The organism is Mesorhizobium sp. M0317, assembly GCF_040321555.1.
Taxonomy (GTDB): Bacteria; Pseudomonadota; Alphaproteobacteria; order Rhizobiales; family Rhizobiaceae; genus Mesorhizobium.
The window spans coordinates 1-53,701 of record NZ_JAMYRV010000049.1 but is presented as its reverse complement, the minus strand read 5'-3'; the positions used below and the strand labels follow the sequence as shown (position 1 = coordinate 53,701).

At 61.4% G+C, this 53,701-nt stretch carries 41 protein-coding genes and 1 tRNA gene; 12 read left to right on the top strand and 30 right to left on the bottom strand.

Annotation, left to right across the window (positions count from 1 at the left end; genetic code table 11):
- Nucleotides 1-123 precede the first annotated feature (123 nt).
- Both NKI88_RS26725 and NKI88_RS26720 read right to left on the bottom strand, forming a co-directional pair.
- A complete protein-coding gene (locus NKI88_RS26725) occupies nt 124-2,361 on the bottom strand; it encodes a mannose-1-phosphate guanylyltransferase/mannose-6-phosphate isomerase (protein WP_352658385.1) in 2,238 nt (745 codons plus the stop codon).
- 11 nt (nt 2,362-2,372) lie between these two features.
- Nucleotides 2,373-3,893 (bottom strand): phosphomannomutase/phosphoglucomutase, encoded by a 1,521-nt coding sequence (locus tag NKI88_RS26720; RefSeq protein ID WP_352658383.1) that lies wholly within the window; start codon nt 3,891-3,893, stop codon nt 2,373-2,375.
- Between the two features lie 200 nt (nt 3,894-4,093).
- Here NKI88_RS26720 and NKI88_RS26715 point away from each other — a divergent pair.
- Nucleotides 4,094-4,170: transfer RNA gene (locus NKI88_RS26715), tRNA-Pro, on the top strand.
- A gap of 170 nt (nt 4,171-4,340) precedes the next feature.
- A complete protein-coding gene (locus NKI88_RS26710; RefSeq protein ID WP_352658381.1) occupies nt 4,341-4,685 on the top strand; it encodes a hypothetical protein in 345 nt (114 codons plus the stop codon).
- Nucleotides 4,686-4,726: 41 nt separating this feature from the next.
- On the opposite strand, the gene NKI88_RS26705 is transcribed toward NKI88_RS26710, so the two are convergent.
- From NKI88_RS26705 to NKI88_RS26640, 14 genes are all read right to left on the bottom strand, one after another.
- Complete coding sequence (locus NKI88_RS26705; RefSeq protein WP_023702233.1) at nt 4,727-6,346, bottom strand: ABC transporter ATP-binding protein; 1,620 nt, start codon at nt 6,344-6,346, stop codon at nt 4,727-4,729.
- 47 nt (nt 6,347-6,393) lie between these two features.
- Nucleotides 6,394-7,521, bottom strand: coding sequence for an ABC transporter permease (locus NKI88_RS26700; protein WP_023670736.1), 1,128 nt, complete (start codon nt 7,519-7,521; stop codon nt 6,394-6,396).
- A 9-nt stretch (nt 7,522-7,530) separates the two neighbouring features.
- Nucleotides 7,531-8,454: an ABC transporter permease subunit gene (locus NKI88_RS26695; protein ID WP_023684574.1), complete on the bottom strand. Its 924-nt coding sequence runs from the start codon at nt 8,452-8,454 to the stop codon at nt 7,531-7,533.
- A gap of 174 nt (nt 8,455-8,628) precedes the next feature.
- Nucleotides 8,629-10,221, bottom strand: a complete 1,593-nt coding sequence (locus NKI88_RS26690; protein ID WP_352658379.1) for a peptide ABC transporter substrate-binding protein — start codon at nt 10,219-10,221, stop codon at nt 8,629-8,631.
- Between the two features lie 449 nt (nt 10,222-10,670).
- Complete coding sequence (gene bglA / locus NKI88_RS26685; protein ID WP_352658377.1) at nt 10,671-12,320, bottom strand: beta-galactosidase BglA; 1,650 nt, start codon at nt 12,318-12,320, stop codon at nt 10,671-10,673.
- Complete coding sequence (gene glgX, locus NKI88_RS26680; RefSeq protein WP_352658375.1) at nt 12,320-14,320, bottom strand: glycogen debranching protein GlgX; 2,001 nt, start codon at nt 14,318-14,320, stop codon at nt 12,320-12,322. Before glgX ends, bglA begins: the two co-directional genes overlap by 1 nt.
- Nucleotides 14,321-14,477: 157 nt before the next feature.
- Nucleotides 14,478-16,106, bottom strand: a complete 1,629-nt coding sequence (locus tag NKI88_RS26675; RefSeq protein WP_352658373.1) for an alpha-D-glucose phosphate-specific phosphoglucomutase — start codon at nt 16,104-16,106, stop codon at nt 14,478-14,480.
- A 3-nt stretch (nt 16,107-16,109) separates the two neighbouring features.
- A complete protein-coding gene (gene glgA, locus NKI88_RS26670; protein WP_352658371.1) occupies nt 16,110-17,555 on the bottom strand; it encodes a glycogen synthase GlgA in 1,446 nt (481 codons plus the stop codon).
- Nucleotides 17,556-17,574: 19 nt separating this feature from the next.
- Complete coding sequence (gene glgC / locus NKI88_RS26665) at nt 17,575-18,840, bottom strand: glucose-1-phosphate adenylyltransferase (RefSeq protein WP_023715696.1); 1,266 nt, start codon at nt 18,838-18,840, stop codon at nt 17,575-17,577.
- Nucleotides 18,841-18,923: 83 nt separating this feature from the next.
- Nucleotides 18,924-21,137 carry a 1,4-alpha-glucan branching protein GlgB gene (gene glgB, locus NKI88_RS26660; protein WP_352658369.1) on the bottom strand — a complete coding sequence of 738 codons (2,214 nt, stop codon included), beginning with the start codon at nt 21,135-21,137 and terminating at the stop codon, nt 18,924-18,926.
- Between the two features lie 71 nt (nt 21,138-21,208).
- A complete protein-coding gene (locus tag NKI88_RS26655) occupies nt 21,209-23,671 on the bottom strand; it encodes a glycogen/starch/alpha-glucan phosphorylase (protein ID WP_023743703.1) in 2,463 nt (820 codons plus the stop codon).
- A 140-nt stretch (nt 23,672-23,811) separates the two neighbouring features.
- On the bottom strand, nt 23,812-24,594 hold the full coding sequence (locus NKI88_RS26650) for an ATP-binding cassette domain-containing protein (RefSeq protein WP_023670726.1): 783 nt from the start codon (nt 24,592-24,594) through the stop codon (nt 23,812-23,814).
- Nucleotides 24,591-25,652, bottom strand: coding sequence for an ABC transporter permease (locus tag NKI88_RS26645; protein ID WP_023670725.1), 1,062 nt, complete (start codon nt 25,650-25,652; stop codon nt 24,591-24,593). Before NKI88_RS26645 ends, NKI88_RS26650 begins: the two co-directional genes overlap by 4 nt.
- A gap of 150 nt (nt 25,653-25,802) precedes the next feature.
- On the bottom strand, nt 25,803-26,780 hold the full coding sequence (locus NKI88_RS26640) for a sugar ABC transporter substrate-binding protein (protein WP_081725578.1): 978 nt from the start codon (nt 26,778-26,780) through the stop codon (nt 25,803-25,805).
- Between the two features lie 264 nt (nt 26,781-27,044).
- Between NKI88_RS26640 and NKI88_RS26635 the strand changes: the two genes are divergently transcribed.
- The 4 genes from NKI88_RS26635 to NKI88_RS26620 all read left to right on the top strand — a co-directional run bounded on the left by NKI88_RS26635 (nt 27,045) and on the right by NKI88_RS26620 (nt 31,079).
- Nucleotides 27,045-28,271, top strand: a complete 1,227-nt coding sequence (locus NKI88_RS26635) for an ROK family transcriptional regulator (RefSeq protein ID WP_023725236.1) — start codon at nt 27,045-27,047, stop codon at nt 28,269-28,271.
- Nucleotides 28,272-28,718, top strand: a complete 447-nt coding sequence (locus tag NKI88_RS26630) for an RbsD/FucU family protein (protein WP_023684581.1) — start codon at nt 28,272-28,274, stop codon at nt 28,716-28,718. It begins immediately after the preceding gene.
- Nucleotides 28,715-29,638 (top strand): carbohydrate kinase family protein, encoded by a 924-nt coding sequence (locus tag NKI88_RS26625; RefSeq protein WP_023684582.1) that lies wholly within the window; start codon nt 28,715-28,717, stop codon nt 29,636-29,638. Before NKI88_RS26630 ends, NKI88_RS26625 begins: the two co-directional genes overlap by 4 nt.
- Before the next feature lie 298 nt (nt 29,639-29,936).
- The gene (locus NKI88_RS26620) at nt 29,937-31,079 is read left to right on the top strand and encodes a DegT/DnrJ/EryC1/StrS family aminotransferase (RefSeq protein WP_352658367.1); all 1,143 of its coding nucleotides are present in this window, start codon (nt 29,937-29,939) and stop codon (nt 31,077-31,079) included.
- Between the two features lies 1 nt (nt 31,080).
- On the opposite strand, the gene cysQ is transcribed toward NKI88_RS26620, so the two are convergent.
- Genes cysQ through cysD form a run of 3 tightly spaced genes read right to left on the bottom strand, consistent with a single transcriptional unit; the run spans nt 31,081 to nt 34,725 of the window.
- Nucleotides 31,081-31,869, bottom strand: a complete 789-nt coding sequence (gene cysQ / locus NKI88_RS26615; protein WP_031196090.1) for a 3'(2'),5'-bisphosphate nucleotidase CysQ — start codon at nt 31,867-31,869, stop codon at nt 31,081-31,083.
- A gap of 10 nt (nt 31,870-31,879) precedes the next feature.
- Nucleotides 31,880-33,817, bottom strand: a complete 1,938-nt coding sequence (cysN, locus tag NKI88_RS26610) for a sulfate adenylyltransferase subunit CysN (protein WP_023684584.1) — start codon at nt 33,815-33,817, stop codon at nt 31,880-31,882.
- Nucleotides 33,818-33,819: 2 nt separating this feature from the next.
- The gene (gene cysD, locus NKI88_RS26605) at nt 33,820-34,725 is read right to left on the bottom strand and encodes a sulfate adenylyltransferase subunit CysD (RefSeq protein ID WP_023670717.1); all 906 of its coding nucleotides are present in this window, start codon (nt 34,723-34,725) and stop codon (nt 33,820-33,822) included.
- A gap of 414 nt (nt 34,726-35,139) precedes the next feature.
- On the opposite strand from cysD, the gene NKI88_RS26600 reads away from it, so the two are divergent.
- The gene (locus NKI88_RS26600) at nt 35,140-36,432 is read left to right on the top strand and encodes an O-antigen ligase family protein (protein WP_031202480.1); all 1,293 of its coding nucleotides are present in this window, start codon (nt 35,140-35,142) and stop codon (nt 36,430-36,432) included.
- Nucleotides 36,429-37,364, top strand: coding sequence for an NAD-dependent epimerase/dehydratase family protein (locus tag NKI88_RS26595; RefSeq protein WP_023670715.1), 936 nt, complete (start codon nt 36,429-36,431; stop codon nt 37,362-37,364). Before NKI88_RS26600 ends, NKI88_RS26595 begins: the two co-directional genes overlap by 4 nt.
- Here the strand turns inward: NKI88_RS26595 and NKI88_RS26590 are convergent.
- The 3 genes from NKI88_RS26590 to NKI88_RS26580 form a co-directional block, all read right to left on the bottom strand.
- Nucleotides 37,352-37,891, bottom strand: coding sequence for a sugar transferase (locus NKI88_RS26590; RefSeq protein ID WP_023684586.1), 540 nt, complete (start codon nt 37,889-37,891; stop codon nt 37,352-37,354). The genes NKI88_RS26595 and NKI88_RS26590 overlap by 13 nt on opposite strands.
- Nucleotides 37,892-37,908: 17 nt before the next feature.
- Nucleotides 37,909-38,841 (bottom strand): glycosyltransferase family 2 protein, encoded by a 933-nt coding sequence (locus NKI88_RS26585; RefSeq protein ID WP_023732070.1) that lies wholly within the window; start codon nt 38,839-38,841, stop codon nt 37,909-37,911.
- Nucleotides 38,842-38,979: 138 nt separating this feature from the next.
- Nucleotides 38,980-40,968, bottom strand: coding sequence for an SDR family NAD(P)-dependent oxidoreductase (locus NKI88_RS26580; RefSeq protein WP_352658363.1), 1,989 nt, complete (start codon nt 40,966-40,968; stop codon nt 38,980-38,982).
- 391 nt (nt 40,969-41,359) lie between these two features.
- Between NKI88_RS26580 and NKI88_RS26575 the strand changes: the two genes are divergently transcribed.
- The 4 genes from NKI88_RS26575 to NKI88_RS26560 all read left to right on the top strand — a co-directional run bounded on the left by NKI88_RS26575 (nt 41,360) and on the right by NKI88_RS26560 (nt 45,136).
- Complete coding sequence (locus NKI88_RS26575; RefSeq protein WP_023743697.1) at nt 41,360-42,151, top strand: ABC transporter permease; 792 nt, start codon at nt 41,360-41,362, stop codon at nt 42,149-42,151.
- Between the two features lie 9 nt (nt 42,152-42,160).
- On the top strand, nt 42,161-42,907 hold the full coding sequence (locus NKI88_RS26570) for an ABC transporter ATP-binding protein (protein ID WP_352658361.1): 747 nt from the start codon (nt 42,161-42,163) through the stop codon (nt 42,905-42,907).
- An 86-nt stretch (nt 42,908-42,993) separates the two neighbouring features.
- Nucleotides 42,994-43,920 (top strand): NAD-dependent epimerase/dehydratase family protein, encoded by a 927-nt coding sequence (locus tag NKI88_RS26565; protein WP_023743695.1) that lies wholly within the window; start codon nt 42,994-42,996, stop codon nt 43,918-43,920.
- 100 nt (nt 43,921-44,020) lie between these two features.
- Nucleotides 44,021-45,136 (top strand): methyltransferase domain-containing protein, encoded by a 1,116-nt coding sequence (locus tag NKI88_RS26560; RefSeq protein ID WP_352658359.1) that lies wholly within the window; start codon nt 44,021-44,023, stop codon nt 45,134-45,136.
- A 70-nt stretch (nt 45,137-45,206) separates the two neighbouring features.
- On the opposite strand, the gene NKI88_RS26555 is transcribed toward NKI88_RS26560, so the two are convergent.
- From NKI88_RS26555 to rfbA, 8 genes are all read right to left on the bottom strand, one after another.
- Nucleotides 45,207-46,178 carry a sulfotransferase family protein gene (locus NKI88_RS26555; protein WP_352658357.1) on the bottom strand — a complete coding sequence of 324 codons (972 nt, stop codon included), beginning with the start codon at nt 46,176-46,178 and terminating at the stop codon, nt 45,207-45,209.
- A 168-nt stretch (nt 46,179-46,346) separates the two neighbouring features.
- Nucleotides 46,347-47,513 carry a glycosyltransferase family 4 protein gene (locus tag NKI88_RS26550; RefSeq protein WP_352658355.1) on the bottom strand — a complete coding sequence of 389 codons (1,167 nt, stop codon included), beginning with the start codon at nt 47,511-47,513 and terminating at the stop codon, nt 46,347-46,349.
- Nucleotides 47,514-47,623: 110 nt separating this feature from the next.
- On the bottom strand, nt 47,624-48,631 hold the full coding sequence (locus NKI88_RS26545) for a glycosyltransferase family 2 protein (RefSeq protein WP_352658353.1): 1,008 nt from the start codon (nt 48,629-48,631) through the stop codon (nt 47,624-47,626).
- A gap of 4 nt (nt 48,632-48,635) precedes the next feature.
- Nucleotides 48,636-49,901, bottom strand: a complete 1,266-nt coding sequence (locus NKI88_RS26540) for a class I SAM-dependent methyltransferase (protein ID WP_352658351.1) — start codon at nt 49,899-49,901, stop codon at nt 48,636-48,638.
- Entirely contained in the window at nt 49,898-50,806 is a 909-nt protein-coding gene (rfbD, locus tag NKI88_RS26535; RefSeq protein WP_023743690.1) for a dTDP-4-dehydrorhamnose reductase, read from the bottom strand. The genes NKI88_RS26540 and rfbD overlap by 4 nt, the downstream gene beginning before the upstream one ends.
- Entirely contained in the window at nt 50,803-51,897 is a 1,095-nt protein-coding gene (gene rfbB / locus NKI88_RS26530; RefSeq protein WP_352658349.1) for a dTDP-glucose 4,6-dehydratase, read from the bottom strand. Before rfbB ends, rfbD begins: the two co-directional genes overlap by 4 nt.
- Nucleotides 51,898-51,922: 25 nt before the next feature.
- On the bottom strand, nt 51,923-52,477 hold the full coding sequence (rfbC, locus tag NKI88_RS26525) for a dTDP-4-dehydrorhamnose 3,5-epimerase (RefSeq protein WP_352658347.1): 555 nt from the start codon (nt 52,475-52,477) through the stop codon (nt 51,923-51,925).
- Between the two features lies 1 nt (nt 52,478).
- Nucleotides 52,479-53,360, bottom strand: coding sequence for a glucose-1-phosphate thymidylyltransferase RfbA (rfbA, locus tag NKI88_RS26520; RefSeq protein ID WP_023732078.1), 882 nt, complete (start codon nt 53,358-53,360; stop codon nt 52,479-52,481).
- Nucleotides 53,361-53,701 lie beyond the last annotated feature (341 nt).

Genomic DNA, 53,701 nt, shown 5'->3' with positions numbered 1-53,701 from the left:
CTCCCCTACATAGTTTAATTCTCTCTCGGGTTGTTAGCGCCCCGTATTTGAGGGTGGCCCCCAGCACCCCCCTTTGGCCCGGCCGGGTAGGGGGGGGGGCCTCGCACCGGCCTCTCAACAACCTCACCCCTTCTGCGCTGTCCCATCAAGATACTGCGTCAGCGCGCAGACCAGATGATAGAAGATGCTGGCCGGCACGTCCGATGCCAAGGAGCGGCCGCGTTCGTCGATGCGGTCGATCCACAGGCCGAGCGGCGCCGGGTCGATGTGCCAGCGGAATAGCCGGCCGACGCGCGCCTCGATTTCGGGCTTGAGGTCGGGACCACCCGAGCCATCCAGCGCAATCGCCGCCTTGATCGCTTCGGCCTGTGGCCAGCTCCGCGACACAAGGTCGAGCGGCAGGCCCTGTCTGGAGACCGCGCCGTAGGCAAGGCCGGTGGCGCGGTTGAGGCCGTTGGCGATGGCCGAGGCGTAGAGCTTGCGGGCAAAATTGCTCAACTCGCCCTGGCCGCTGCGGGCGACGAAATCGGTGAGCAGCGAGGCCCATTCGAAATGATGGCCGGGCTCGGTCCATGTGCCCTTCTCGCCGGCGGCCGGCTTCCACCCGGCGTCGAAATATTCGCCCAGCGTCCAGCTCTCGGCATCGAAGAAATGACTGCGAAAAAGGTCGATGATGCGCGCGGCGCGGCGCAGATAGGTGCGGTCGCCGGTCGCCTTATACCAGGCGAGGAAGGCCTCGAGCAGATGCATATGCGGGTTGGAGCGCCGCTCGCCCTCGCCATCGGATGTCTCGAGAAAGCCGGTCATGCGGCTGTCCTCGAGATGCGCGTCGAGGAACACGAAGGTCTCCTGGCCCAGCCGCAGCGCATCCGGATCGCCGCACATATGCGCATGCGCCAGCGCCAGCAGCACGCAGGAATGGTCGTAGGCATCCTCGGTTGGGTCGGCGACGGAGCCGTCGACATTGAGCGTGCGCACCCAGCCGCCCCGGTCCGTGCGGCCCTTGCCGGCCATGAAGGCGATGCCATGGGAGATCAGGCGATCGGCTGGACCGTCCCAGCCGCGGGCCTTGGCAACGGCGAAGGCGTAGACTTGCCTCGCCGTCGTGCGCATGCGCTTGGGCTTCAACAGCGCCTCGCCGTCGAAGCCGAGCGCCTCGTGGAAACCGCCATGACGCTCATCGACGCCTGAAGTCGACCACAGCGGCAAGGTCTCCTCGAACAGCCAGTGATGCACGCGCCGACGCCAGGCGCCGCTCTCGATGACGCGGTCGTGTGCCGGCGTGAACCTGGTTTCCAGCCGGCCCGACTTTTCCAGCTGCTCGACGATTTTCTTGACGTGCTGGCTGTGGCTGACCGGGGCGACGAAGGTGGCGTCCGCCGTCGAGACGATGGCGACATCCTTCATACCGATTGCCGACAAAAGCCGGCCGTCGCTTCTGATGTAGGAGTTCTCGCAATCGATGGCGACGACATCGCCGACGACGACATTGCCATTGGCATCAGCAGGGCCGACATCGAGCAGCGACTGCCAGGAGCCGAGGTCGTTCCAGCGGAAGCCGGCCGGCACCATGGCGATGTCCTTGGCCCGTTCCATGATCGCGTAGTCGATCGAGTTCGAAGGGATGGCGGCGTAGAGGTCGAGCGGCATATAGAGGCCGGACAGATCCGAAGTCGCTGCCTTGTAGGCCGCTTCGGTGGCCTGCCAGATGTCGGGCTGGAAGCCCGCAAATGCGTCGCGCATGGCGCCGGCGCGAAACAGGAAAATGCCGGTGTTCCAGTAGAAGGTGCCCGCACTGAGATAGCTCTGCGCAGTAGCGAGGTCGGGCTTTTCGACGAAGCGCGACACGTCGAAGACGCCGCCGCTTTCGGCTGCGACTTCGATATACCCATAGCCGGTCTCGGGCTGCGTCGGCTTGATGCCGAACACCACCAGACGGCCGGAAAGGGCTGCCTGGCTGCCAGCCTCGACGCTCTGCCAGAACTGCCTGGGGGTGGCGATTTCGTGGTCGGACGGAACCACCAGAACCAGGCTGTCGCCGAACTCCGACAATGTGCGCAACGCGGCCAGCGCCACGGCGGCAGCCGTGTTGCGCCCGGTCGGCTCGAACAGCGGGCCACCGCCGGCGAGGTCGAGGCCGGCAAGGTCGGCATGCACGCGCTCGGCATGGCGCTCGGCGGCGATCAGGAAGATCGGCGTTTCGCCCTCCGGCCGCGCCGTCAGCCGGCGTAGTGTCTTGGCCAGCATCGAGCCGTCGCCGGAAAGATCGTGGAACTGTTTCGGGTTGTCCTCGCGCGACAGCGGCCACAGCCGCGAACCGACACCGCCGCTCATGACAAAACTGACGATGCGCTCGGTCATGAAAGGTCCAATCAGAACGTCTGGTTGTAAGCGCCGACTTCGGGGCTGCGGCGCAGCACGGCGTCGACCGCCTCGAACATCTGCCGGCGGCGGTCGGAAGATACCGGGCTTTCGACAACCACGACAAGCTCCGGCTTGTTCGACGACGCCCGTACCAGGCCCCAGGTGCCATCTTCGGCCACGATGCGCACGCCGTTGACGGTGATCAGCTCGGCGATCTTCTGGCCGGCAAAAGCCTTGCCGGCGCGCTGCATCGCCTGGAAGTCCGCCACCACCCGATCGACCACGCCGTATTTCACGTCATCGGCGCAATGCGGCGACATGGTCGGCGTGCCGAAGGTCAGCGGCAGCGCGCGATAGAGATCGGCCATCGAACTTGTGGGGTTGCGGTCGAGCATCTCACAAATGGCGGTCGCGGTGATGAGACCGTCATCATAGCCGCGGCCGATCGGCGGATTGAAGAAGAAATGGCCCGACTTCTCGAAGCCGGCGACGGCGCCAAGCTCGGCGACGCGGCGCTTGATGTAGGAATGGCCGGTCTTCCAGTAATCCGTGACCGCGCCATTGGCGCGCAGGACGCTGTCGGTGTGGAACAGGCCGGTCGACTTGACGTCGACGACGAAAGTCGAGCTGGAATGCTGGCTGGAGATGTCCCGCGCGAGCATGACGCCGACCTTGTCGGCGAAGATCTCGTTGCCCTCATTGTCGACCACGCCGCAACGGTCGCCGTCGCCGTCGAAGCCCAGCCCGACATCGGCGCCGGTCTCCAGCACCTTGTCGCGGATGGCGTGCAGCATCCGCATGTCTTCGGGGTTGGGGTTATAGCGCGGAAAAGTGTGGTCGAGTTCGACATCGAGCGGGATGACCTCGCAGCCGATGCGCTCCAGCGCCTGCGGCGCAAAGGCGCCGGCGGTGCCGTTGCCGCAAGCCGCCACAACCCTGACCTTGCGCGCGATGCGCTTGTCCTGGGTCAGGTCGTCGAGATAGGTCTCGCGAAAACCGGAGACGAAATCGTAGCAGCCGCCGCCGGCGAGATCGAAGTCGCTCGACAGCACGATCTGTTTCAGTGCGCTCATCTCCTCTGGTCCGAAGGTCAGCGGCCTCGCCGCACCCATCTTGACTCCGGTCCAGCCATTCTCGTTGTGCGATGCGGTGACCATGGCGACGGAAGGCGCGTCGAGCGCGAACTGGGCGAAATAGGCCATGGGCGACAGCGCCAGGCCAATGTCTTTCACCTTTGCGCCCGCAGCCATCAGGCCGGAAACCAGCGCCAGCTTGATGGCAAGCGAATAGGAACGGAAATCATGCCCGGTGACGATGTCGGGACCCGCGCCAAGACGGCGGATCAAAGTGCCCAGGCCCATGCCCAACGCTTGGACGCCGATCAGGTTCAGGTCCGGCGGTTGGCTGGAGCCGGCATGGCCAAACCACCAGCGCGCGTCGTATTCGCGAAAGCCGGACGCCTTGATCAGCGCTTCGGTTTCGAATTCGAAGCTGTTGGGCCGGGCGTCGCCTACGATTTTCAGGGGCAAGGCAGCAAAGCTCCAGATGGCGAAAACACGATCTATCGAGGCTGCGACTTAGCACACAAGGCTTTAAGCCGGGTTTATCCCGGGAGGGAAAGCCAAGCTTTGCGGCAATGCCCAACGAAAGCCAACGAAATGCGACAGAAGCGCTGCCATTGCCGCTTGCAGGAACGGTATGTGGCAGCTATAAGCCCGCGGTCTGGTCACGGAGTGTAGCGCAGCCTGGTAGCGCACCTCGTTCGGGACGAGGGGGTCGCAGGTTCAAATCCTGCCACTCCGACCAGAAAAAACAGACACTTAGGTGTTTGTTTCTCCCGACCCACTAGATAGCTTGGTGCAAACCGGCCGCGTCGGCGTTCCCTGTCAGCATGATGTTTTGACGCGACAACCATCCGCGCTACCTCGATAATAGGAATGCCACCGAGACAGCGGCCGGAACGAGGTTTGCGGAAGATGAATTTATTGATTTCAAGTGCAGGCCGGCTGTCAGCGCTGCTTGCCCTGTCGCTGGCGGCAGGCTGCTCATCGCTGGGCGGCGCTGTGAACCCGGCAAAATACGACAGCATGACATGCGCCGAGATCAACAACGCGGTAGGCGATACCGCGCGCGACATCTCGCAAACCGCCATCACCCGCGGCAAGGTCGCCAACACCAGCGTTCCCAACTGGCTGCTCGGCGGCACGCGCGTGAAGAGCGCAGTGGCCAACCGTGAGACGGCCAGAATCGAAAAACTGAAGCAGCGGCAAGAGGCCATTGTCGCGACAAGAGCCAACAGATGCCCCAGGTCAGCGGGCTAAGCGAACTGGCCCTACCCTGACTATCGGCTTAACGTCACGCCTTAAGCACTCAGCCTGAAGCGCGTGACATCGATCGCCGCAGCCATCAGTGTCTGCGTGTAGGCCGCCTGCGGGTTGCTGAAGATCTCTTCCGTCGGGCCTTCCTCGACGATCTTGCCCTGCCTCATGACGATGATGTAGTCGGCCATGGCGCGCACCACGGAGAGATCGTGGCTGATGAAGAGGTAGGACAGTTCGTGGTCGGCCTGCAGCTTGCGCAGCAATTCGACGATCTGCTTCTGCACCGAGCGGTCGAGCGCCGAAGTCGGCTCGTCCAGCACCACCAGTTTGGGCTTCAGGATCACGGCACGCGCGATGGCGATGCGCTGGCGCTGGCCGCCGGAGAATTCGTGCGGGTAGCGGTTGCGTGCGTTGGGGTCGAGGCCGACCTCGAGCAAGGCCTCGACGGCGCGCTGATCGCGTTGCTTGCCTGACAGGTTCGGCTCATGCACCAGAAGCCCTTCGGTGATGATCTGGCCGACGGTCATGCGCGGCGACAGCGAGCCGAACGGATCCTGGAAGACGAGTTGCATCTCACGTCGCAGCGGCCGCATCGCCTGGCGGTCGGCGGTGGAGATGTCGCGGTCGCCGAAGCGGATGACACCGTCGCTGGGCAACAGGCGCAGAAGTGCGCGGCCGAGCGTCGATTTTCCCGAACCGGACTCGCCGACGATACCGATGGTCTGGTTGCGCTTCAGCCGGATCGAAATGTGATCGACGGCGCGTAGCAGCAGCGGTTCGCCGGCAAGGAAGCCGCCGCCGATCTTGAAGGTCACTTCGACATTGCGGCCCTCCAGCAGCACAGGAGCGCTGGGCGGCGGCGCCGCCTTGGTGCCGGTCGGTTCGGCGGCCAGCAGCATTTTGGTATAGGCATGCTGCGGGTTGGCGAAAAGTGCTTCCGCCTCGCCTTCCTCGACCACCTCGCCATAGCGCATGACATAGACGCGGTCGGCAAAGCGCCGGACGATGCCGAGATCGTGGGTGATAAAGACGATGGCCATGCCGAGCTTGCGCTGCAGTTCGGCGAGCAGCACCAGGATCTGCGCCTGGATGGTGACGTCGAGCGCCGTCGTCGGCTCGTCGGCGATCAGGATGTCGGGGTCGTTGGCGAGCGCCATGGCAATCATGACGCGCTGGCGCTGGCCGCCCGACATTTCGTGCGGATAGGATTTCATCCGCCGCTCGGGATCGGGAATATGCACAAGCCGCAGCAGCTTGAGCGCCTCGTTCCGTGCCTCGGCTGCGTTCAGCCCGCGGTGCTTGCGGATTGGTTCGATCAGCTGGTTGCCGATCGAATAGAGCGGATCGAGCGAGGTCATCGGCTCCTGGAAGATCATGCTGATCTTGGCGCCGCGCACCTTGTTGAGGTCGGGCTTGCTCATGGTCAAAAGGTTGCGCCCGCGATAATCGACGTGCCCCGTCGCCTCGCCGTTGGACGCCAGCAGGCTCATCGCCGCCATCATCGTCTGGCTCTTGCCGGAGCCGGATTCGCCGACCACGGCAACGGTTTCACCTGCCTTGACGTGGATGTTGATGCCCTTGACCGCTTCGACCGCGCCGTCGAGCGTGCGGAAGCGGACGCGAAGGTCTTTGACGCTGAGGATCGTTTCGGGCGTTTCCATCGCAACGGTCCCCATCTTATCGGTCCCCATCTTTATCGGTCCCATCTTCATCGGTCTCTCGGATCGAGCGCGTCGCGCAGGCCGTCGCCGACGAAGTTCAGTGCAAACAGCGTCGACACGAGGAAGAAGGCGGGGAACAAAAGCAGCCAGTTGGCGGTGCCGATGTTCTTGGCGCCGACCGAGATGAGCACGCCCCAGCTGGTCATCGGTTCCTGCACGCCAAGGCCAAGGAAAGACAGGAAGCTTTCCAGGATGATGACCTGCGGCACCAGCAGCGTCATGTAGATCACCACTGGTCCGAGCAGATTGGGGATGACATGGCGCAGCAGGATGCCGCGCTGGCCGACGCCCATGGCTTCGGCCGCCTGGACATACTCCTGCCGCCGGATCGACAGCGCCTGGCCGCGCACGATGCGCGCCATGTCGAGCCACAGCACCGCTCCCACCGCCAGGAACATCAGCACGAAGTTGCGGCCGAAGAACACCACCAGCATGATGACAAAGAAAATGAAGGGCAAAGAATAGAGCACGTCGACGATGCGCATCATCACCTCGTCGATCTTGCCGCCGGAAAAGCCTGCCGCCGCCCCATAGAGGACGCCGATGACCACCGCGACAATGCCGGCAAGCAGGCCGATGGCCAGCGAGATGCGCCCTGCCATCAGCGTTCGCGAGAGAAGATCGCGACCGGTGTTGTCGGTGCCGAACAGGAAGTACTGCTGTTTGACCGACGCAGTCATAGTCAATTCGAGCCCGTCGGCCGATTTGCTCTCTATCTTGGTATCGTCGAAGGCATCGGAGCGGTCGAGATAGCGGATGTTGCGGTCGTCGATCGGTTTGGTCGAGGTGACGGTGACGGTGACGCGACTGCCGTCCAGTTTCCACTCCTTGATGTCGACGCGCATGCGCTTGATGGCATCCTTGAGCGCCGTCTCGATCATGTCGGGCTTCGGATAGGCTGAAAAGCTTGGCGGCGTGCGCACATAGTCGGCATAGATGGTGGTGTACTGATGCGGCACGAACCAGGGGCCGAAGATGCTGATGACGCCAATGAAGGCCAGGTAATAGAGGCTGAACATGGCGGCGCGGTTGGCTTTGAGGCGCGCCCATGCGTCGCCCCAGAGCGAGCGGCCGACGACGGCCGGCGGAGCGGCGGCGGCTGTGATGTCAGTCATAGCGCACCCTCAGTCATAGCGTACCCTCGGGTCGACGACCGCGTACATGACGTCGACGATCAGGTTGAAGACGATGGTGAAGAGCGCGATCACCACCACGGTCCCCATCACCAGCGTGTAGTCGCGGTTGAGCGCGGCATCGACGAAATAGCGGCCGACGCCGGGAATGGAGAAGATGGTCTCGACGATGACCGAACCGGTGAGCAGCGCCGCGGCTGCCGGGCCGGTGAAGGAAACGATCGGCAGGATGGCGCCGCGCAGCGCGTGCTTGACCACCACCGACCAGTCGGAGAGGCCGAGCGCACGCGCCGTTCGGATATGATGCGAACGCAAGCTCTCGATCATCGACCCGCGCATCAGGCGGGCAACGATGGCGATCTGCGGCAAGGCCAGCGTCAGCACCGGGCCGATCTTGTTGATCAATGCGCCATCACCCCAGCCACCGATCGGCAACAGCTTCCAGGTCAATCCGAACACCAGCTGAATGACAGGAGCGATGACGAAGGTGGGGATAGTGCTGCCGGCGGTCGCCAGCGCAATCACCGTATAGTCGCCAAGCTTGTTCTGGTTGAGCGCGGCGATGGTGCCGAGTACGGAACCAAGCAGCAGCGCCAGGATCAGCGCGGAGGTGCCGAGCTGGACCGATATCGGCAGCCCCTTGGCAAACAGTTCGGTGACGGTGAAGTCAGGCAAATTGTAGCTCGGCCCGAAATTGCCGCGCAAGAGATTGCCGAGATAGTGGGCATATTGCAGCCAGAGCGGATCGTCGAGGCCGAACTGTGCTTCCAGATTGGCCCTGATCTCGGGACTGAGGCCCCGCTCCTGATTGAAAGGGCCGCCCGGTGCGACGCGTATCAGGAAGAACGCCATGGTCACGATGACGAACAGCGTCGGAATGGCGGTCAGAAGCCGCCGTAAGATATATCGCAGCATTGGCGCCCCGCTTCGGCCAGAGCGACATACGTCCATGCGGACGCATTGCCACGCTCCGGCGCCAAATCTTCGCACCGGGCTTGCCGAAAATCGACCACGACTTTCGGACCGGTGCGATGACCGACCAGTCCGCCGCGCCCGGAGGTGACGCGGCGGTCCAGGCAAGGATGATTATCAGTCCTTGGAGACGAAGCGGGACGGATGGATGTCCATCACATTGTCATCGAAGCCATGCAGCTTCGAGGAAACGATATCGTGGAAGCTGTAGTAGAGAAGCGGAATGTTGCCAACGTCATCGACAAGGATGCGCTCGGCCTCGGTGAGGTCCTTCATGCGCTCTTCCGGCTTGCCGCCGGCAGCCGCGGCCTTGTCCATGGCCGCCTCATATGCCGGGCTGACGTAGCTCGAATAGTTGTTGCCGCTGGCCTTGCGGGTGATGCCGAGGAAGGTCTCGGGATCCTTGTAGTCGGCGATCCAGGCGGCACGCGCCACGTCGTAGTTGCCCTTCTGCTCGAGGAAGGAATAGTGGGTCTTGGTATCGGTGTTGAGCAGCGTGATCTCGACGCCAAGCGGCTTCAACTGTTCCTGGATGGCAACCGCGGTGTTCTTGTGGTTTTCCGAGGTGTTGTAGCGGATCTCCATCTTCAGCGGATGCTCGGGCGTATAGCCGAGTTTCTCGAGGATTTTCTTGGCGGCGTCCTCGCGGTCGATCTGCGGCATGTCGGCGTATTTGGCCATTGCCGGCGTGTAGCCGGCGATGCCCGGAGGCACCATCGAATAGCCAGGCAGCATGGAATTCTGCCAGACCTTTTCGGCCAGGAAGTCGCGGTCGATCGCCATCGAGATGGCGTTGCGCAGCTCGACATTGTCCCACGGTGCCTTGTCGGTCTTGATCGCGTAATAGTAGGTGCCGAGATACGGTCCGACGCGGACCTGATCGCCGAACTTGGTCTTGAGGTCAGCGAGCTGTTCGGTCGGCAGGTCGCCGTAGCTGTCGAGTTCGCCTGCCTCGAAGCGCTTCATCGCCGAAGAGCGGTCTTCGGTCGGGATGTAGTTGACGACGTCCATCTTGACGGTCGCGGCATCCCAGAATTTCGGATTCTTGACCAGCTTCATGTGGTCGTTGGGAATCCACTCGGCCAATGTATAGGCGCCGTTCGAAACGAGATTGCCCGCCTTGATCCAGTCGGCGCCGAGCTTGTCGATCGAGGCCTTGTTGACCGGGTAGGTAGCCTGGTGGGTCAGCATCTCCAGGAAGTATGGCGTCGGCGCCTTCAGCGTCACTTCCAGGGTGTTGGCGTCGATCGCCTTGACGCCCATGTCCTCGGGCTTGCCTTTCTTGGTGTTGACTTCCTCGGCGTTCTTCACGGGATAGAGCATGGAAGCGTATTCGGCGGCGGTCGCCGGATCCTCCAGCCTACGGAAGGAATAGACGAAGTCGTCCGCCGTCACCGGGCTGCCATCCGACCACAAGCCGTCCTTGCGCAGCTTGAAGGTGTAGACGGTGCCGTCATCAGATACCGTCCAGCTTTCGGCGGCGCCCGGGATGAGGTTCGTCTTCTGATCGTGCATGACCAGTCCCTGGAACAGGTCGCGTATGATATCGGCTTCGTAGACGGTCGAGGTCTTGTGCGGATCGACCGTCTCCGCTTCGGCGGCGCTGCCTCTGTTATAGACGGTCTCGGCAAGGGCCGGCGTCAGGAACGTGCCTGCGGCAAAGGTCATGGTTGCGGCGACAAGCGTCGCCTTCAGCAAATTTTTCAGCATGAAGTCTCTCCCTGTGGCGCTGCCCATCGGCTGCGCCTTACGAGTGTTGACGCCCCAGAACCGATTTCTGGCCCCTTCGAGCGCGCTGCCGGTTCCCGTTCCGGCAGCTGGTGGCAGGAGACTAGACAGACGGAAATATTATTTCAACCGAGTCTTGCTTGACGCTAAGTGAGCATCCTCACCCTAAACCAGCCATAGCTAATCTATATTATAAGATCCAATTGGGTGCAGCTTGTGGTTGTCCTGTAATTTTGGGTTTTGCCCTCAGCAGTTGTCATTAGCGCAACCATCTGGAAACATTCCAGGAATGCAGTTCGTGGCCAAGCTCAACGAAAGTACCTAAGAAGCCCGAAAATGGAAAACGTGGCGCCGGTGACGTTGCGCGGATCACTCGGCACGGTTGCATGCGGACACGATCTTTTTTGAAGCCGGACGGCGTCCCTGAAAGATCAGCCTACCTTGCCGACAAACCAGCCCAGGGCCGGCAGCAACAGCCCCTCCTCCTGCAGGACGGCACCGCCACCCAGAGCGATCGCCTCGACAAGCTGGAGATCCGGCGGCAGCCGCCAGTCGGCCGGCTTGTCGGCGAAATTGAAGACGCAGAGCAATATCTCGTCCTCGCCCTGCCGGATGAAGGCAAGGACATCGCCGTCGGTATCGAGAAAGCGGATCGGGCCCTTGACCAGCGCCAGATGCGCCTTGCGCAAGGCGAGCATCGTCCGGTAGCCGGCGAGCACGGACTTGTCGTCGGCGTTCTGGATATCGACCGCCCGAGCGCGGTGGCTTTCCGGCACCGGCAGCCAGGGTTTTCCCGAGGAAAAACCGGCATTGTCGGCGCCCGCTTCCCAGACCATCGGTGTGCGGCAGCCGTCCCTGCCCTTTACCCCCGGCCAGAAACGGATGCCGACGGGATCGCGCAGATCCTCGAAGGTCAGTTCCGCCTCCTCCAGCCCAAGCTCTTCGCCTTGGTAGAGACAGATCGAGCCCCGCAGGCAGGAGAGCAAAGCGATAGCGAATGTCGCCACCGCATCTGGATCGCCGCCCGGCCGCGTCCAGCGGCTGACATGGCGCACGACATCGTGGTTGGAGAACGCCCAGCAGACCCAGCCGTCGGCGACAGCTGCCTCGAAGGCCTCGACGCAGCCGCGCACATGGGCGGCTGAGAATTGCTGACCGAGCAGGTCGAAGGTGTAGCACATGTTGAGCTTGTCGCCGCCGGATGTGTAGGCGGCCAGCGTCTGCAGCGAACGGTCTTCGTCGCCGACCTCGCCGACACTGGCGCGGCCGTCATATTCGTCGAGTAAAGCGCGGAAGCGCCTGAGGAAACCGAGGTTTTCCGGTTGCGTCTTGTCGAACAGATGCTCCTGGAAGAGATAGGTGTTGGTTTCGCCATTGGTGCCGGCGACGCTCGACGCCAGCGGCGGATTGCTGCGCAGCCAGCGGTCGTGGACATAGTAGTTGACCGTATCCAGGCGGAAGCCGTCGACGCCGCGCTCGAGCCAGAACCGCACCGTCTGCAACAACGCGTCTTGAACCTCAGGATTGTGGAAGTTGAGGTCCGGCTGCGAGGCGAGGAAATTGTGCATGTAGTATTGCCGGCGGGTCGCGTCCCACTCCCAGGCCGGGCCGCCGAAGACCGACAGCCAGTTGTTGGGCGCGTTGCCGTCCGGCCTGGTGTCGGCCCAGACATACCAGTCAGCCTTGGGATTATCCTTGCTGGCACGGCTCTCTACAAACCATTCGTGCTTGTCGGAGGAGTGCGACAACACCTGATCGATGATCACCTTCAGGCCGAGCCTGTGCGCCTCGGCAACCAGCGCGTCAAAGTCGTCGAGCGTGCCGAACATCGGATCGACCGCCTGATAGTCGGAGACGTCGTAGCCCATATCGGCCATTGGCGATTTGAAGAAGGGCGACAGCCAGACGGCGTCGACGCCGAGCGAGGCGACGTGCGCCAGCCGTGAGGTGATGCCTGAGAGGTCGCCGCTGCCGTCGCCGGTGGTGTCCTGGAAGGAGCGAGGATAGATCTGGTAGATGACGCAGCCGCGCCACCAGTCGGCGCTCTGTTCGGGTCCCGGCTGGGCATTGTCGTCGGCCATCACGGACCCTTCCTGGCGCGGGCCTTTGCGGTCCGGCGCTCGATCATGAAACTGACACTGCGGCCGGGCAGCGGCCACGCGAGGTCGACCGCTTGCGCTTCAACAGCCGGCTGCCATTCAAAGCCTTGCCGCGCGGGCAGCGTGAAGACGCATTGGCGGCGATCGCCATTGACGATCACAGCCAGGCGGCCTTCCCCGCCATCGCCGAGCAGCATGACGAGGCGATGGCGCGAGCCATCGTTCCAGTCGGCTTCGCCGAGCGGCGCGCCGGTCTCGGTCAGCCACGCGACGTCGGGCACATCAGAACCGTCCGGCGGCTCTCCGGTCAGGAAGCGCGTATCGGAAAGCGCCGGCACCGCGCCGCGCAGAGCTGCGAGCGCCGACACATGGGCTTCCAGCCCGACGTCGCGCCCGGCCCAGTCGAGCCAGGTGATGGCGTTGTCCTGCGCATAGGCGTTGTTGTTGCCCCCTTGCGTGCGGCCGAATTCATCGCCCGCCGTCAGCATGATGGTGCCGCGCGAGGCAAACAGAGTGGCGAGCAGCGCGAAGCGATCATGGGAACGGGCCTCGGCAATCGCCTTGTCCGAGGTTTCGCCCTCGACGCCGTTGTTCCAGGACAGGTTCTCATTGTGGCCGTCGCGGTTCTTCTCGCCATTGGCCTGGTTGTGCTTGGCTTCATAGGCGACGATATCGGCCAGCGTCATGCCATCGTGTGCGGCGATGAAGTTGACCGTGCGGCTGGCGGATTGGCCCTCCCTGCCGAACACATCGGAGGAGCCGGCGAGCCTTGTCGCCAGCGCACCGACCGCGCCGGCATCGCCGCGCCAGAAGCGCCTGACGTCGTCGCGGTAGCGGTCGTTCCATTCGAGGTAAGGCGGCCGGAAATTGCCGAGCTGATAGCCATTCGGGCCGATGTCCCACGGCTCGGCGATCAGCACCCTATCGGCAAGCAGAGGATCGCCAGCGATGGTCTCGAGCAACGGGGCCGCCGGATCGAATACGCCAGCGACGCGGCCGAGGACCGGCGTCAGGTCGAAGCGGCAACCGTCGACGCCGGCATGGCGGACGAAATGGCGTAGCGTGTCGAGTACCATGTCGCGAACGACCGGATGATCGCAGGCAATGGTATTGCCGGTGCCGGTATCGTTGGCCAACCTGCCGTCCGGCTCGCTGCGGTAGTAGGCTTGATTGTCGAGGCCGCGCAGCGACAGCGTCGGCCCGAGCCGGTCACTTTCGCCGGTATGATTGAAGACGAGATCGAGGATGGTGCCAATGCCAACCCTGCGCAGCACCCCCACAGTATCGCGCAACTCGGCGAGGCCGCCGGGCGCCAGGCGCGGGTCGAGCGCCATGAAGGTGACTGGGTTGTAGCCCCAGGCATTGCTGAGGCCCAGCGGCGGCAAATGGCGCTCATCGATCCATGCCGTCACGGGCATTAGCTCAACGGCGGAGACGCCGATCTTTCTGAGGTGTTCGAGGATGGCCGGATGCGCAAGTGCCGCAATGGTGCCGCGCTGCGCTTGGGGCACGTCCGGATGCAGTCTGGTGAAGGAACGGACATTGAGTTCGTAGATCAGACCGCCCGGCTGGAACAAAGGCGCCTTGGCCGGCAGCGGCTTCGGCAGCGCGCGGGCGACGGTCTTCGGCATCAGCGGCGCGGTATCGGTGCCTTCGTTGCGCCGGACGGCAAGCCGCCAATGATGCTGGTAGGGCCGGTCTATCTCGACGGCGTAGGGATCGGTGAGCAGCTTGTCGGGATCGAACCACAGCCCGCGCTCCGGCGCATATTCGCCGTCGGCGCGAAAGCCGTAGCGCGTACCCGCGGCAAGGCCGGCGACGAACAGCGCATGGACGCTCTCGCCTTCCGGCTGAAGTTCGAGCCGGTCGATTTCACGGGCGCCGGTGTCGTCGAAGATCGACACCCACAGGCGCCGCGCGGATGACGACCAGGCGGCGAAGCGGATGCCTTCGGGAGTGACCGTTGCGCCGAGCTGGGTCATCGGCGCATCCTCCACCCTCCCCCTTGTGGGGAGGGTCGCGAACGAAGTGAGCGGGGTGGGGGTCGGCGCGGGGAAAGCGCTTTACGAGCACCCCCAACCCGATCCGCTGCGCGGATCGACCCTCCCCACAAGGGCGAGGGTAAAGACGTCACCACCCTCAAGTAATCACGCTCGGCTTGTTGCGCCCGGTGTGGCTCTTGATCCCGGCGATATCATCGGCAGCCGCGATCAGGTCGGCGAGCGCATCTTGCGTGTCGAGATCATGCCGCGCTCTGTCCGGCTCGTAGCGCTCGATGTAGACGCGCAGCGTAGCACCCGACGTGCCGGTGCCGGACAAACGAAACACGACACGCGAGCCGCCTTCGAACAGGATGCGGATGCCCTGGTTCTTGCTCACCGAACCGTCGACCGGATCGTGATAGGCGAAGTCGTCGGCATTGGCGATCTTCAGGCCGCGCACGCTGGTGCCGGGCAGCGAGGTCAGCTTGGCGCGCAACTCGTCGACCAGGGCGTTGGCGCGCTCGGTTTCGACCTCCTCATAGTCATGACGTGAATAGTAATTGCGGCCGTAGGTCGCCCAATGTTCGGTAACGACGTCCTTGCAGCTTTCGCCGCGCACGGCCAGGATGTTCAGCCACAACAGCACCGCCCACAGCCCGTCCTTTTCACGGACATGGTTCGAGCCGGTGCCGGCGCTTTCCTCGCCGCAGATCGTTGCCATGCCGGCATCGAGCAGATTGCCGAAGAACTTCCAACCGGTCGGCGTTTCGTAGATGCCGATGCCGAGCTTTTCGGCGACGCGGTCTGCCGCGCCGCTGGTCGGCATCGAGCGGGCGATGCCTTTGAGGCCGTCCTTGTAGCCCGGCGCCAACTGCGCATTGGCGGCAAGCATGGCCACCGAATCCGACGGGGTGACGAAAATGCCCTTGCCGATGATCAAGTTGCGGTCGCCGTCGCCGTCGGAAGCGGCGCCGAAATCGGGCGCATCCGGTCCCATCATCTCGTCATAGAGATGCTTGGCGTGGACCAGGTTCGGATCCGGGTGATGACCGCCGAAATCGGGCAGCGGCTTGTAGTTGCGGCAGGTGCCATTCTCCGCGCCAAGCCTGCGCTCGAGGATTTCCTTGGCATACGGGCCGGTGACCGCATGCATGGCGTCGAAGCGCATGCGGAAGCCGTATTTGAAATTGGCGCGGATGGCGTCGAAGTCGAAAAGGCTTTCCATCAGCTCGGCGTAATCGGAGACCGGATCGATCACCTCTACCGCCATGCCGCCGGCGGTCACCGTGCCGATCTTGTCGATGTCGATCTGGTCGATGTCGGCCGTCCGAAAGCTCGAAATCGTCTTGGTCTTTTCGAAGATCGCGTCGGTCAGCTTTTCCGGCGCCGGGCCCCCATTGCCGGCATTGTACTTGATGCCGAAATCCTCGTGCGGGCCGCCCGGATTGTGACTGGCCGACAGGATGATGCCGCCGAAGGTCTTGTATTTGCGGATGACATGCGACGCCGCCGGCGTCGACAATATGCCGCCCTGCCCGACCATCACCTTGCCGAAGCCGTTGGCCGCCGCCATGGCGATGGCCTTCTTGATGACCTCGCGGTTGTAGAAGCGGCCGTCGCCGCCGATCACCAGCGTCTTGCCCTCAAAGCCCTCCAGCGCGTCGAAGATCGACTGGATGAAGTTCTCGGCATAGTGCTCCTGCTGAAAGACAGGCACCTTCTTGCGCAGTCCGGACGTGCCGGGTTTCTGGTCGAGATAGGGTTTGGTGGCGACGGTCCGGATCATGCTTCAGGCAACCCTTTTCGAAAGCAGCAGGCGGTAGAGTTCAACGTATTTGTCGGCGCTCTTGTCCCAGGAGACATCGGCCTTCATGCCCTGGCGCTGGATCTGTTCCCAGACGGCCGGGCTCGAACGCGCATCGACCAGCCGGCGGATGGCGTGCAGCATGGCGCCGCCACTATTGGGCGCGAACTGGAAGCCGGTGGCGACACCGGCCGAGATCGCTGCTTCATTGGCGTCGATGATGGTGTCGGCAAGGCCGCCGGTGCGGGCGACGACCGGCACGCAGCCATAGCGTAGGCCGTAAAGCTGGGTCAGCCCGCAAGGCTCGAAGCGCGACGGGATGACGATGGCGTCGCAGCCGCCCTGCATGGTGTGGGAAAGCCCCTCGTCATAGCCGACGACGACGCCGACACGGCCGCGATGGCGGGCGGTGGCAGCCAGCAGCGCGCCTTCCAGGCCGGCGTCGCCTGAGCCGAGGATCGCCAGCCGCGCGCCGGTGGCGACGACGCCGTCGACCACAGCCGCCAGTATGTCCATGCCCTTCTGCCAGGTCAGCCGGCTGACGACGCAGACGATCGGACTGTCGTCGCGCTCGAGGCTGAAGCGGTCCTCGACAACCGCCCGGTTGGGAAGCCGAGCCTTGAGCGTCGCGGCGGAGTAGGCCGACACCAGATGCTTGTCGGTCTCCGGGTTCCAGATGTCGGTGTCGATGCCGTTGACGATGCCGTAGAGGTCGGAAGAGCGCATGTTGATCAGGCCGTCGAGGCCCATGCCGAATTCCGGCGAGCGGATTTCCTGGGCATAGGTGGGGCTCACTGTGGTGATCGCCCAGGCCGCCTGCAGGCCGGCCTTGAGGAAGCCGACGCCGCCATAGTATTCGACGCCGTCGAGCGCCATCGCCGCGGCCGGCAAGCCGAGCTCGCCAAAAATGCCGGCGCCGAACTGACCCTGGAAGGCAAGGTTGTGAACCGTGATCAGCGACGGCACGCCGACCGCCTTGCCGTAGCGCATATAGGCCAGCGTCATCGCCGACTGCCAGTCATGGGCGTGGACGAGATCCGGCTGGTAGCCGGAAATGGCGCCGCCGGCGATATCGCCACCGACCTGGCTCAGCGCGGCAAAACGCCGCCAATTGTCGGGCCAATCGGCGCCGGCCGCATTGCCGTAAGGGCCGCCGGGACGGTCGTAGAGATGCGGCGCGTCGAGCACGAACAGGTCAAGCCCGGCGATCTTGACGGCATGGACCGAAGCCTTGCCGCCCTGCAGCAGCGGGTATTGGTAGACAGCCTTCTTTTTCTTGAAGGCGTCCATCACCTGGGGAAAGCCGGGGATGAGCGTGCGCATGGTCACGCCCTTGGCGGCCAGCGCGATCGGCAATGCGCCGGTCACGTCGGCAAGTCCGCCGGTCTTGATCAGCGGGAATATCTCGGGCGTGACCGACAGAACCTGCATGCGTTTATGGTACCCCGTCTTACAGCTTCAGCTTGTCGATCATGTCCTGCGTGACCAGGCAGATGCCCTTTTCCGAAACCCGGAAACGCTTGGCGTCGAGAACAGGGTCTTCGCCAACCACCAGCCCTTCCGGTATCCTTACACCGTGGTCGATGACGACGCGCTTCAACTTTGCGTTCCGGCCGACATGAACGTCGGGCAGCATGACGACCTCTTCCAGCGTCGAATAGGAGTTGATGCGCGCGCCGGTGAAGATCAGGCTGCGCTTCAGCGAAGCACCCGAGACGATGCAATCGCCTGAGACCAGCGAGGAGACGGCCGAACCACGCCGGCCATCCTCGTCATGCACGAACTTTGCCGGCGGCTTCAATTCGGCATAGGTCCAGATCGGCCAGTCACGGTCGTAGAGGTCGAGTTCGGGGGTAATATCGGTCAGGTCGATATTGGCTTCCCAGTAGGCGTCGACCGTGCCGACATCGCGCCAATAGGCCTCGTTCTCGGCCGTCGAGCGCACGCAGGATTTGGCGAAGCGATGCGCGATCGCCTTACCATGCTGGACGATGTAGGGGATGATGTCCTTGCCAAAGTCGCGGCTGGAGCCTGGCTCGGCCGCATCGCGGCGCAGCTGTTCCATCAGGAACTTGGTCTTGAAGACATAGATGCCCATCGAGGCCAGCGCGAATTCCGGCTTGTCGGGAATGCCGGGCGGGTCGGCGGGCTTTTCGACGAAGGCGATGATGTTGTCCTTGCCGTCGACATGCATGACACCGAAGCCGGTCGCTTCCAAGCGCGGCACTTCAAGGCAACCGACAGTGACATCGGCATTGGCATCGACGTGCTGGCGCAGCATCAGCTCGTAGTCCATCTTGTAGATGTGGTCGCCGGCGAGGATGACCATGTATTCGGGGCCATAGGCCTCGATGATGTCGATGTTCTGGTAGACGGCGTCGGCCGTGCCTTCATACCACTGGGTTTCCGAGACACGCTGCGAGGCCGGCAGGATGTCGAAGCTTTCGTTTCGCTCCGGGCGCAGGAAGTTCCAGCCGCGCTGCAGGTGGCGGATCAGCGAATGCGCCTTGTACTGGGTGGCGACACCGAGGCGACGAATGCCGGAATTCAGCGCATTGGACAGCGCGAAATCGATGATGCGCGTCTTGCCGCCGAAATAGACGGCCGGCTTGGCCCTGCGGTCGGTCAATTCCTTGAGCCGGCTGCCGCGGCCGCCGGCCAGCACATAGGCCATGGCATCGCGCGCCAGCGGCTGGGTTCTCTTCAAGTCTGCCATTTTTACCCTCCCAAATTACCAGTCTGGAGCATCGCCCGGTCCGCAACGAGTCGACGGACCTAATCCGAAACGAGTTGACGGACCTAGTCCGCAACGAGTTCAAGCATGATCGTCGACAGTGGCGGCAAAAGCATCGTTGCCGAAATGCCTCCTCCTTCCGCCCTGGCTTCGACCACACCGCCATTGCCCTTGCCCGAACCACCATAGTCCGAAGCGTCGGTGTTGATGATTTCGCGCCATTTGCCGACCTTGGGCAATGGCACGCGATAATTGTCGCGCGGCACCGGTGTGAAGTTGGAAATGACGGCGATCGGGTTGCCGCCGGGCGCGCTGCGCAGCCAGGCGAAGACCGAGTTTTCCTTGTCGTCGACGATCAGCCAGGAAAAGCCGTCCGGTTCGCAGTCGCGCGCATGCAGCGCCGGGCGCGAGCGGTAGAGATAGTTGAGGTCGCGCACCGTCTGCCAGACGCCGCGATGCGGGTGGAAGTCGAGCAGGTTCCAGTCGAGCGCGCGCGCCTCGCTCCACTCGCGGCGCTGGGCGAATTCCTGGCCCATGAACAACAGCTTCTTGCCGGGATAGCCCCACATGAAGGCATAGAAGGCGCGCAAAGTCGCGAACTTCTGCCAGTCGTCGCCGGCCATCTTGCCGAGCAGCGTGCCCTTGCCGTGCACGACCTCGTCATGGGACAGCGGCAGCACGAAATTCTCGGAAAAGGCGTAGGTCAGGCCGAAGGTCAGGTCGTTGTGGTGATGTTTGCGGAAGATCGGCTCCTTGGCGAAATACTCCAGCGTGTCGTGCATAAAGCCCATGTTCCATTTGAAGCCGAAGCCCAGCCCGCCTTCATGCACCGGCGCCGAGACCTTCGGCCATGAGGTCGATTCCTCGGCGATGGTCATCACGCCGGGATGGTGGCCGTAGACCTCCTTGTTCATCTTCTGCAGGAAGGACACCGCTTCGAGGTTTTCGCGGCCGCCCTTCTCGTTGGGGATCCATTCGCCGGCCTTGCGCGAATAATCGAGGTAGAGCATCGAGGCCACCGCATCGACGCGCAAACCGTCGACATGGTATTTCTCGGCCCAGAACAGCGCGTTGTTGACGAGGAACGACACCACCTCGCGGCGGCCGAAATTATAGATCGCGGTGTTCCAGTCGGGATGAAAACCCTTGCGCGGATCGGCATGCTCGTAAAGCGCTGTGCCGTCGAAATTGGCCAGGCCATGCGCATCGACTGGGAAATGCGCCGGCACCCAGTCAAGGATGACGCCGACGCCGGCGCGGTGCGCACCATCGACGAAACGGGCGAAGCCGTCGGGGTCGCCGAAGCGCGCCGAGGGGGCATAAAGTCCGGTTGTCTGATAACCCCATGACGGGTCATAGGGATGTTCGGAGATCGGCAGGAACTCGATGTGGGTGAAGCCGGTCTCGACAGCATAGGGGATGAGCTGGTTGGCGAGTTCGTCCCATGACAGGAAGCTGCCATCATCGTGCTGCTGCCACGAACCGGCATGGACCTCGTAGATCGATATGGCTTCGCGCCGGGGATCGGCCTTGCGCCAGTAAGCGCGATGCGCCTCGTCGCCCCATTCATGCGCCGGCGGCACCGCCGTCACCGATGCCGTGGCCGGGCGCAGTTCGGATTTGAAGGCGAACGGATCAGCCTTGAGCGGCAGGCGCACGCCGTCGGGGGCAATGATCTCGTATTTATAGGGGTGGCCGGCGCCGATATCGGGAATGAACAGCTCCCAGATGCCGGTGTCGCGGCGGTCGCGCATCGTGTGCCGGCGGCCGTCCCATTCGTTGAAGTCGCCGACCACCGAGACACGCCGCGCATTGGGCGCCCAGACGGCGAAGTGTACGCCGGAGGCGCCCTCGTGATCGATGAGATGAGCGCCGAGCTTGTCGAACAGCCTGAGATGCGACCCTTGGGCGATGTAATAATCATCCATCGGGCCGAGTACCGGGCCGAAGGAATAGGGATCGCTCAGCCACCAGTCGCCGCCGGCATTCTTGGCGTGATAGCGCAGCGGCTGACGTTTCTTGATCGACAGTCTGCCTTCGAAGAAGCCGGCGTCGTCGCGCCGCGTGAGTTCGCCGGCCGTCTTGCCGGTCAGCGTATAGGCGGTGACGAACTCGGCATTGGGGACGAAGCAGCGGGCAACCAGGCCCTTGTCGGCTTCATGCACACCCAGCACCGCGAAGGGATCACCATGCGTGCCTGCAACAATTGCGGCGACATCGCCGGCTGACGCCAGCCCGTCCGACCCGCTCGTCGTCGCGGTCGCGCGCGGTTTCTTCATCAGGCGGTGTCCCTCCCTGGGAACCAGTTCTTGTGCACAAGACCCGTTGATCGTGGCCTCATGCAATCATATCAGGCGGGCACGTTCCAGATTTCTTTCGCATATTGGCGGATCGTGCGATCGGAAGAGAACCAGCCGACGCGGGCAACGTTGCGGATAGCGCGCGCGTACCAATCGGGGCTGTTGCGCCAGACGGCGTCGACATCGCGCTGGGCGGCGGCATAGGCGTCGAAATCCGCCGCCACCATGAACCAGTCGCTGTTGTAGAGACCGTCGACCAGCTCGCGGTAGCGATCCGGCTGGTCGGGCGAGAACACGCCCGACGATACTGCGGCAACAGCCTGCGCCAATTCAGGGGAGCCCTCGATCACGGCGCGCGGGTTGTAGCCATTGCTGCGCCGCTCGGCGACTTCCGCCGTGCTCAGGCCGAAGATGAAGATGTTGTCGTCGCCGACGCATTCCTTGATCTCGACATTGGCGCCGTCGAGCGTGCCGATGGTCAAGGCGCCGTTCAGCGCGAACTTCATGTTGCCGGTGCCCGACGCCTCCATGCCGGCAGTCGAAATCTGCTCGGACAGGTCGGCGGCCGGCATCATCACCTCGGCCAGGCTGACATTGTAGTTCGGCACGAACACCACTTTCAGCAGACCGCGCACCGACGGGTCGCTGTTGATGACCTTGGCGACGTCGTTGGCCAGTTTGATGATCAGCTTGGCATTGTGGTAGCTGGGCGCCGCTTTGCCACCAAAGAATTTCACACGTGGCATCCAGTCCTGCTCGGGATGCGAGCGGATCTGATCGTAGAGCGCGATCGCTTCCAGGATGTTGAGCAGCTGGCGCTTGTATTCGTGGATGCGCTTGACCTGGATGTCGAACAGCGCCGACGGGTCGAGCTTGATGCCGAGCCGGTCGGCGACCAGATTGGCGAGCTTGACCTTGTTGGAGCGCTTGACGGCGGCGAACTTGTCGCGGAAGGCGGCGTCACCGGCAAAGGCTTCGAGCCCCTTGATGGCGTCGATGTCGTCGAGGAAACGGTCCCCGATCGCCGCGCGGGTGAGCGCGGTGAGGCCTGGATTGCACTGGATCAGCCAGCGGCGTGGGGTGATGCCGTTGGTCTTGTTGTTGATGCGCTCGGGATAGAGCTTGTGGAGATCGGCAAACACCGTCTCCTTCATCAGTTCGGTGTGCAACGCCGACACGCCATTGATCGAGTGCGAGCCGACAAAGGCCAGGTTACCCATGCGCACGCGGCGGTCGCCATTTTCCTGGATCAGCGAGATGCGGCTGATCTGCTCATTGGAAAACTGGTTGGTGGCGCGGGCCTCAAGCAAAACCTGCGCATTGATGGCGTAGACGATCTGCATGTGGCGCGGCAAAAGCCGCTCGAACAGCGGCACCGGCCAGCTTTCCAGCGCCTCTGGCAGCAGCGTGTGGTTGGTGTAGCCGAAGGTGCGCTTGGTAATATCCCAGGCCTGGTCGAAATCCATGCCATGGACGTCCATCAGCAGGCGCATCAGCTCCGGCACGGCGATCGCCGGATGGGTGTCATTGAGATGGATCGCCGCCTTGTCGGGCAGCGAGGCGAGATCGCCATACTGGCTGAGATGGCGCTGGACGATGTCCTGCAGCGACGCGGTGGAGAAGAAATATTCCTGCCGCAGCCGCAGTTCCTGGCCGGCCTTGTGGGAATCGGCGGGGTAAAGCACGCGCGACAAGGCATCGGCCTTGTTGCTTTCGGCCAGCGCGCCGATGTGGTCGCCGGCGTTGAACTTGTCGAGCAGGATCGGATCGACCGGCATGCCGGACCAAAGCCGCAGCGTGTTGACGCGGTTGGCGCGCCAGCCAACCACCGGCGTGTCGTAGGCGACGGCCTGGACATGCTCGGTCGGCTTCCAGACGTGACGCTCGAGCCGGCCATCCTTGGAGGTGATCGATTCCACCGAGCCGCCGAAGCCGACCTCGAAGGCACGCTCCCGCCGCTCAAACTCCCAAGGGTTGCCGTGGTCGAGCCAGGTTTCGGGCAGTTCGACCTGCCAGCCATCATGGATCTCCTGGCGGAACATGCCGTTGGCGTAGCGAATGCCGTAGCCATGCGCGGGAATGTCGACGGTCGCCATGCTTTCCATGAAGCAGGCGGCGAGCCGGCCGAGACCGCCATTGCCGAGCGCCGCATCCGGTTCGAGCCCGGCGATGAGGTCGAGGTCGACGCCCAGCGACTTGAGCGCTTCTCGCATATTGTCCATCAGGCCTAGATTGGAGAAGGCATCGCGCATCAGCCGGCCGATGAGGAATTCGAGCGACAGGTAATAGACGCGCTTTTCCTGCTGGGCGTAGGCCTCCTGCGTCGCCTGCATCCAGTGATCGACGATGCGGTCGCGCACGACCTTGATCGAGGCTGTCAGCCAATCATATTGCGTGGCAACGGAGGTGCCTTTGCCGACCCGGTATTTGAGAGCCAGCAAGACTTCGTCGGCCAGCGTCTTGGGATCGGGTATTTCGAGATCGGGGGCTTTGGCTGTCATTGTTCGCGTCATACTGCCTCTCGTGATCGTGCTGCGATCATACCGGCTTTCGCTCTCAGTCCCAGCCTATCCTAGTGCATCGCAACATACGTTCAATCGATTTAGACCAGCATGCCGCCAGTTCCCCTGCGGCAATTTATCCGTCGAGCGGATCAGGCAGCGAGTGCAGCCTCCGGCGGAACCTTCGCTCCGGTCATGAAGGCGACGGCGTCGGACATGGTATATTGCTTGGGATCGATGACGCAGAGGCGGCGGCCGAGCCGATGGATATGGATGCGGTCGGCAACCTCGAAGACATGCGGCATGTTGTGCGAGATCAGCACGATCGGCAGGCCTCGCTTCTTGACGTCGAGGATCAGTTCCAGCACGCGGCGGCTCTCCTTGACGCCGAGTGCCGCAGTCGGTTCGTCCATGATCACCACGCGGCTGCCGAAAGCGGCGGCGCGCGCCACCGCAACGCCCTGGCGCTGGCCGCCCGACAGCGTTTCCACCGCCTGGCTGATGTTCTGGATGGTCATCAGGCCAAGCTCGGTCAGCTTGTCGCGGGCGCGCTTTTCCATTGCCGGCCGGTCCAGCATGCGAAGCCAGTCGCCGAGGAAGCCGGGTTTGCGGATCTCGCGGCCGAGGAACATGTTGTCGGCGATCGACAGGGCCGGCGACAAAGCCAGGTTTTGGTAGACCGTCTCGATGCCCGCCTCGCGCGCCTCCATGGGCGATTTAAAAGCGACAGCCTTGCCTTCAAGACGGATCTCGCCTTCGTCGGGCACGGCGGCGCCGGAAATCGCCTTGATCAGCGATGATTTGCCGGCGCCATTGTCTCCGATGACGGCCAGGATTTCGCCGGGGTAGAGGTCGAAGTCGGCATTGTCGAGGGCGGTGACACGGCCATAGCGCTTGATCAGGCCGCGCGCGGTGAGGATGGGTTCCACGGTCATGCCGAAACCTTTCTGATCCATTGGTCGATCGCCACGGCGCCGATGATCAGCACACCGGTGAGCAGCACCTTCCATTGCGGATCGGCGCCCAGCATGTTGAGGCCCATCGAGACGACACCGACGATCATCGCGCCGAAAAGCGTGCCCAGAATTGAGCCGCGCCCGCCGAACAGTGAAATGCCGCCGATCACCGTCGCAGTTATCGCCTGCAGGTTGTAGTCGGTGACGGCGGCTGACGGTGAGATCGAGCCGTTGCGGCCGATGGAAACCCAGGCAGCGAAAGCTGCGATCAACCCGGCAAGGGTGTAGACCGTCATCAACACCTTCTTGGTCTGGATGCCAGACAGCTTCGCCGCCTCCTGATCATCACCAACGGCGTAGACGTGGCGGCCCCAGGCGGTGTGATTGAGCACGTACCAGAGGATCAAAACGAGCACGACCGTGGCGATGACGCCCAGTGTCAGCACCGCCGTGCCGATCTTGAAACTCAGGGCAAAGAGATGCAGCAGCGGCGCCTGGGCGTCGACATCGGTATCGCGGATCGTCTCGTTGGCCGAATAGATGAAGTTCGTCGCCATGACGATGTTCCAGGTGCCGAGCGTGACGATGAACGGCGGCAGCTTCATGTAGGCGACCAGCAAACCGTTGAGCAGGCCGCAGGCTGCGCCGGCGGCAAGCCCGATGGGCACTGCGAGCACGGCCGGCATGCCGTAGCTGACCGCGCAATTGCCCATGATCACGGCTGAAATCACCATGATCACGCCGATCGACAGGTCGATGCCGGCGGTCAGGATGACCAGTGTCTGCGCGGCACCGAGGATGCCGACGATGGCGATCTGCTGCAGGATCAGCGTCAGCGTATAGGATGAGAAGAAACGCCCGCCAATGGCGATGCCGAAAATTACGATCGACAGGACCAGCACAATCAGCGGCACCGCCGCCGGCGTGGAGTGCAGGAAATGCTGGATGCGCTTGACGGCCGATTTGTGCTCGTCAAAGGCGGCAACGCTTGTGTCGCTGCTCGAGAGAACCTTCTCGAATTCCTGTGCTTGAGCCATGTTTCCTCCCCTGGGCTTCAGCTCCATGCCGAGACCCGCTCGCGCCTGTCCGGTCTGCTGCCGGGATTATTCGCGTGACGCATCGTCCACCCGAAGCGGCCGGGGATCAAGCCCCCGGCCGTCAGCTTGTCGCTGGCTGTCAGACAGCCATCAGCCCCAGCACTTGGCGAGGCCTTCCTTGGTGTCGATCGACTTCACGCCATTGGCCGGCTTGTCGGTGACGAGGTTGACGCCGGTGTCGAAGAAGTTCTTGCCTTCGGTCGGCTTCGGCTTGGCGCCGTCCTTGGCGAAGGCGGCGATCGCCTCGATGCCGAGTGCCGCCATCTGCAGCGGGTATTGCTGCGAGGTGGCGCCAATGACGCCTTCGGTCACCGACTTCACGCCGGGGCAGCCGCCATCGACCGAGACGATCAGCACCTGGCTTTCGAGACCGACCGCCTTGAGCGCCTGGTAGGCGCCGACAGCGGCGGGCTCGTTGATGGTGTGGATGACGGTGATGGAGTTGTCCTTCTGCAGAAGGTTTTCCATCGCCTTGCGGCCGCCTTCTTCATTGCCGTTGGTGACGTCGTGGCCGACGATGCGGGCATCGTCCTCATCGCCGATCTTGTTGGGATCCTTCACGTCGATGCCGAAGCCCATCATGAAGCCCTGGTCGCGCAGCACATCCACGGTCGGCTGTGAGGGGGTCAGGTCGAGGAAACCGATCTTGGCGTCCTTGGCCTTATCGCCGAGGGTCGCGGCTGCCCAGGCGCCGATCAGCTTGCCGGCTTCCAGATTGTCCGTCGCGAAGGTCGCGTCGGCGGCATCGATCGGGTCCAGCGGGGTATCGAGCGCGATCACCAGCAGGCCGGCGTCACGCGCCTTCTTCACCGTCGGCACAATGCCCTTGGTGTCGGACGCGGTGATCAGGATGCCCTTGGCGCCGTCGGCGATGCAGCTTTCGATCGCCGCCACCTGGCTCTCGCTATCGCCGTCGATCTTGCCGGCATAGGTCTTGAGGTCGACGCCAAGTTCCTTGGCCTTGGCGGTCGCGCCCTCCTTCATCTTGACGAAGAAGGGGTTGGTGTCGGTCTTGGTGATCAGGCAGGCGCCGACGCCGGCGGCCGATGCTGTCGAAGCAAACGCCATCAGGCCGAGGCCCGCCGCGGCGAACACGGTGGACTTCAATAAAGCTTTGGTCACGATCTTCCTCCCATGGAACCATGCGGATGCCGCCAACCGACATCTCGAGCGCATCCACTGAAGTTCTCCCAGTGTGGACGCGCCCTCAAATGACACCAGCGGGAGCCGCCTGTCAATAATTAAATCACTCTTATTTATTATTGACAGCTTTGCGCGGTTCACTCATTCTGCCGCAAAAGCAGTAAGAATAAACCAAGGGAAGGAACAAGGGTGGAGACCGGCATTGCGAGGCACGGTTCGCCCGAGGCGGCCGCCAGCCGTCTCCACCGTGGCACCAACCAGAGCGGCATGCGCGACCACAATGAGCGGCTGGTGCTGTCGTTGGTTCGCCAGCACGGCAGCTTGGCCAAATCAGACATTGCGCGCATGACCGGGCTTTCAGCGCAGACCGTCTCGGTCATCATGCGCGAACTGGAGGAAGACAGCCTGCTGCTGCGCCAGGCGCCGTTGCGCGGCAAGATCGGCCAGCCCTCCATCCCGATGGCGCTGAACCCCGAAGGCGCCTTCTTCATCGGCCTCAAGATCGGCCGCCGCAGCGCCGAACTGGTGCTGATCGATTTCCTCGGAACTGTGCGTTCCATGCTGCAGCACTCCTACCGCTATCCGGCGCCGCGCGAGACGGTTGAGTTCGTCACCGAAGGCATGAAGACGATGCGCGCCGAACTGACACCTGCGCAGGACAAGCGCATTGCCGGGCTCGGCATCGCCATGCCGTTCGAACTGTGGAACTGGGCCGACACCGCCGGCGCGCCGCGCGACATCATGGACGAATGGCGCCATCGCGACATCCGTGCCGACATCCAGGCGCAGTGCGAATTCCCGGTCTATCTGCAGAATGACGCCACCTCCGCCTGCGGCGCCGAACTGGTGTTCGGCCAGACCGGCGGGGCGCGCGACTTCGTCTATTTCTATATCGGCGCCTTTGCCGGCGGCGGCATCGTGCTCAACGGCCGGCTGTTCGGCGGGCCAACCGGAAATGCCGGGGCGCTGGGTTCGATGCCGGTGCCGGGACCAGACGGCAAGCCGACGCAGCTCATCGACGTCGCCTCGATCGCAATGCTGGAAAAGGCGCTTAACGCACGCGGCATTGACGGCTCCTATCTCTGGACCTCGCCGCAGGAATGGGGCGAGATCGGCGCCGATCTGGACGACTGGATCGCCAGCGCCTCGCAGGCGCTTGCCTACGCCATTGTCGCGGCGTCCTCGGTGATCGATTTCGAGGCCGCGGTGATCGACGGCTGGATGCCGCTCGCTGTCCGGCGCCGGCTCGTCGATGCGATCAGGCAGGCGATCGGTACGATCGATGGCGAAGGGCTGAAGCTTCCGGTGGTGCGCGAAGGCACCGTCGGCATCCATGCCCGCGCGCTGGGCGGCGCCAGCCTGCCGCTGTCCGAACGCTTCCTCATCGGTTCGACCACGATTTCCAGGAGCATCTGAATGCTGATCGGTATTCCGTCGCTGCTCGGTCCGGAGCTTCTGGCGACATTGCGCGCCATGGGCCATGGCGACGAGATCGCGCTCGTCGACGGCAACTATCCGGCGGAAGAACAGGCAAACCGGCTGATCCGCGCCGACGGTCTTCACCTCATACCGGTGCTTGACGCCATTTTGAGCGTGCTGCCGGTGGACGACTTCGTGCCGGAAGCGCTGTTTCGTGCCTCGGTAAAAGGCGATCCCTCGGTCGCCGATCCGGTCCACCATGAAATCGAAACGATCTGCACCAGGCGCGCGCCGGGCCGCAAGGTGGTTGCGCTGGCGGGCGCCGACTTCTATGCACGCGTCCGGTCGGCATATGCGATCGTCGGGACCAGCGAACCCCGGCTCTACGCCAACATCATCATCCGCAAGGGCGTGATCTATCCGCCGGAGAACAAGAAATCATGATCCTCTGCTGCGGCGAAGCCCTGATCGACATGCTGCCGCGCACCACGACACAGGGCGAGCCGGCCTTTGCGCCCTATGTCGGCGGCGCGGTGTTCAACACGGCGATCGCGCTTGGCCGCCTCGGCGCGCCCGCCGGCTTCTTTTCCGGCCTGTCGTCGGATCTGTTCGGCGGCCAGTTCCGCGAGGCGCTCGGCGCAAGCAAGGTCAGCTCCACCTATGCGCACACCTCCCCTCGCCCGACCACGCTCGCCTTCGTGCGGCTCACCAACGGCCAGGCGACCTACACTTTCTACGACGAAAACACCGCCGGGCGCATGCTGACGACAGAGGATCTGCCGAAACTGGGCGCCGAGATCGAAGCCATGCTGTTTGGCGCCATCAGCCTGATTTCGGACCCGGCGGGTGCTGCCTACGAAGAATTCATGAAACGCGAGCACGAACGCCGCGTCATGATGCTCGACCCCAACATCCGGCCGAACTTCATCCCCGACAAAGCCAAGCACCTCCGGCGCATCCGCTCGATGATGGCGATGGCCGACATCGTGAAGCTATCGGATGAGGATCTGCACTGGTTCGGCGAGGCCGGCTCGCATGAGGACGTCATCCGCAACTGGCTGGATCGCGGCCCGAAGCTGATCGTCGTTACCCACGGCAGCGAAGGTGCCGTCGGCTACAGCAGGGAACACAAGGTCACGGTGATGCCGCATAAGGTGGAGGTGGTCGACACGGTCGGCGCCGGCGACACTTTCAATGCCGGCATTCTGGCCTCGCTGCACGAGCAAGGCCTGCTCACCAAGGCCGGGATCGGCGGCCTTTCGGAGGACGCCATCCGTCAGGCGCTGGCGCTCGGCGCCAAAGCGGCGGCGGTGACCGTGTCGCGGGCCGGCGCCAACCCGCCCTGGCGGCACGAAATCGCCTGATCCACGCTTAGTCCGCCGCCAGCCGCTGCAAGCAGCCGATCACTTTATGTTTCCGCGAGCCGGAAAGACGCACTGAATTAGCCGGATTAATAGGCGGCGAAGCCCGGATTTCCGGCATCTTGCGGCAATGCAGGGAAAGCCTGAAGTAACAGGCTGCGACACCTAGACAACCCGTCCCGCGGCCGGTCCGGCTTTCTAGACCGGCCCAACTCTGGTACCAGCGGCCCGGTTAAGTTGTTGTTTCTGTGCGTGTCATTGTCCCCGGGGCAGCCCGCACCACACCGTTTTTGAGGCCGACATGCAGTTCATCGATCTTGGCGCGCAGCGCGAACGTATCCGCGACCGGCTGAAGGCCGCGATCGACAATGTCGTCGAGGAAGGCCGCTATATCCTCGGACCGCAAGTCACCGAATTCGAAAACAAGCTCGCAGCCTATATCGGCACCAAGCATGTCGTGGCCTGCGCCAACGGCACCGACGCGCTGCTGTTGCCGCTGTTTGCCGCCGGTATCGGCCCCGGCGACGCGGTGTTCGTGCCGAGCTTCACCTTTGCCGCGACGGCGGAAGTGGTGGCGCTTGCCAAGGCCGAACCGGTTTTCGTCGATGTAGACGCCGAGACCTACAACATCGACATCGCCAGCCTCGAGGCGGCGATCGCCATGATCAAGAAGGAAGGCCGGCTGAAGCCGAAGGCGATTATTCCCGTCGACCTGTTCGGGCTTGCCGCCGCCTACGAGGCGATCATGGCGATTGCCAAGTGCGAAGGGCTGCTGGTGATCGAGGATGCGGCGCAGTCGATCGGCGGTTCGGCCGACGGCACAATGTGCGGCGCCTTCGGCCATGTCGGCTCGACCAGCTTTTATCCGGCCAAGCCGCTGGGCTGCTACGGCGATGGCGGCGCGATGTTCACCAATGACGACGCGCTGGCCGACCAGCTGCGCTCGTTTGCGTTCCACGGTAAGGGCGAGACGCAGTATGACAATGTCCGCGTCGGCATCAATTCACGCCTCGACACGATCCAGGCGGCGATCCTGATCGAGAAACTCGCCATCCTCGAAGACGAGATGGTCGCCCGCCAGGTGGTGGCCAAGCGCTACGCCGAAGGTCTCGGCGACATCGTCAAGACGTCACGCAATCTGGGCGGTGGCCGCTCGGCCTGGGCGCAATACGCCATCGAGACGCCGAAGCGCGACGGGTTGAGGGCGCATCTCGGCGAAAAGGGCATCCCTTCGGTGATCTATTATGTGAAGCCGCTGCACGAGCAGGTCGCCTATCGCGACTATCCGCGCACGCCGACCGGGCTTGCGGTTTCGGAGGAACTGCCGAAGCGCATCCTGTGCCTGCCGATGCATCCCTATCTCAGCGAAGCCGACCAGGACCGCATCATCGAGACGATCCGCAACTACATTGGCTCGAACTCGGCGCATGTAGCGGCGGCGTAAGTTACGCCGCGTCCGCCGCCTTCCCGCTCGCAATAAAATGCGGGTTGGCGAAATCCTCGTCGTCGCTCTGTTTGCGCTTGCCATAGGTGAGCGGCTCGCCGTCCAGCGTGCGCGTCATGCCGCCGGCGGCGCGCAGTACGGCGTCGCCGGCCGCCGTGTCCCATTCCATGGTGCGGCCGAAGCGCGGATAGATGTCGGCTTCGGCTGCGGCGAGCAGGCAGAATTTCAGCGATGAGCCGACCGAGACGATCTCGGCGGCGCCGAGATCCTTGATGAAGGCTTCGGTCTCCGGGGTGTTGTGCGAGCGGCTGGCAACGACCGCCAGCGGCGTGACCGCCCTCCTAACCGAAATCCGCCGGCGGCCGACGATACGGAAGTCGCCATCGACCTCGATTGCTTCGGCCCAGCCCGGCCGTCCAGAGAAGAACCGCCCGCTGCACGGTGCGAAGACGACGCCGATCTCCGGCACGCCGTGCCGGACAAGCGCGATGTTGACGGTGAAATCGGTCCGGCGGTTGACGAATTCCTTCGTTCCATCGAGCGGATCGATCAGGAAGAAGGCGCCATCCAGATCGGGCGGCACAATGCCTTCGGCGACCTCTTCCTCGGCCACGCAGGGAATATCGGGATAGGCCGCACGCAGGCCGGCGAGGATGATCGTCTCGCTCTCGCGGTCGGCTTCCGTGACCGGCGAGGAGTCCGACTTGCTGTCGACCGCGCAGCCGGCCTTGAAGACCCGCATCACCTCGCGTCCGGCTTCGAGCGCCAGGCGCTCGAACACGTCGAGCATCACTTCGTCGTCAGATGCCGCCGCCGCTGTCATATTGGTCTTCGGCAATGTCGCGCTCATTCAGCCAGTGTTCCAGAGCCTCTACCATCTCCTCGGCCGTCTTGCCGAGTGTCTTGAGATGGATTTCGGGATTTTCGGGAGCTTCATACGGGGAATCGACGCCGGTGAAGTTCTTGATCTCGCCATTCAGCGCCCGTGCGTAAAGGCCTTTCGGGTCGCGTCGGGCGCATTCCTCGAACGGCGTATCGACGAACACTTCAACGAACTCGCCGTCGGCCATCAACTCCCTGGCCATGCGCCGCTCGGCGCTGAAGGGGGAAATGAAGGAGACGATGACGATCAGCCCGGCATCGGCCATCAGCTTTGCCACTTCGGCGACACGGCGGATGTTTTCGACCCGATCGGCGTCGGTGAAGCCGAGATCGCGGTTGAGGCCGTGGCGGACATTGTCGCCGTCGAGAATGTAGGTGTGGCGCCCGGAAGCGAACAGCTTCTTCTCGAGCAGGTTGGCGATGGTCGACTTGCCCGAACCGGAAAGGCCGGTGAACCAGAACACGGCGGGACGCTGGCTCTTCAAGTCGGAACGGCCACGCTTGCCGACATCGAGCGACTGCCAGTGGATGTTTTCGGCGCGGCGCAAGGTATGCAGGATCATGCCGGCGCCGACCGTGGCATTGGTGATGCGGTCGATCAGGATGAAGGCGCCGGTATCGCGGTTGTCGGCGAAGGTGTCGAAGGCGATCGGCGCCCGGGTCGAGATGTTGCAGATGCCGACTTCGTTCATCTCGAGCGACTTCGCCGCCTCGCGAGCGAAGTCGTTGACGTTGACGCGGTATTTCAGGTCGGTGACGGTGGCGCTGGTCTGGTCGGTCTCGGTGCGCAGTATATAGGAGCGTCCCGGCAGCAGCGCTGCCTCGTCGAACCAGACGATGTTGGCGGCGAACTGGTCGGCGACCTGCGGCCGTGCCGCCGGCGACACCAGCATGTTGCCTCTGGAGACCTCGACCTCGTCATCGAGCACAAGGGTGATGGCCTGGCCGGCCACCGCCTGGGCAAGATCGCCGCCTTGCGCGACGATGCGCTTGACCCGCGAGGCCTTGCCGGATTTGGCGACCACCACCTCGTCGCCCTGCGCGACGGAGCCGGACGCGATGGTGCCGGCAAAGCCGCGGAAGTCGAGATTGGGCCGGTTGACATACTGCACCGGAAACCGGAACGGCAGTTCGACCGCGGCCTCGTCGACCGATATAGTTTCGAGATGCTCGATCAGCGACGGGCCGGAATACCACGCCGTCTTGCCGGAGCGGCTGGTGACATTGTCGCCATAGCGGGCCGACATCGGGATCGGCACGATCGTCTGGAAGCCGAGCTCGTGCGAGAACTGCCGGTAATCCTCGACGATACGGTCGAACACCGCCTGGTCGAAATCGACGAGGTCGATCTTGTTGACGGCAAGCACGATATGGCGGATGCCGAGCAGCGAAGCGATGATCGAGTGGCGCCGGGTCTGGCGCAGCACAGCCTGGCGCGCATCGATCAGCACGATGGCGAGATCGGCAGTCGATGCGCCGGTCGCCATGTTGCGGGTGTACTGTTCATGGCCGGGCGTGTCGGCGACGATGAACTTGCGCTTGGGCGTGGCGAAGAAGCGGTAGGCGACGTCGATGGTGATGCCTTGCTCGCGCTCGGCCTCGAGGCCGTCGACCAGAAGCGCGAAGTCGATGTCGTCGCCAGTGGTGCCGTGCTTGCGGGAATCGCGCTCGAGTGCGGCGAGCTGGTCCTCGAAGATCTGCTTTGTGTCGGACAGAAGACGGCCGATCAGCGTCGACTTGCCGTCGTCGACCGAGCCGCAGGTGAGGAAGCGCAGCAGCGACTTCTTCTCCTGCGCCGCCATGTATTCGCGCACGCCGTCGGTGGGAGCGAGGCTCTTGGCCAGGATATGGCGCATGCTCAGAAATATCCCTCGCGCTTCTTCTTTTCCATCGAGCCGGCTTCATCGCGGTCGATGAGGCGGCCCTGGCGCTCGGAGGTGCGCGCCGTCAGCATCTCGCCGACGATGGCTTCGAGCGTGTCCGCGTCGGATTCGATGGCGCCGGTCAGCGGATAACAGCCGAGCGTGCGGAAACGCACCAGACGGTTCTCCATCGTCTCACCGGGGCGCAATTGCATGCGATCGTCATCCTTCATGATCAGCATGCCGTCGCGTTCGACCACCGGCCGCTCCTTGGCGAAATAGAGCGGCACGATCGGGATGTTTTCCTGCAGAATGTACTGCCAGATATCGAGCTCGGTCCAGTTCGACAGCGGAAACACGCGGATCGATTCGCCCGGCGCGATGCGGGTGTTGAAGATCTTCCACATCTCCGGCCGCTGGTTCTTCGGGTCCCAGACATGCTGGGCGTTGCGGAAGGAAAAGATGCGCTCCTTGGCGCGCGACTTCTCCTCGTCGCGCCGAGCCCCGCCGAAGGCAGCGTCAAAGCCGTATTTGTCGAGCGCCTGGCGCAACGCCACCGTCTTCATGACATGGGTGTGGGTGTTCGAGCCATGGTCAAAGGGGTTGATACCGTCGCGCACGCCGTCTTCATTGACGTGGACCAGCAGGTCGAAGCCGAGCTTCTGCGCCATCTGGTCGCGAAAGGCGATCATCTCGCGGAACTTCCAGGTGGTGTCGACATGCAGGAAGGGGAAAGGCGGCTTGGCCGGATAGAAGGCCTTCATCGCCAGATGCATCAGCACGGAGGAATCCTTGCCGACGGAATAGAGCATCACCGGCTTGGAGAAGGAGGCGGCAACCTCACGGAAGATGTGGATGGACTCGGCCTCGAGCCGCTGCAGGTGCGTAAGCGCGATGTTCATGGACTGTGAGCGTTCTCTCGTGCAATCCAGACCTTGCATCAGATGGATCGGGCGTCCTTTTCAGCCGCCCGGTTCAAGCTTCACTGCTGGACACTATCGGTTCGTGCCGGCGTTCTAGCAGATCGCCACCTGATATAACAACGCTGGAAAGGCCGGCGGCCACACCGATCGGCAACGAATTTTCCATGAAAAGCCTAGAATCCGAAAATTCCTGCCCGACGGAGCGATAGCATTCAAAGGCCGGGAAAAATCTTGCCTGGACCGAAAGAAACGCCGGCCCGACCTCGTCGCACTTTCGAAAACCGCACCCAGCCGCTATACCGGCTCCTGAACCTGCGCCGGGCGGCATGCCGCAAATGCCGCCGCCAAACATTGTCCGTCGCCACGCGACCCAGCGCATTGTGAACCAGAGCATTGACCCCGATCTCCGCCATCAAGCAGCACGTTTCGCCGTCACGGATCAACGTCACCTTCTCCATTTTGTGCTTCTTTTTCCCGCCGGTACTGGGATCGGCGGTCAGCTTTTTGTTCAATGGCGGCGGCCTGTGGTCGGTGCTTCTGCTTGCGCTGAAAAGACGGCGTTTCAACATCGACCGGCCGATGACCGCGATGACGGTGGCCATCTATGCCTATTGCGCAGCCAGCGTGCTCGCCTCCATCGTCAACAATTCGATCGCCAGGGATGCGCCGCATCTGGCAGGGCTGATCACCTTCCTGTTTTTCCCTGTCTCATACGCGACCTGGAGCATTACCGAGAAAACCACGCTGACGCGCATCGTCGTGCTGGCGAGCGCCGCCGCCTGTTTTGGCGCCCTGCTGCTGGCGGTCGTGCAATATCACGGGCTGGGCATACGGGCCGAAGGCGGCGCCGGCAATCCGATCGTGTTCGCGACCGTCGCCTGCCTCAGCATGATGATGTGCCTGGCAGGCGCCTTATCGGGTGTCGAAAAGAACAGGGCGTTGCTGGCCTGCGCGACACTGGCCGGTGCGGTCGCCATTGTCTATTCGGGGTCGCGGATCATCTGGCTAGCGATGCTGGTGGCCGGCATCGCGGTCCTGCTGATCAACCGTCGCAAGCTCAACAACAGAAACGCCATTCGGCTTTTGCTGATTGCGGGCGCGATCGGCATCGTCATCGCAGTCATTGGTCTCCCCATCATTTCCGAGCGCGCGGCCTTCCTGTTCAGCGACTGGGATGCGCTCGCCACGAAGGGCGACCACACGACCGCGCTCGGCTTGCGCGCAGCACTTTGGCAGATTGGGCTGAGCGCCTTCCACGACATGCCGATTTTCGGTCACGGCATTGCTGCAAGCCGTGAGCTGATAAAGGATGGATTCCACAATCAGTTCCACATGCCGTCCACGGGCTTCAGCCATTTTCACAATGGCTTCCTGACTGCATTGGTGGAGGCCGGGCTGCTTGGAGCCGTAACGCTCGCGGCTGTGTTCTTCGTTGCCGCGAGAAACGCGGCCATCGTGCTGCGCACCAGCACGGACGCGATCGAGCGGTTCGGCGCCACGATGATTGTCGTCACTGCGATCATCTACCTCATCGGCGGCCTGACCGGCATCCTGGTCGGCCACGACATCCTCGATGCCACACTGATGGTGTTCCTGGTGTCCGGGACATATCTTGCATCGGGCCGGCAACAAATGCTGCCGGAACAACAGGCACCGGCCCCGGCGCCCCAGGCAAGCCGGCCGTGAAAGTGCTGGTCACAGGCGCGACGGGTTTCATCGGCAGGCAGGTCGTCAACCAGCTGCGCGAAGCCGGGTTCGGGGTGCGCATGGCATCGCGCCACCCGGAACGGCTCGATCCCGTGAGCGATGCGGTTTTGTTGCCGGACTTCGACGCACCGGCTCAGGCATACCAGGCGCTGATGCGAGATATCACCCATGTCGTCCACTGTGCGGCGCTCAACAACGACCGCAAGGCGAGCGAAGCCGACTTCATGGCAGCCAACGCGACACTGACCGCGCAGCTGGCGCGCGCGGCCGCCTCGCGGACAAGCGGGCGCTTCATCTATCTGTCGTCGATCCGGGCAGTAGCCGGTCCCGGTTTCAGCGGAACGATCAGCGAGGCGACGCTCCCTGCCCCGCAATGCGCCTACGGGCGCTCGAAACGCGAAGGCGAGATCAAGACACTGGAAGCCTATGCGTCCAGGCCCTCCGATGCCACGGCGCTGCGCCTGCCGCCGGTCTATGGCGAAGGCATGAAGGGAAACCTGCGTGGAATGATGCGGGCTGCCGCCATTGCCTTACCATTGCCCTTAGGCGCTTTCACCGCAGTTCGTTCGCTGATATCGCGCGACGCGGTGGCTGGCGCCGTGGCGCATCTTTTGACTCGTCCCACGCCACCGCGCCCGACCTATGTCCTGGGCGATGCTTCCCCCGTTGCGATGTTCGAAATCTTGACTGCATTCAGGCACGGATACGACGTTCCGACCCGGCTCGTTCCTGTGCCGGCCTGGCCATTCAGGCTGTTCGCCACACTGCTTGGCAGAAAAGCAGCGTACGACGCTTCCATGGCGACACAGATTTGCGACCCGTCACTGCTGATCTCGGAAGGCTGGATGCCGGAAACCGACACGCTCGGCCGGATTGAGGAACTTGCACGACAGGCCCGTCAGGTCCGGTAGATTGTGCCAAGCAGGATTTTGACGTCGAGTCCGATCGAGGCTCCCCTGAGATATTCGGCATCGGTTTCGGCGCAGAGTTTCGGATCCGACATGTCGATGCCTCTCATCTGCGCAAGCCCGGTAATGCCTGGAAGTGCGGCAAGCACACCCAATTGCCTGCGGCGGTCGACCAACTCGGTTTGCGTGGGCAGGCATGGACGCGGCCCGACCAGGCTCATCTCGCCCTTCAGCACGTTCCAGAGCTGCGGCAGCTCGTCGATCTTGAATTTTCGCAGCACCTTACCGGCGGCGGTGACGGAGTTTGCCGGCGCCTGATGCGAGGGCAGAGATGGCGTTCCCACAACCATCGTCCTCAACTTGTGGCAGCGAAACAGCACCCCGTGCTGGCCGACGCGAGTTTGGGAGAGGAGTGCCGGTCCGGGCGACGACAGCCTGATTGCCAGTATGGCAAGCAGGGTGACGGGCGAGGTCAGCGGCAACAGAACCGCCGCCGCGACGAGATCGAAAGCTCGCTTGGGTCCCCTCATGGCCATCTCAGCATGCTCTAGATCCGCCGCCAGATGAAGGCCACATAGAGCCCAAGCGTCCCAGCCAGCGTCTGCCGGTAGACGCCGCTTTTCCTGAGAAGGCGCAGGCGTCGCAAGATACCGCCCTTTCGCGCCCTGATGAACAGGCCGAGACAGGCGGCGGCATCCCTCGTGAGGATGTCGCGATTGACGGCCAGGCCGCTCAGATTGTGATCGGTCCAGACGGCGAACTCGCCCCTGAAGAGGCGCCCCAGCCGCGACAGCCTCGCCTTCCACGACACGTTGGCGCCGACCAGGTTTGCCTCATGCTGGCGGTAGCGCACCAGCGGTCGCGGGTCATAGCGGACAATGCCGCCGGCAGCCGTGACGATCAGATAGGTCCACCAGTCATGGCTGACGAACTCGGTCCTTGCCGATGCCTTTGCCAGCAACTTTCGCGCGGCGCGGTTGATCATCATCGTGTTGCCGCCGGCAATGCTTTGCACAAGCGCATTGCGAAATGCGGGTGGATGCTGGAACAGCGGCGAATACCCTTGCGCTGCTCCGGTTTCGGACATGGTCGCGGTTCTGGAGCAAAACAGCAGCGGCGTTCCGGCGTCGTGCCCTTGCATCCAGGCAATGGCGCTCTCCAGCCTGTCCGGCTCCCAGATGTCGTCCTGGTCGCAGAAGGCGTAGTAGTCGGCCTCGATGCGCGGATCGATGATCATCGCGCGGAAATTGGCGGCAAAGCCTTGGCGAGGACCATTCGACAGGGTCAACCGGCCCTTGGACCAGCGGCTCTGCCAGGCGCCGATAATGGCCGAAGTGCCGTCTGTCGAACCGTCGTCGGAAACCCAGAGGTCGACAACAGGATGCGATTGCGCAGCCAGCGACGCGAGCTGCTCGTCAAGGAAAGCCGCGCCATCTTTCGTGCCCAGCAGCACGGCCACGCGCTGATCTTGTCTGCTCACTGGTTCAAAATCATCTGCAAACGCCTGGGAACGGCCATCGGATCGGTTTCAATAGCCAATCCCGGTCGATCAGGACAGGCTCTTTGTTTTGACGCAATCCCGGACGGAAAACCGCTCCACACTTTTCTTGGAATTGCTCTAACCAGCTTGCCCGACTGTTTTCGCAACGGTTTCCCGGCGTGCCTCACTTGGAGGCTCTTCCGCCTGATAGAGGCCGGCCATGACGGCGAGCGCCGAGGCCTTGTCCTGATCGCGCATGGCCGCCTGCAGCAATGTCAGCGCCGCCTGGACCTTGGGCCATCCCACGACATCGGTCCTGAGGCCGAAGATCTTGGGGATATCCAGCGCGACGATCTCCTCATTGCCGCCATGCAGCACTTCGTGAAGCTTCTCGCCCGGCCTGATCCCGGTGAAACGGATCGGAATGTCGGTGTAGGGGCTTTTGCCGGCCATGCGGATCATGGTTTCAGCGACTTCGAGGATCGGCACCGGCTTGCCCATGTCGAGCATGTAGATGGCGTAGTCGTCCTTGCCCTGGCGCCGCTCGGCGTCGGCCGCCGACATGATGACGAGGTCGACGGCTTCGGCCACCGTCATGAAGTAGCGGGTCATGCGGCGATCGGTGATGGTGACCGGACCGCCGGCCTCGATCTGCGCCTGGAAGATGGTGGCGACCGAGCCATTGGAGCCGAAGACATTGCCGAACCGCACGGCGATGAACTTGGTGCCGGAGCGACGGCCGCTGGCCCCGGTGGCGTGCGTTTCGTGCAGCGAAGAGACGATCTGCTCGGCGGCGCGTTTCGTCATACCGAGCACCGAGGTCGGATCGACCGCCTTATCGCTGGAAATCAGCAGGAACTGCGGCACCCCGCATTTGGCGGCAACCTCGGCGCAGACGAGGGTGCCCAAAATGTTGGTCTGGATCGCCGATTCCCAATTTTCCTCGAGCAGCGGCACATGTTTGAGCGCGGCGGCATGGAAGATGATGTCGGGCTTGAAATCGCTGACGACGCGGGTGATCTGGCGCCGGTCTGTGACATCGACGATGCGGCTCTTGAGCCGGACATGGTCCTTTTCGTCAACCTGCTGGTCGAGCTGGAAAATACCGAACTCCGAGATATCGGCGACCAGAACCGCCTCGGCGCCAAGTTCCAGCGACCGCTTGACCAGGATGCGACCGATTGAGCCGGCGCCGCCGGTGACCAGGACGCGCTTGCCACCGATAAAGCCGCCGATCCGCTCAATATCGGAAGCAACTGTGGGGCGGCGCAGGATGGTTTCCATCTCGACAGCGTCGAGTACCAGCTTTCCGCCTTGGCCGAGCTCCGAAACGCCGGAGAATTGGACGACGGCGATACCGCTGTGACGGGCGACACGGACCAGTTCCGAATATTCCTCGATCTCGCGTTCGGTGCCATTGCCGAAAATCAGCATGTCGAGGCTTTTGGTGCCTCTTGCATATTCTTCGAGGACCTCGACCAGGCGGGGCCGCACGGCTACCACCGGAACGCCCTGGATCTGCGTTCCCAACGGCGCGCCGTTCTCGATGGCCATGATGCCGGCGATGGAATATTCGGCCGGCTCGGCCGTGCGTGTGAAGCGGATGATGACGTCTGCTTCGCCAAGCCTGCCGACGAACAGCGCTTGTTTGATCGCCGCATTGTTTGCGTTGCGGCTCAGGATTCGCCAGCTCGCCCCGTCGCGCAGGAACCGGTAATAGAGCCGAGGCGCCGATATGATGGTGAAGGAGACGAGGAAAAAGACGATGAACTGGCGCTCGTTGAGGCCGGTCACCGGCTGAAACGATCGAACCGCCAGCGAGACGACATAGAGCGTGACGGTCAGGATGGCGCAGCTCTTCAGGATGTTGAAGAAGTCCGGCGTGGAGGCGAAACGCCACACGGTGTTGTAGAGGCCGCAATAGCGAAACAGCATATGGCTGAGAAAAACAATACTTGCCCAGCACGCCAGGCCGGCCGTGGAGAGCGCGTCGAATGAAAGTCTCGACTGAGAAAGCCCCAGACTCAGCGCCACCGCGACCAGGACCATGACCAGATCCTGGATCATTATAATGGCGCGCCGCATCTTCGGCCGAAGTCCCGATACGGCTTGTACGTATGATGTCATTGGGTAGTACTGAACTCCAGGCGCGGGTATATCAATACCGGACAGGCACCGGATGGAACATCATCCGTCACCACTCCAGATTGCAAATTCCAAGTCCCTTGCCCAGCTATCGCAATAGCGCGGAGTCGGGGGTATCGCCAGATGTTTTTGACGAATATGTGATCAAAGGTGAATGCGGCTGTTCCGGACCAATCGCAATTGGCTGAACTGTGGCCTTTCAGGACAATTGTACAGGTCCAAAAGACATTGCTAATGGGCGCTCAAGATATTGCTGGGCTTCACTAAGCCGCAATCATTTGCCATACGCTCGTCGCAATGGCTATGAAATGTCCCTCGCCTCATGTGGCCATCGGACATACGAAGCGACCAAGAACGGATTGCGACACCAACAATGATTTTGGCACTGAACGGCGCCCTCGACGATATCAGCAAGGCTATGAGGCTGCATCGGGTCTGGATTGCGCTTGCTCACGAAGATATCGGCGACCAGCACAGACGCACGACACTTGGCCCGCTTTGGCTGCTGGTCAATTACATCGCGTTCGTCGGCACATTCGTTTTCGTGTTCCAGCCTGCCGGTAAGGATGCCGCAGGCTATTCCGCCTATGTCGCAATAGGCCTGATGGTCTGGTTCTACCTGATGGAAATCATCTCCTTGAGTGTTTCCCTCTTCCAGCGTGAGGAGAGCTTCATAGAGGGCACGACCCTGCCCCTGTTTGTGTACGTGATGCGGATGACGGTTCAGTCCGTCATTCGCGTGGGCTATGCGATCGCAGGTTGCATCGTGATTCTGCTCCTGAGCGGCTCGGGACTTACCCCCGCATGGCTATGGTCGCTTGCAGGGCTACTCCTGATCCTGTTCGCCACTCCAGCTGTCATCACGGTCTTCGCCTTCCTCGGCGCATTTTTTCCCGACAGCCAGTTCATCGTCGGCAACATCATGCGAGTCGGGATGTTTTTTACGCCTGTCTTCTGGATCTACAGCGGACAGGACGGCATACAGAAATACGCCTACCACTGGAATCCATTCAGCTATTTCCTGGAAATCGTGCGCGAGCCGATCACGAACGGCGCGTTTCCGATGCACGCATTCGCCGTAACGGTCTATATTTCCTTGTTCATGTGGGCGATTGCATTGTTGCTGCTTGGCCGATATCGCAGGCAAGTTGTTTTCCTGATTTGAGTTTTTTCGATGGTTTCTATCAAGCTGGATAACGTCAGTCTGGTCTACAAACTGCACGAAAAGTTGACGCTTTCCGCGCCGGATCGGCGTATGGGCGGACCAGGCGGCAGGATTGAGAGTTCAGGCAGAAACCAGTTCGTGCAGGCGCTCAACGGCGTCAGTTTCCAGCTCAAGGCCGGCGACCGATTAGGCTTGGTCGGCCCAAATGGAGCGGGCAAGACGACACTACTCAAGGTGCTCTACGGAATCTATGAACCATCCGGAGGGAACATCGCCATAGAAGGCAAGGTCGACGCCCTTTTCAACATCAACATAGGCTTTCGCCGCGAAGCCACAGGCCGCAGGAACATCGTTCTGCGTGGCTTGATCAACGGATGGACAGAAGCCGAGATCGAGGAAAAGATGGAAAGTATCATCGCTTTCAGCGAGCTCGGCGACTTCATCGACCTGCCATTCAAGGCTTACAGCCAGGGCATGGCCGCGCGGCTTGCCTTTTCGGCAGCAACCGCGCTCGATCCCGAAATTCTGCTAATGGACGAATGGATCGGTGCCGGTGATGCCTCTTTTCAAGACAAGGCCCAAAGGCGCATGGACGAATTGGCGGAAAAGGCCGGCATCATCGTTCTGGCAAGCCACAATGAGAGCCTCATCGAAAGAGTGTGCACAAAAAAGCTGACGCTCAAAAGCGGCCGCGTGGAATCGCTAACGGCAGGGCCGGTCAAACACACCGGAACTGAAAAAATTGTCTTGTCATGACAGAAAGTTGCTGGAGTTGGGGCAGGGACGGGCTGGATTAGTTTGATAAAGTAATAAAGGTTTTGCGGCAAAGGTGTTGGAGCGGCATGATTGGGGTTTACGGTGCGAACGGGTTCATTGGCCGTCATTTTGTTCGGCGGTTGGCGGTACAGGGTGTGGCAATTCGTGCCGTATCCAGAAGATTTGACCCAGAATTCCTTCGCTCCTTTGACAAGTCGGTTGACTTTGTTGAAGCCGACCTGCGTGATCCGATCGCAATGGCCTCTTCGCTGCAAGACGTCGACTCTGTTGTGCAATTAATATCGACCTCGAGTCCCGGCCTCAAGAACGACCACGTCATCGCCGATATTCAGGAAAATGTTATTCCCCATGTAGAGTTCCTGCAAACCTGTGTGCGGGCTGGCGTGAGACGCTATTTGTTTCTCTCATCTGGGGGCACGGTTTATGGCCCTGGTGCGCCAATACCTACGCCGGAGACCTGCGCTACCAACCCCATAAATTCACACGGACTGACCAAGCTCATCGTGGAAAAATACATTCAGATGCATGGACATCTCGAAGGGCTGGAATACGTGATCCTGCGGGTCGCCAATCCTTTTGGTCCAGGGCAAGCCTTCCGCAAGGGTCAAGGGCTGATCCCAGCCATCCTAGACCACTGGCAGAAAGGCCTACCCGTCCGAATTTTCGGCGACGGCCAAGCGCGTCGCGACTATATCTACGTTGAGGATGTCATCAACGCGATAGAAAGCGCGCTTGTGCTGCCGAGCACCCCCCGCCTAATCCTGAACATTGGCAGTGGCCAGGTTCGGTCCGTTACCGAGATAATTGCCGCGGTCGAATCAGCAACGGGCCACCGTTTCGAGCGCGAATACGTTGCTGCCAGAAACACTGACGTTGACATTGCCAGTCTGGATGTCTCGCGCGCGCGCTCCGTTCTGGGGTGGGTACCACGAACCGATTTTGACGAGGGCATCGCCAAGACAGTAGCAAGCATGAGCGGTACGGGGCGATAACAATGTCGCTGCGCGCACAGTATTTCGAGAAAGCCCTTGAGAAGAAGACCGGTCTCTAGCCTGCCATTCCATTCCTTGAAGAAGCGATAGGAATTTTTTCATGGGCCTAACCAGAGTAGAAATTGACCAGCCCAGAGATAGGCTTCTACGACATCCAATCGACGCCGTTAACGGTTGGATCGCGAAGCCGTTTGGTACTGAAATTTCCATTGGCTATGAAACCTTGGACGGTCGAACAGGGAAATTTCGATTATCAACGTACCGGAGGGCTGATCTTGACCCTTCTCAGGGCGTTGGCTTCACTTTTTACGTGGATTTCGTACGAAACGAGATACACAAAGCGGGAACGTTGGACCTGATATTCAGGGCTGAGGGCGAGAGGGCAGCCGACGTGGCAGTTGCCGTAACTGATGAGGCGATTGCTTTGGCTAACAGTTGCAGAGCCAATCAAGCTGCCAAGCTTGATTCTTTGAAGCAAATCTTGAACCGTGACTTGCAACAATGCGAGGGCTGCGTAGCACCGTCGGCGCTGCCGGAAGGCTGGCCCATTTCGCCACAACTCGAATCTAAAATTGATGCTGTCTCTTCGCATTTCTACGGCGGAATGATTCATGAATTCCTCAAGCGATTGCCTAGTGGAGCCATTGCACTAGATGCTGGGGCTGGCCTGAGAAAGCGCCCGGTTCCAAACGTGATAAACGTAGAGATCTATGACTATCCCAGCACAGACGTCCTTGCGATAGGACAATCTCTACCCTTCAAGGATAACTCGTTCGCGGGGATACTATCACTGGCTGTTCTTGAGCATGTAGATGACCCCTTCCAATGCGCAAGGGAACTGGTACGGGTGCTGAAGCCCGGTGGCAAACTTCTTCTGATGATGCCATTCTTACAGGCGGAGCACGGTTATCCGTCCCATTATTTTAATGCAACTCGATCTGGTGCAACGAAGCTATTTGAGCAGCTCGACGTTGAGAGCCAAACGATCCACCGCTCGAACCATCCAATAAACACATTAAATCAGATACTTGGAGTCTATCATTCGGGACTTGATGCTGGAGTGCGAGAGGAATTTCTGAACATGCCGGTGCGAGAGATTTTCTCGCTGGCTGAACGGTTTGCAAGAGATGAAGATCCCCCTCTTACGCGTCTCTCGCTTGAAAAGCAGTTCGAAATCGCGTGGGGCACAACGACGGTATTTTCAAAAAGAGCGTGAAACGTCCATTAGGTGAGTGCTACGAAACCAAAGATATGCTTCCAAGCGAGGTGCCTCGATGGCGATTTGGTCATGCCTTATCAACGGTTATCCTGAAAAGGCCCGTGTTTGAGGCGGCTCCGTCAAACTGTGGATAGATCGCAATCCCATTGATACTTTCCGCGTCAATGGTGATCACGTTCTCGCCGTGGAATAGCTGAATCCTGTCGGTGAGGCCGTCAGTGTAGCCGTCGCCTGTGTTGACACATAGATCGATAAAGGCCGGAGCGCTGCGCCTTACAAACGATAGATATACCCGCTTGTAACCTGCTAGGCCTTCGAACAGGATGTGCGGTTGACCACCATCCTTCTGGATCCAATTGTCGACCAGAGATAGTCCTACATTACACTGGAAGGCCTCAATCGCGTCTTTTGATCCGAAATCGAAACTCTCCGCCTTTGATACCCGGGCCGTCCAGTCTTCCTTCTTGGTTCTGACGTAGCCGCGCTGCGGGTCGGTCATCGCGAGAGCTCGTTCGCGCTCGTCCTCCGATGGCCGCAGATGGAGGAAGGCGCACAACTCATCTAATAAATTCGAGGGCTTCAGCACCGCCCGCTCATAGTTGACGATCATGAGAGGACAATCGATCTCTTGAGTTGCAGAAGCTACCTGCGCCAAGCGCGTTGCCGAAAAGCTGAATGCATCGCGAAAATTTACATCCGATTGCTTCATCTGACTCTCGGCTATCGCGGCCAGATTGCGGAACACAACGATCACGAATGGGTTGCGAAGGTGAGGCAGCAACCGCACGATATACTCGGAAGAGTGGGGCATCTTCCAGCCCCATACATTGTACTTCGCGTCACGATGAGCGACTACCTTCTTGATCGCCTGTAGGTCTTCCGTGATGAATTCTGGATCTTCATGGTTGTTGCCGAGGTTCCGCCCAAGGTTGACCCCAAGCTCCCGCGCTATCCCAGCGACCATCGATGTCCCGCCGCGCTGCACTCCAATGATCACGATTGTCTTGGTATTAGTGTCGAAGCCGGGCTTGACAATCATGTAATGTGGTCTCCGCTGGGAAGGCGGGGCTTCCTAGCGGTGATAGGAAGCATCTTCAAGATCGTTCCCACTCAAATTCCTCTCCACCGAGACCGTGAGCCAAGATGCACAGTTCCACTCAGATTTGTTGCGAGGTCCCAGCGACCCGGCCTCCTGGTGTGAAACAATTCATGCCTCGTGCTTGATCGCTGAGGGGCGCGCATGGACGGCCTCCCTAGATAGGGACTCGAGGAATGCCGCCAACTTGTCTGCCTCGGAATCCCAACTGCCTGCCCTCGCGCGTCTCAAGCCCGCTTCTGCAATCCTAGCTGCTCCGACCGGGTCTTCCAATAGCCTGATCAAGGCTTGTGATATCCCATCCACACTCATATCGCAGTATACAGCCTCCTCATCGGACATGAGCCACTCAGACTGAGGCCCTCTGTTAAGCACTACAGGACAGCCGCAAGCTGCGACTTCAAGCGGGAGCAACGAAAGATTGGTTGCCGAGAGAATTAGGGCGACGTCGCATTGTGAGTACAGGTCCGGCAATTCTCCAATGGAAACCGTGCCTGCATTGAGATGATGAAAAGGAATCTCGTACGCTCCGACATCCCAACCTGCAAAGATCACCGCAACATCCGGAAGCCTCTCACAGACTTTCTTCAGAGCGAGAAGACCCATTTCGAATCCACGTCTCGGGGTGACTGGCCTAGCATAGAAAAGTATATGCCTTACGGAGCCCGAACGTCTTCTTTGCGGATTATACAGACTGAGGTCACAAGCGAACGAATACGGAAACGTCGTCATTCCATATTCTCGGCTAAGTTTTTCTGCCAACCATGTCCCGGCAGTAATACCTGTCATACCAAGCTTATAGGTATTCTCTGCAAACGAATATTCGCTACCATGCGCATAAAATTCTGGTTCAAAATCTTGAACAAAGTATAATTTATGCTCTGTGTCGCGAAATTTGGAAACCCAATAGGCGGTCTGCCAGCCCGTGGCAACCAGATAATTGCACGGCTCGATTGAGCGAACGCCGAGCGAAATTGTAATCCCGTGATCTCCGAAAGCCTGGTTGAACGCCATTTGCGCTTCTTCCACAGAATTCCATCGATGCGGTTCCATAACCACGACATGCTGGTTGGGGAACCCTCGATCTTTCAGAAGTCGCATCATGCGAACAATATTTATGTGGCCACCTGAAGACGCATTGAAGTCTGGGATTACCCACGTCATCGAGCCGATCGGAGTATTGTCATGGGTGATCCTCAATCCGAAACCCTGCTCCTCCCCCAGAAGAAATTCATAGTGCCCAATAGCGTCTTGTTTGCCCTGAATGACTGGCGGCATCGTTGCAATCACTCGAGAAACAGCCTTGCGTGTCGCGACCCGCCATCCCTCTCGCCGTACAGTCCTTGCAAATTTTGAAAGATTTGATGACAGCATATCCAAAACGACCCCTATCTAGCGTGCAATTGCTTGTCTCTGGACAACGCATTACCGTATTTTCTCGCAAACTTAGAACTATTGGTCCCGATGTAATACCCGACCTGTCGTGCTAAATTATCTAGAGGTTTCTTGAAAGTAGCTACGGGATGAGAAATTACCCAACCATTCTTAAACGCGAGCGCAACATCGCGCGCGCTGGTTCTCAAAGCTTGCCCGAACAAATACCGCACTGTCGGGCACAACTTGTATCCGAACAGCTCTCTGAATGCCTTTGCTTCCTCATAACTTCGCTGCACCCTTTGCCATAGAGAGTATTCATGAGAATGGTTCACCAACGAATCCCATGAAAAGGCCTTACGAAAACCGGCTTCAATTACCACCTTTGCCCATAGTTGATCTTCTGCAAAATCAACGTCTGGATAAGGATAATCTTGCCACACAGACTTGCGTAAACAGGATGAATTGTCAGAATAGAAATGAAATACCTGTCGAACGCCCTGCGTTTTCGAATACAATCTCGCGTCGCTGATCCAGACTTTCGGCCAATTTCTTAATCCCAAAAAATGAGTGTCGATCTCCCAAGCCGTGAACGGCGTTGCGTCCTCGTAGGCTGCATGGCGACCGAATACACCAGCAACCTGATCATCCTCCAAGAGCGGTCTCACCAGTTCCTTCAACCAAAAAGAATTGGCGGGACAAGCATCATGTGTTAGGAAAGCGCAGAATTCTCCCCTTGCTTCACGAACGCCAAGGTTCCTTGTCCTTCCGTGCCCAAACGAGCAAGGCTCTATCTCGATTAATTTGAATCTAGGGTCGTTGGTCGGTACCAATTGCTTAGAGCCGTCCTTTGAGCCGGAGTCGATAACAATTACCTCAAATCCCTGTTCGAATTCCTGCTTGGAAACCATCTCGATGACGCGCTTGAATTGCGGCAGTCCGTTCTTCACAGGAATAATCACGGACACTAAAGGCTTCGCTGCTGAAAATACCGGAAGTTTATTGTTTGGATCGGCACTCATGGTCTCATCCGGTTTTCGAATTGTCGCTCGTCCTATTCCGCGAAACAGGAGAGTTGGAGGTCCGATGTGCACCGGGAGTTAATTTTCGCCCGACCTTTCCAAAGCCAACCAAAAGGCGCTTTGCTGCTCTCATCGGCATGGCTACGCGCCATGAGGTGCTTGCATAAACGGCATCGAGAACGCTGCGCAGCCGCTTTTCCTCGGAGCGCGCTTGCTCCCGCTCGGCAAGCAACTGTCCGGCCAGAGCCTCATGAGCCTTGCTCTCGCCCGCCAGCCTCGCGATTTCGGCATCGTGCTGCGCGATCTCATTCGCGATCTCGACATCGCGCTGCGCGATCTCATTGGAGAGCGCCTCTATGCGAGCCATTTGGTGTTCGACCAGTTCCCGGTTGGTTTCAATCTCCTCTTCCATTGTCGCACGACGCAGCGACCATGGATTCCCGGTCTCATCGATCGGTATGTTTACCGTACCGTTCAGGGCCAGCATGCTGCCCTCGACAAGTGCAACCCGGCCTTCCACACGACGGGGACCCAGAACATTGTCCTGTGACGGACGTTTGGCGACGATGCAAAGCGAGTTCAAGAACCCGATGGAGTGGATCGAAGCCAGGGAAGTTTCCTCGAACACGGCGTCGTACTTCTGAGAAAACGCGGCCAGCACATCGACACGAAGGTGGTGTAGTCCCCAATGCTCATAGTTGACCACGTCAAGCAGACGTTTGAAAAATGACATGGAGGAAAGAGGATCATATAGGCCGCCCTCATACTTACCCCAGTAACTGCAGTGCAAATCTTCAGCTACGTACAGGCCTCCCACCGCAAGATGAGGGAAGTAGCGGGCGAAAGAGCGTATGATATCCGAGGATCGGTGCGAGCCGTCATCAATAATGATGTCGAATTTTGCGGTCTGGGCGACAATGTCGCGTTCGACGTCGGCGGTGTTGGCATCGCCGACGATAACTGCGATCTTCTCATCATCGAAGGTCAGCTTACCACTGGCCGCATTGATATCGCAGCCTACAATAAGCTCCGCTTGCGGAAAATACTGCCGCCAGATTTCCAGCGAACCGCCGTTCTGAACGCCAATTTCCAGAAGTCGAACAGGCTTGTTTCGGAAAACCGCAAATATATCTTCATATGCGTCCAAATAAATCGACCATTTGTCCGATATTTTTCCGGTATGTTCCTCGTAGATGTTGCGAAGTGACTTATCTCTTCCCTTTGTCGACCTCGCGTCCTGCGGTGCGTCAGGTAATGGATACTTTTTCATGTTATCAATGCCAGTTTCGTCTCTCCGCTCAAGAGACGGTGTGCCACCACTTCCGTCGCTTCCGGCCACTCGGGGGACGTCCATCCGAACACGGCAGAGAATTTGGCCGTCGACAGCCGCGAATTGCGAGGGCGACACGCCTTGGTTGGGTAGTCCTTGGTCTCGACGTTACCTACCCGCGCATAAGGACCACCATGAGCGCGGCTGGTCTCCAAAATATGACGGGCAAAGCCGCTCCAGTTGATCCCCCCGGTGCCGGCCAGATGATAGATGCCGTAACCGTCAAACGCCTCGTCGCCGCGCAACACCGCCGCCGCATGCAGGATCGCATCGGCAATATCAAGCGCCGAAGTCGGATTTCCCCACTGATCGGCGACCACGGCGATCTCGTCGCGGTCGCCGGCCAGCCGCAGCATGGTTTTCACGAAATTCTTGCCGAACGGGCTGTAGACCCAGGCGGTGCGCAGGATCAGATGGCGCGGATTGACGGCGGCCACGGCCAGCTCGCCGGCAAGCTTGGAGGCGCCGTAGACGCCGAGCGGTGCGGTGGCGTCGGTCTCGACATAGGCGCCGTCCTTGGTGCCATCGAAGACGTAGTCGGTCGACAGATGGATTACGGGCACGCCGAGCTTCGCGGCCGCCTCGGCGACCTTGCCGGCGCCGACGGCGTTCACAGCGAAGGCAAGATCGGGCTCGTCCTCGGCCTGGTCGACGGCGGTGTAGGCGGCAGCCGACACCACGATATCCGGCCGCGCTGCCGCGAGTGCGTCGAACACCGTATCGGGCCGCGCCAGATCGAGCACTGGGCGGCCGAGGGTGACGACCTCGATGCCATCGCGCCTCTGCCCGGCCTCCAGCAGGCTGGCAGCGACCTGACCGTCGCGTCCGGTGACAACCAGCCTCACGCCGCGCCCTTCCTGCCTTCAACCTGGCCGCGCGACCGGACTTGCCCCAGCCGCTCGCCGGCGTAGCGCTGCTCGCGGATCGGTCCCCACCACCATTTGTTGTCGAGGAACCAGTCGACGGTCCTTGCAAGGCCGCTGTCGAAACTCTCCGCCGGCGCCCAACCGAGATCCCGGCCGATCTTGGAGGCATCGATTGCATAGCGGCGGTCGTGGCCTGGCCGATCGGTCACGAAGCTGATCAAATCGCGGTAGCTCCTGCCGCCGCTGCGCGGACGCCTGATGTCGAGCAGGCCGCAGATCGTCTCGACGACGCCAAGGTTGGTACGCTCGGAATTGCCGCCGACATTGTAACTTTCGCCGGGCTGGCCCTTTGTGGCGACCAGTTCCAGAGCACGGGCGTGATCCTCGACGAACAGCCAGTCGCGCACATTGGCGCCAGCGCCGTAGACCGGCAGCGGCTTTTCGTCGAGCGCGTTGAGGATGACCAGCGGGATCAGCTTTTCGGGGAAGTGATAAGGCCCGTAATTGTTCGAACAGTTGGAGAGCACGACCGGCAGGCCGTACGTCTCGTGCCAGGCCCGCACCAGATGGTCGGATGCGGCCTTGGAGGCGGCATAGGGCGAGGATGGCGCGTAAGGCGTCTCCTCCACGAACATGCCGCCATCGAAGGGCAGATCGCCGAACACCTCGTCGGTCGAGACATGGTGGAAGCGGAAGCGCGCCTTCCTGTCCTCGTCAAGGCCGCGCCAATATTCGAGCGCCGAATTCAGCACCCGGTAGGTGCCGACGATGTTGGTCTCGATGAAGGCGCCGGGTCCGTCGATCGAGCGGTCGACATGGCTTTCGGCGGCGAGGTTCATGACGACGTCGATCTCGTCGCGGTGGAGGATGTCGAGAACCGCCCGCTCGTCACAGATGTCGGCCTGCGCAAATTTGTAGTTGTGTGCATTCTCGATGGTGCGCAGCGAGGCCAGATTGCCGGCATAGGTGAGCTTGTCGAGATTGGTCACATGGTAGGCCGGATTGGCGCACAAATGCCGGCACACCGCCGAGCCGATGAAGCCGGCACCGCCTGTCACCAGAAAATTCATGGCGCTCTCCTCACATCGTCGCGCGTCATGCGAACACCTCGGCCTCAGCAAGCGCCGACGCCTTGAGGTCCTTGGCCGAGAGCTCGAAGGCGCCGGCCGGCGACGGCCAATCGATGCCGATATCAGGATCGTCGAAACGGATCGATCGATCATGCGCCGGCGAATAGGTGTCGGTGACCTTATACAGAACCTCGGTGTCCGGCACGAGCGTGACGAAACCGTGCGCGAAACCCTTCGGCACCAGGATCTGGTTGCCTCTCTCGGCCGATATTTCGAGCGCGACCCATTTGCCGAAGGTTTTCGAGCTGCGGCGGACGTCGACCGCCACGTCGAGAATGCGGCCTCGGATCACACGCAGCAACTTGTCCTGCGCTCGTGGAGGCAGTTGATAGTGAAGCCCCCGCACGACACCTGCGGCAGCCGAATAGGAATGATTGTCCTGGACGAAACGCAGATCGATGCCGGCCTCGGCAAAGGCCTCGGCATTCCAGGTTTCGATGAAATAACCGCGCGCATCGCCGTGCCGCTTCGGCACGATTTCCAGCACGCCGTCCAAACCGAGCTGCCTGACTTCCAGCACTCTATGTCTCCGTCAGCTCGGCGACACGCCGGCGCAGATAGGCGGCGTATTCGTTCTTGCCCAGGCGCGTGGCGCGCTCAAGCACCTTGTCGGCGGTCAGCCAGCCCTGCTCGAAAGCGATTTCTTCAGGACAGGCGACCTTGATCCCCTGGCGGTGCTCGATCGTGCGCACGAAGGAAGAGGCTTCATGCAGGCTGTCATGCGTGCCGGTGTCGAGCCAGGCATAGCCGCGGCCGAGCTGATGCACGTGCAATTTCCCGCGCTCGAGATAGACGTTGTTGACCGCCGTGATCTCGAGTTCGCCACGCGCCGAGGGCTTGATCGTCGACGCGATGTCGACGACCTCATTGTCGTAGAAATAGAGGCCGGTGACCGCCCAGTTGGACTTCGGCTCCCGCGGCTTCTCCTCGATTGTCAAAGCCGTGCCGCTGAGCTTGTCGAACGACACCACGCCGTAGCGCTGCGGGTCCTCGACATGGTAGGCGAACACCGACGCGCCGCTTTGGCGCTGCGCAGCAGTGCGGCAGAGCTGCGACAGGCCCTCGCCGAAATAGATGTTGTCGCCGAGAATCATCGACACATTATCCTTGCCGATGAAGTCGCGGCCGATGATGAAGGCCTCGGCAAGCCCGTTGGGCTGCGCCTGCTCGGCATAGGAGAATTCGACCCCGAATTCCGAACCGTCGCCCAGCAACTCCCGAAACACCGGCAAGTCGCGAGGTGTCGAAATGATCAAAATCTGGCGGATACCGGCGAGCATCAAGACGCTCAGCGGATAAAAAACCATCGGCTTGTCGTATATTGGCAGAATCTGCTTAGAGATCGCTAATGTAAGGGGATACAGACGCGTCCCGCTGCCTCCTGCAAGGATTATTCCCTTCAACAAGCTCTCCTTGAATTACCGGCCCCCGCCTCGAAATCAAGTTGCCCGTGCTTAGGTTTCGCGCAATGGCTTGTCAATTCAATCTCGGCCGTGGATCGGCGCCAGAATTGCTCTGCATCTGCCGCCTCGCGGCAATTTGACCGACCAGGCACAAGCTGACGATGCAAATGGGCGTGGCGATTTGGCAACCGGCTTGCACCATCGGCTGGCGGACGCGTGACAACAAAAAGCCGGGGGGGGCCGGGGGCGCCCCCGCCGTGGGTGTTGGGGGGGTGGGGGGGGGGGGGGGGGCCCGGCCCACACACCGCCGCCCCCCCGGGGGGGGGCGCCGCCCGGGGGGG

Coding starts and splice junctions, on each gene's coding strand:
- NKI88_RS26545 (WP_352658353.1), bottom strand. CDS start 48,631: ATGAGTGCCGATCCAAACAATAAACTTCCGGTATTTTCAGCAGCGAAG.
- NKI88_RS26690 (WP_352658379.1), bottom strand. CDS start 10,221: ATGCTGAAAAATTTGCTGAAGGCGACGCTTGTCGCCGCAACCATGACC.
- NKI88_RS26620 (WP_352658367.1), top strand. CDS start 29,937: ATGCAGTTCATCGATCTTGGCGCGCAGCGCGAACGTATCCGCGACCGG.
- NKI88_RS26625 (WP_023684582.1), top strand. CDS start 28,715: ATGATCCTCTGCTGCGGCGAAGCCCTGATCGACATGCTGCCGCGCACC.
- NKI88_RS26725 (WP_352658385.1), bottom strand. CDS start 2,361: ATGACCGAGCGCATCGTCAGTTTTGTCATGAGCGGCGGTGTCGGTTCG.
- NKI88_RS26645 (WP_023670725.1), bottom strand. CDS start 25,652: ATGGCTCAAGCACAGGAATTCGAGAAGGTTCTCTCGAGCAGCGACACA.
- NKI88_RS26700 (WP_023670736.1), bottom strand. CDS start 7,521: ATGACTGACATCACAGCCGCCGCCGCTCCGCCGGCCGTCGTCGGCCGC.
- NKI88_RS26650 (WP_023670726.1), bottom strand. CDS start 24,594: ATGACCGTGGAACCCATCCTCACCGCGCGCGGCCTGATCAAGCGCTAT.
- NKI88_RS26570 (WP_352658361.1), top strand. CDS start 42,161: ATGGTTTCTATCAAGCTGGATAACGTCAGTCTGGTCTACAAACTGCAC.
- rfbB (WP_352658349.1), bottom strand. CDS start 51,897: ATGAATTTTCTGGTGACAGGCGGTGCCGGCTTCATCGGCTCGGCGGTG.
- NKI88_RS26640 (WP_081725578.1), bottom strand. CDS start 26,780: ATGGCGTTTGCTTCGACAGCATCGGCCGCCGGCGTCGGCGCCTGCCTG.
- glgC (WP_023715696.1), bottom strand. CDS start 18,840: ATGGCAGACTTGAAGAGAACCCAGCCGCTGGCGCGCGATGCCATGGCC.
- glgA (WP_352658371.1), bottom strand. CDS start 17,555: ATGCAGGTTCTGTCGGTCACGCCCGAGATATTCCCGCTGATCAAGACC.
- glgB (WP_352658369.1), bottom strand. CDS start 21,137: ATGAAGAAACCGCGCGCGACCGCGACGACGAGCGGGTCGGACGGGCTG.
- cysD (WP_023670717.1), bottom strand. CDS start 34,725: ATGAACATCGCGCTTACGCACCTGCAGCGGCTCGAGGCCGAGTCCATC.
- NKI88_RS26630 (WP_023684581.1), top strand. CDS start 28,272: ATGCTGATCGGTATTCCGTCGCTGCTCGGTCCGGAGCTTCTGGCGACA.
- glgX (WP_352658375.1), bottom strand. CDS start 14,320: ATGACCCAGCTCGGCGCAACGGTCACTCCCGAAGGCATCCGCTTCGCC.
- NKI88_RS26580 (WP_352658363.1), bottom strand. CDS start 40,968: ATGACATCATACGTACAAGCCGTATCGGGACTTCGGCCGAAGATGCGG.
- NKI88_RS26695 (WP_023684574.1), bottom strand. CDS start 8,454: ATGCTGCGATATATCTTACGGCGGCTTCTGACCGCCATTCCGACGCTG.
- NKI88_RS26555 (WP_352658357.1), bottom strand. CDS start 46,178: ATGATTGTCAAGCCCGGCTTCGACACTAATACCAAGACAATCGTGATC.
- NKI88_RS26560 (WP_352658359.1), top strand. CDS start 44,021: ATGGGCCTAACCAGAGTAGAAATTGACCAGCCCAGAGATAGGCTTCTA.
- NKI88_RS26710 (WP_352658381.1), top strand. CDS start 4,341: ATGAATTTATTGATTTCAAGTGCAGGCCGGCTGTCAGCGCTGCTTGCC.
- cysN (WP_023684584.1), bottom strand. CDS start 33,817: ATGCGCCATATCCTGGCCAAGAGCCTCGCTCCCACCGACGGCGTGCGC.
- NKI88_RS26705 (WP_023702233.1), bottom strand. CDS start 6,346: ATGGAAACGCCCGAAACGATCCTCAGCGTCAAAGACCTTCGCGTCCGC.
- NKI88_RS26565 (WP_023743695.1), top strand. CDS start 42,994: ATGATTGGGGTTTACGGTGCGAACGGGTTCATTGGCCGTCATTTTGTT.
- NKI88_RS26575 (WP_023743697.1), top strand. CDS start 41,360: ATGATTTTGGCACTGAACGGCGCCCTCGACGATATCAGCAAGGCTATG.
- bglA (WP_352658377.1), bottom strand. CDS start 12,320: ATGGCCGACGACAATGCCCAGCCGGGACCCGAACAGAGCGCCGACTGG.
- NKI88_RS26655 (WP_023743703.1), bottom strand. CDS start 23,671: ATGACGCGAACAATGACAGCCAAAGCCCCCGATCTCGAAATACCCGAT.
- NKI88_RS26590 (WP_023684586.1), bottom strand. CDS start 37,891: ATGAGGGGACCCAAGCGAGCTTTCGATCTCGTCGCGGCGGCGGTTCTG.
- NKI88_RS26540 (WP_352658351.1), bottom strand. CDS start 49,901: ATGAAAAAGTATCCATTACCTGACGCACCGCAGGACGCGAGGTCGACA.
- NKI88_RS26675 (WP_352658373.1), bottom strand. CDS start 16,106: ATGATCCGGACCGTCGCCACCAAACCCTATCTCGACCAGAAACCCGGC.
- NKI88_RS26550 (WP_352658355.1), bottom strand. CDS start 47,513: ATGCCGCCAGTCATTCAGGGCAAACAAGACGCTATTGGGCACTATGAA.
- cysQ (WP_031196090.1), bottom strand. CDS start 31,869: ATGCTCGACGTGTTCGAGCGCCTGGCGCTCGAAGCCGGACGCGAGGTG.